We start from the raw sequence: 57,671 nt of genomic DNA, 5'->3' as shown, positions 1-57,671 counted from the left end.
TCGATCCGGAAAAGCCTCTCCAATTAAGTGAAACTGCTATGTATTACCTGGGGGGTTTGTTAAAGCATGCCCGGGGCTATACTGCCATTACAAACCCGCTTGTCAACTCCTTCAAGCGGCTGGTTTCAGGATACGAGGCGCCAGTTTATATTGCCTGGTCGCCCAGAAACAGAAGCCCGTTGGTAAGGGTTCCGGCCCGGCGGGGTGAAGGCACAAGTTTTGAGCTGAGGAGCCCGGATCCCTCTTGTAACCCCTATCTTGCTTTTGCCGTCATCATAAAAGCAGGACTGGACGGCATTAAAAATAAGATTGCTCCCCCTCCCCCTGTTAATCAAAATATTTTCCAAATGACCGAAGAAGAACTGAACAGACTGGGGGTTAACACTCTCCCGCAAAATTTAGGTGAGGCGATAATAGAACTCCAAAAAGACACCGTAGTGCAAGAAGCTCTGGGTACTCATATATATGAAAAGTTTCTGGCAGCCAAGAAGTTAGAATGGAACACCTACAGAATCCAGGTACACCCCTGGGAGAATGCCCAATACCTTAAAAAGTTTTGAAGTGATTTATGAACACGTTAATCTCATCCTCCAATTGCTTTAGGCTGTCTTCTACGACAGCCTCCTTTTTAAAAAACTGCCGTGCCTCTCGGAAGGTAAAGGCACAGCTTGATATGATAGAATCCTATGACACCACCTTGGATGCTGCTAAACTGTTACAGAACTATCGACCTTTTTCAAGGGAAATGTAGATGCAAACTTATTTGCCGGTATTATCGCATCAAAAATGTATCTCAAAGTTAAATTTTACGAGGGTTCTGCATCAAACATTACTTTATTATTAAATTAGGAGGGTCTATTTTGAGCCTTACCGCCGACGATGTCTTGCGCCTCGCACAGGAGCTCGATATTCAGTTTGTGCGCTTGCAGTTTGTTGACATCCTTGGAGTTCTCAAAAATGTTTCCGTTACTGTTGACCAACTGGAACGGGCAATTGAAGGTAGAGTAATGTTTGACGGTTCCTCCGTGGAGGGTTTTGCCAGGATTGAAGAATCCGATATGTATCTCCGTCCCGATCCCGCCACATTTACGGTATTCCCGTGGCGCCCTCGGGCGGGCGGGGTAGCCAGATTAATCTGCGATATTGTTCTCCCCGACGGTTCACCTTTTCCGGGGTGCCCACGCCAGGTTCTCAAAAATGTCCTAGCAGAGGCCGAAAAAAAGGGTTATACCGTGCAAGTTGGTCCTGAAATAGAGTTTTTCCTTTTTCATAACGATGAAAATAACAGCCATACACTGCAGACACATGACAGCGCCGGTTATTTTGATCTCGCCCCTGCAGACCTGGGTGAAGATGCCCGCCGTGAGGTTGTTATAACCTTAAAGGAAATGGGCTACTCTGTGGAGGCGTCGCATCATGAAGAAGCCCCGGGCCAGCATGAAGTAGACCTGAAATACCTCCCCGCCTTAGCTGCTGCCGACCTCATTACCACATTCAGGACCGTCGTCAAAGTGATAGCATTCAGACACGGTTTAAAAGCAACTTTTATGCCGAAACCCTTCTCCGACCAAAGCGGTTCTGGGATGCACCTGAATTTTTCTATCTTCCACAGGGATGAAAACCTCTTTTACGATCCCCAGGCGCCCATGGAATTAACCCCGTTATGCTTGTCTTTTATCGGCGGTATCCTGGAGCGGGCGCTCGAGTTCACGGCCGTAACAAATCCCACAGTCAATTCCTACAAACGCCTGGTACCGGGGCACGAAGCACCGCTCTATGTAGCCTGGGCAAAAGGCAACCGCAGTTCTCTGGTAAGGGTTCCCGTCGCTAGAGGCAGCGACACCAGGGTTGAACTGCGCAGTCCAGATCCCATTTGCAACCCCTATCTGGCTCTAGCAGCCGTTATCAAGTCCGGCCTGGAGGGAGTTTCCGGCAACATTGCAGCACCACCGCTGATAGAAGAGAACCTTTACCTAATTTCACCAGAAGAAAGAAACAAGTTAAACATCAAGACGCTCCCGCGTACCCTGGGCGAGGCCATCGAAATCTTTAAAGAGAGCGCCTTTATGCGCGACGTCCTCGGCGAGCACATCTATCGAAAATACATTCTCTTGAAGGAGCACGAATGGGATCTTTACAACAAAGAAGTTCACGACTGGGAAATCAAGAAGTACATGAACCTTTATTAGAGTGAAGAGCACCCGGCAAAGCTGCCCTACCGGCCGGTTTGGGCACGCAGCTTCTCCAGTGCCTGTAAAAAAACCGGCGGAGGCGGAGCCGTAAAGGTAAGAGCCTCTCCCGTCCGGGGATGTTGGAAGGAAATCTTTCCCGCATGCAGGGCCTGCCCAGGCAACCCCAAAGGATTGCGCCGGGGTCCATAAACCGGATCCCCTGCAACCGGATGGCCCAAGAAGGACATATGTGTCCTGATCTGGTGGGTACGCCCGGTCTCCAGAGAAACTCCCAGCAGGGTATACCCTGCGAATCTCTCGCGAACCCGATAACTGGTGCGTGCGCTCTTGGCTCCCGGAGCCCCTTCCGGCAGAACGGCCATTTTTTTGCGGTTCCGGGGGTCCCTCCCCACCGGGGCGTCAATAACACCTTTGTCCTCTTTGACCTCTCCATGCACCAGAGCCAGGTATTCCCTCTTGATGCTGCGCTCCTTCAATTGCCGCGTTAGCTCCTGATGGGCAAGGTCGCTCTTGCTTACCAGAATCAGGCCTGATGTATCCTTATCCAATCTATGAACGATCCCCGGACGCAGGTAGCCCCCGATCCCCGAAAGCTTCGGGCAATGGTTAAGCACAGCATTAACCAGGGTGCCGCTTTTATGTCCTGCTGCCGGATGTACAACAAGCCCTTGCGGTTTATTGATTACCAGCAGATCTTCATCCTCATAAATAATATCGAGAGGTATCTCTTCCGGCTTTAAGGTGATCTCTTCTGGCGGTGGTACCCGCATTGTTACCACATCACCGCACCGCACCTTGTAGCTGGAGCGGGTCCTGCTGGAATTTACTAGGACAAACCCCCGCTCAATCAGACGCTGTATCTGGCTCCGGCTTAATAAAGGGGGTTGGGCCGCAAGGAAGTGATCGAGGCGTTTGCCCGCTGCATCCGGGGTTACCTCATAGAGATAGCGCTTTTCCTGCTCCATAAATTATTTCCCTCCAAAACGCTCCGGGCTTATGGCGGCAACCGATCTACTTCAACCTTTACTTTGCAATAGTAAAAGGAACAACAGCAAGGCTCCTCCTGTAATAAAGACATCAGCTGCGTTAAATATCGGCCAGACCCGGAAGTCCAGGAAGTCGATAACATAGCCAAGGCGGATCCTATCTATTAAATTGCCCATGACTCCGCCAGTGATCAGGCCCAGACAGGCGGATAGCATCCAGTTATTGTCATGATAAAATGTGGTTATCAGCAGCACCATAATGATAAAAAGAAAGGCCAGAAAAATAAAGATTTCCGTACGGTAGGGGAGAATGCCAAAGGCTCCTCCGGGGTTCTTAATGTAAGTGAGGTGAAAGAATTGAGGAAGCACCACTAATGATTCCCCTACCCGCAGCTGTTTGACAACAAAAACCTTGGAGACCTGGTCGACGGTTAGAGCCGCAAAAGTTACCGTAATGAACATGGCCAGGTTTATTATTTCTTTTTTCACCATTCCTCCCCCATTTGCAGCAGTCGATCATGATCACCATGCACCAGGGCTAGGTAGGCTTTTTCCATGCGCAAGGCCATTTTCTCGGCGGACAGCTTCCAGGCCAATTGAGCTGCGGCCTCAGCCATCCGCCTGTGCAAATCGGAATCGTTAAGAAGCTCCAGGACCTTCCCGGCGAACTCCTCTTCTCCTCCTCGGCAGAGATAGCCGGTAACCCCATCCTGCACCATTGCCAGGGACCCAAAGGCCGCCTGGGCAACCACCGGCAATCCGGCAGCCATCGCCTCCGCCAGGACAAGGCCCTGGGTTTCAGTTACCGAAGGAAAAGCGAAAAGATAGGCGCCGGCATAGGCTCCTGCAACAACCTCCGGCGGTAGCCGACCGGTAAACACAACCCTGTCGCCGACCCCTAGGGTATAGGCCATGCGCCGCAAAGCAGCTTCCTCCGGCCCGCTGCCGACAAGAACAAGCACGGCATCATCGACTTGCCTGGAAACCAACGCAAAGGCGCGCATGAGAAAGGCCAGGTTCTTTTCCTTACCAATTCTCCCCACAAACAGCAAAACCCTTTTATCAGGTGGTACGCCGAAATTTTTATTGAGAAAATCGGGGTCGCCATCCCGGAAGCGCTCCGGATAAATACCGGTCGGAATGGCCACGACGGGCTTCTGCACCCCATACCCGAAGAGCATTTCCCTGATTACACCGGTTGGGGTGATTACCAGGTCACAGCGATTGCAAAAATTGCGGGCATAAGCGATTATACCTCTTTTGGCCAGTTTCCCTGCCAAAGGAGCATAGTGCAAATACTGATCGTAGAGAGTATGATAAGTAAAAACGAGCGGTAGATCGAGAGAGCGCGCCAGGCGTGCCCCTGCCTGTCCGAGCATAAAAGGGGAATGAACATGAATTACATCAAGGCCAAGTCCAGAGGCATACCTCACCACCCGGCGGGGAAAGGGTAGAGCAATGTAAAATTCCGGATTAAATGGGGTATTAAAAGAAGGAAAACGAAAAACATTAACCTCTTTTTCCCCCTTCGTCTGGGGGTAATGAGGGGCGAAGAGATATATCTCATGGCCGAGACGCCTTAATTCACGGGAGAAGGTTTCGATAGAGCGAACAACACCACTCACATAGGGGCGGTAGCTATCCGTAAAAACACCGATTTTCATGGCTCATCCAGGTCCCTCGCCTTTCCCTCATCGTCCTTCCCGCGGAAATCCTGATAATACATTCCGTCAGTGTCGTGGTAGACGGCTATTCCTTCGACATCCTCAACCGCTCCTCCTTCCTCATCCCTGCTTTCAAAATCGGATGAGGTCCCAAAGTGCTCCACAGTCTGCCAGGCATCTTCACCGTCAAACTGTACCCTCTGCTCATTATCCAGCCGATCCTCGGCAAACCCGCCAAAGGGCGGCATGATCACACCTTCCTCAATAGGGCGGCGAGAGGAGCTTACCCGATCATCCTGCTTTCGGCGGCACTCGTAGCAGAGGGTCGTCTCCGGCATCGCTTCCAGTCTCTTCTCAGAGATCTCTTTCCCGCATTCCTCACATATTCCGTATTTCCCTTCAGCCATTCTTTCCAAAGCGTCGTTGATCTTTTTTAATTGCTGCTGGGCCACGTCGCGAAGGCCGATATCCTTGCTGCGTTCGAATGTTTCCGTACCGATATCCGCGGGGTGGTTATCATACATGGACAGCTCCTGAAGGGTATCCTTGAGACCGCCGATCTCTTCTGCCTCCTTGAAAGTAGAAATGCTTTTCAGCGCCTCCTTTTTTTGTTGCTCCAAGAGTTGCCGATAGTGAGCGATTTTTTCTTGATCCAATTCGGTATCCTCCATTTTTACAATGTTCTTTTTTCGAATTACATCAATCATCACCGCAACTGCACCACCCGGGCTTGAAGCTGCCCCTCCGGGCAATCGAGCGGCAAATCAGATCTTTCCCTCCAGCTGAAGCTGCACCAGACGCACCAGCGTAGCGATAAAATCGCTGACTACAGGAAGATTGAGAACCACCAGGCGCTGCAGGATAAACAAAACAAGAGCCCCCAGCAATGTGAAACCGACGGCAATTCCCAGTCCCCTGGCCACCCCGGAAATAAAATTGATTAGCAAAAGGCGCTTCGGCTTGTTAAGCAGTTCCACATATTCGGCAAGCTTCATGCGCTCCAGGTTTAGCGATAATTCATCAACTTTTTGTTTTAAGGCTTCAATGAGATCCCCGGTGATTTCTCGCATCGGATTCCCCTGATTTAATTCTTCCCCAAAAGATACTGATCCATGACAGCCCCTTAATTGGTCAGGGCCTGGAGGGGGGCGGGTATCCTTCCACCGCGCTTCACAAAAGCATCAGGGCGGTACCTGTTGACAGCCATCACCGGAGCTCTTCCCAGCAGCCCTCCGAACTCCACATAATCCCCCGGCCGCTTGCCGGGAGCAGGAATCAAGCGCACACCTGTCGTCTTCTTGTTAATCATCCCTATTGCCGCTTCATCGGCGATAATGGCAGCAATGGTCTCTGCCGAAGTATCCCCAGGAAGAACGATCATATCCAGGCCTACCGAACAGATACAGGTCATTGCTTCCAGCTTTTCTACAGTCAACGCCCCTGCGGCAGCAGCCCGTGCCATCCCCTCATCTTCGCTCACCGGGATAAAGGCACCGCTTAAGCCTCCTACATAGGAAGAGGCCATCGCTCCGCCCTTTTTCACGGCATCATTTAGTACGGCCAGAGCGGCGGTGCTCCCGGGTGCCCCGCATTTTTCAAGCCCCATCGCCTCCAGAATCTCGGCTACACTATCCCCCACTGCCGGAGTAGGAGCCAGGGAAAGGTCAACCACACCAAAGGGAACACCCAGTCTCCGGGACGCAGTGCGCCCTATCAACTCACCCATCCGTGTGATCTTGAAGGCGGTCTGTTTAATTATCGATGCCAGGGTGCCGAAATCGGCATCGGGATGGTGCCTGACAACGTTGAGAATCACCCCTGGGCCGCTCACCCCTATATTAATAACACAGTCCGGCTCGCCGATACCATGAAATGCTCCTGCCATAAAGGGGTTATCCTCAGGAGCGTTGCAAAAAACAACCAACTTGGTACAACCGATGCCATCCTCAGACGCCGTTTTTTCGGCAGTTTCTTTAATAATCTGCCCCATCAGGTAAACGGCATCCATGTTAATACCAGCTTTTGTTGTCCCTACGTTCACCGCCGCACAGACTCGCTCCGTTTCCGACAGCACCTGGGGAATGGAGGCGATTAGCTTGCGATCACCCTCTGTAAAACCCTTATGCACCAGGGCAGCATAACCACCGATAAAATTGATCCCGATTTCCCCGGCAGCTTCATCCAGGACCCTGCCCAGGTAGGCGTAATCATCCAATGAGCAGCTCTCCGCAACCAGCGCTATGGGGGTGACGGCAACTCGTTTATTGATAATCGGAATGCCGAATGTGCGCTCCAACTCTTCACCTATCTCCACCAGGTTGCCTGCCTGCCGGACTATTTTTTCGTATATTTTTTTGCCCGCAGCCCGGGCGTCGGGGTCGGCACAATCCCGCAGGCTAATTCCCATGGTAATGGTTCTGATGTCGAGGTTTTCCAGTTCCACCATGCGAATGGTTTCAAAGATCTCTTCAGGTGTATAAGAAAACGGCACCGAAGCCACCCCCTGTTAACACCTAAAGACGGTGCATATACTTAAAGGCATCCTCATGCTGAAGGCCAATCTTTAAGCTCATCTTCTCTCCCGTCTCCTCCAGCTTCTGCCGCAGCTCTGTAAACCCCACTCGCGAACTGCTGAGATCGACAATCATAATCATGGCAAAAAATCCCTGCAGTACGGTCTGGCTGATATCGAGTATATTTACATTGGCCTCGGCCAAAATCCCGGCAATCTGAGCGATAATTCCCACCCTGTCATGTCCGATCACGGTGACAATGCCTCGTTCAATCTCACCATCTGCCTGCTGCGGTTTTTGTTGCGGTGTTAAAACCCCTTCTTCAATAAAACGCAAGACAATCCCCTTCTCCTTGATCAGTTCCCTGGCTGCTCTAGTAAAAATGGTTCCTGCCGCGACCTTCAATTCCGCCCGGTCCGGCAGTTCCGCTATTTTTGCCCTAGTCACCACTTCTCGCATTCCTTAACACCTCCTAGCCTCGTTATTAATCCGGCCCTCCCCCCGGCTGCTGGCGGACAACTTCATAGCAGCGTTCGCAGAGATCTGGATGATCGCTGAATTCGCCTACAGATTCTCTGTAGAGCCAACACCGGACACACTTCTTACCGGGAGCTTTTCTAATAACGATTTTCAGCGACCAGTCGTCTTCTGCCGGTACAGCTCCTGCCGGTGCAGCTTCCCAAACCTCGTGCACCTTTACTGCAGAGACGATAAATAGAGCCGGCAAATCCTGTTCAACCCGGCGCAAAAACCGAAGCGTTTCCTCTTCCTCAGGATAAAGGGAGACTTCCGCCTCTGTCGAGGGGCCGATAAGTTTTTCCTGGCGCGCCAGCTCCAATGCCCTGCTCACCTGGTCCCGCAAGGAAAGAATCTTACCCCAAGTTTTCTCTAGCTCCGGATCCAGGTAACGCCGATTCACCTGCGGCCACTCGGCAAGATGGACGCTTACCGCTCTTTCCCTGGCCCCCGGCAGGAAGCTCCAAATCTCCTCGGCGGTGAAGCAAAGAACGGGTGCCAGCAGTCTTACCAAAACATTCGCTGCCTCATACAGCACCGTCTGAATGCCGCGGCGCTCCCTGCTTTCGGCCGCTCCACAGTAGAGGATATCCTTGGTAATGTCCAGGTAAAAAGAGCTCATGTCTACCACGCAGAAGGTAGAAATGGCGTGGTAAACAATATGAAACTCACTGTCTTCATAAGCCCGGGTTACCCTTTGGATCAACTGATGCAACCTGAAGAGGATCCATTTATCCAACAGGCTTAACTGCTCATAGGGCAGAGAATCCTTCTCCGGATCGAAATCATAAAGGTTTCCCAGCAGGAAACGGAAGGTGTTGCGGATCTTTCTGTAGGCTTCTGCCAGCTGCTTCATAATGTTCAAAGAAACGGCCATATCATTCCTGTAGTCTGCGGAGGTTACCCAAAGCCTTAAAACATCCGCTCCGTACTTGTTGATCAGATCTTGGGGGTAAATGACGTTTCCTAAAGATTTCGACATCTTTCGTCCTTCTTCGTCAACCACAAAACCGTGAGTTAACACCGCCTTATAAGGAGCTACCCCCCGCACAGCCACAGAAGTACAGAGCGATGAGTTAAACCATCCCCGGTGCTGGTCACTGCCTTCCAGGTAGAGGTCGGCAGGCCATTTGAGTTCCGGGCGCTGTTCCAGCACGGCCATATGGCTGGAGCCGGAGTCAAACCAGACATCCATCGTATCCGTTTCCTTGCGGAAGTTAGCCCTTCCGCATGATGGACACTTAAAACCGGCCGGCAGGAGATCGTAAGCGGAGCGTTCAAACCAGACATCAGATCCATGCTCCGCAAAAAGCTTCTGAAGCCAACCGATCGTTTCGTCATTGATGATCGTGGCCTGGCAGTCTTCACAATAGAAGATGGGGATGGGTACCCCCCACACTCTCTGCCGGGAGATGCACCAGTCACCGCGTTCCGCCACCATGCTGCGGATCCGCTCCTCTCCCCAGGCAGGTATCCACCGCACCCCTTCAATGGCCTTGAGAGCCTCTTTTCTAAAACCATCAATGGAGGCAAACCACTGCTCAGTAGCCCGAAACATCAGGGGCTCTTTGCACCTCCAGCAGTGGGGGTACTGATGCACAATCTTGCTCTTATGGTAGAGAAGGCCGCGCCTCTCCAGTTCAGCTATAACCTTTTGATTGCTCTCCCAGATAACCTCTCCTGCAAAAATTCCCGCTTCGGGAAGATACCTACCGCTCCCGTCAACTAGAGAAAGGACGGGGATGCCGTATTTCTGGCAGACCTCAAAGTCCTCCGTACCATGGGCAGGTGCAGTATGAACCGCCCCGGTTCCCTGCTCTAGTGTCACATGCTCTCCCAGAATCAACAAAGAGTCCCTATCATAGAAGGGGTGAGCACAGCGAATCCCTTCCAACTCACGCCCCTGCCAGGCACCGAGAATGGGCGGATGAGTCTCCCCCTTGATTTCCGCCACCTGGCGAAGGAGCTCTTCGGCAACGATTACCCTTCTCCCATCCACCTCTGCCAGCACGTACCGATAGTCGGGATGAAGGGAGATGGCCTGGTTTCCAGGGATCGTCCAGGGGGTAGTCGTCCAGATTAAAACATAGGTTTTTTCATCGACATTAATGAGCTCTTTTCCGTCCCTGATCGGGAAGAGAACATAGATGGAATCGCTTTCGTCCTCCTGGTATTCCACCTCCGCTTCCGCCAGGGCGGTTTCACAGTCCGTGCACCAATACACAGGCTTCATGCCTTTATAGATGTAGCCGCGCTTGGCCATTTCGCCGAATATGCCGATTTGCACGGCCTCATAAGTCGGGTGCAGAGTAAGATAAGGATGATCCCAGTCACCCTGGACCCCCAGCCGCTTGAATTCCTCCCGCTGGATGTCAACATACTTCAAAGCATACTCCCTGCAGATGCGGCGGAATTCGGCGGGAGCAACCCGGTGACGGTCTACTCCCAGCGTTTTGATGGCCTGCTGTTCGATAGGAAGACCGTGAGTATCCCACCCTGGAACATAAGGAGCGTCATATCCAGCCATTGTCTTGTACTTCACAACAATGTCTTTCAGGGTTTTGTTCAGTGTGTGTCCCAAGTGAATATTGCCGTTGGCGTAAGGGGGGCCATCGTGCAGAATATACTTCGGTTTCCCCTTTGATTGCTCTTGAATCCTTTTATAAAGCCCGATTTTCTCCCAATAGCGCAGAATTTCGGGTTCCCTCTGCGGTAAATTGGCACGCATGGGGAAATCCGTCTGTGGTAGATTCAAAGTTGCTTTATACTCCAACACCTTTCACCTCATCAAATGATGATTATTTTATGGTAGACTACCATGCCACCATCGGCGGCACAAACAAAGGAACAAAAAAAGGGTTCATCCTTGTCGGCGCAGCGACCTGACGGAGGTTGTTTGCTTCGCCCTTGACGAAGGAGCAGCAAACGGCAGCCGAATCGAGACTGGATGTCGAGATAGGCGGCTCTGCAACAGGGATGCCGCAGATGCCGTCATGGGAGCCGGTCTGCTGCTTATCTATCGTCAAATCTAAAACCAAAAAGATCCGGGAGCAAGCGTAAGGATAAACCGGAACGTATTTCATGGGAGACCCTCACGCCGCCTCCGGCAGCACCAACAGAGTATTAAAATACCCGACGGGTCTGCCGGCGAGCGACCTATGGAAGGCCGGGTAACAGGACAGGCGAAGCGAGGATGACAGGTCGGGATGCAAGTACAGACACCTAATGAGTTTCGATGGAATGGATTTGTAGCGAGGCCAAACGCTGCGTTTGACAGAAGCAGTTCGCAACTTGTTACGCAGCATCCCAGAGCTGTCCCGAAAAGAGCCATCGTCCTGTCCGGCCTGGAATCGGGAGTCGAGCGGTAGACCGGCAGGGTATGCGGTCTATTTTCATGACAGACATTTAATAATAAAACCTCTCACCAACAGGGGCGAGAGGTTCCCGCGGTACCACCCTATTTCCTTCTTCAGAGAATTAAGAATTAGGGGTTAACGTTCCTAAAACGGCCAGACCTACTTACCATGCGGTTTTCGGTTAGGCGCTCCCGGGTGATTTTCTGCAGTACGGAAACACCGGCTCTCACTATCCCAGCTCGCTGCTTGATTCCGAAAACAGCATACTCGTCCCGGTCATCACTTTATCAATCTTGTATTGTGCCTGTGATTGAAGTAATTATAAAGAATATTGAACACTCCTGTCAAGAATACCCTATCAGCCGCAGACACACGAGATAATGATAAAAAGAAAAGGCACACCGTATTCTGGGAGCGCCTAAAAAAGCACGCTGGAAAATACCCTTCTGGTTATACCGTTCTGTCTTTCTCGTCGATTTCGGCCATTTTTTTTAAATCGTTGATCGTGACATACTCAGAAGCCGTTTCGATATCCGCTGTCCGGGTTTTGACCTCTTCCCCTGCCTTGCCTGTTCTTCTTCCTTTCCTATTTTTGGCTGCCATCCATCCCACTCCTTGGCGAAATTATTTATTTTTATTATTGGATGGACGGCAACCGGTTATACCTCGGTTCGGAAACAGTTTTTTACCAGCCTCCTGGCGTCATCTTCAGATATCCCATCAATTTCCACCAGCTTGCAGCGCCCGCTCGTACCGTGTAGGATTCTCACTTTTCCGGCTCCACAGCGGAAGAGCTGCCCCAAAAATTTAACCAGCTGCTTGTTTGCCTTCCCGTCGACAGGAGGGGCAGTTAACCTGATCCGCAGATATTCTTCTGTAATTCCGACTACCTCGTTACAGGAGGCACGCGGCTGCACCTTGACCTGAATCCTCACACCACAGCCATAAGAAGAAAGCCACGACATCCTACTCACTCCTAGATAAAATTGCGCAACAGCGAGATCAACAGCGCCTTAACGATCTCCAGGATGATAATAGCCACCAACGGAGAGAAATCGATATTCATAGCAGGAGGCAGAATTCTCCGGAGAGGGGCAAGAACAGGTTCGGTAATTTCATAGATAAAACGGAATATAGGATGATAGGTGCGTGGCCGCAAAAAGGACAGCAGCACACGCCCTACAATCAACCAGATATATATTTCAACTGCAATAGAAATAATACCAATAACAAAATTGCCATCCATAGGTTCGAACTTCCTTTACTTACATAATTTGCCGGAACGCTTCACTGCTGCCTCGACGGCACCCATCAAGATCCCCCTCAGCCCGCCCTCCTCCAGGACGTGCACCCCACAGATGGTACTCCCTCCCGGAGAACAAACACGGTCTTTTAAAACCGCAGGGTGCTCTCCGGTGACCTGGATCATCCTGGCAGTACCGATCATCGTCTGGGCAGCCAGTTCCATGGCCAGCTGCCGGGACAGCCCCATCTTGACTCCCCCGTCTGCCAGAGCTTCCAGAATAATGGCCAAAAATGCCGGACCGCAGCCGCTCAGTCCCGTTGCGGCATCCAGATCCTTTTCCGACAGGGTGACTACTTTGCCGACGGCAGCGAATAAGGTCTCCACTGTTTTTCTTTCGCTTGCCCCTGCATTTTTGCCCAGGGCAATAGCAGCCATCCCTTCTCCTATCAGTGCAGGGATGTTGGGCATGACCCTGACTACGGGAACTTCCGCAGGAACGCTCTCTTCTAAAACGGACAGGCTAACCCCTGCGGCTATGGATACAATTAAATGCTCTGTTGTAATAAAGGGCGCGACTTCTTTCAGAACAGGTTTGACAACGGCCGGTTTAACGGCAAGTATAACTACATCCGCAAAGCGCACCGCTTCTTTGTTATCAGTCCCCGTGTTAATTGGATGTTTCTGCCCAAGGGCGGCAAGGGCGCCCCCGTCAGGATCGCTTACAAACAAATCGCCTGGCTGTACAAGCCCTGTTTCGAGAAATCCCGTCACCAGGGCACTTCCCATTGCTCCCGCTCCGATGACAGCTACTTTCATTTGACTAGCGATCTTTCATTCCCCCTCAATCAATCTTGACATGTAATTGCTCACGCAGGTTGCTCCCGACACCCTCGGAGCACACAATGATATTGCTAGGCACAAAGAGAAAGGTCTCCTTATCGATCCTTTGCATATTACCATTTAAAGCGTAGACGGTTCCGCTTAAAAAGTCCAAAAGGCGCTGGGCGATCTCTCGCGAGGCATTGGCAAAATTAACAACCAGCGGTTTACGGCTCTTCAAATGTCCCGCCAGTTTTTCCGCCTCCTCAAAACTTGCAGGCGCTACAACAACAATTTTGACCTCCGGGGAAGTGTGAATGCTCACAACAGGTGCCCGCTTATGCCCTCTGAACTCTTCTTCAAAGTCCTGAGGGGAGGTATCCAGGTCTCCATCATCCTTATCGGAAAGCCCTAAAAGATCCAGGAGTTTTTCATACCAGCTGCTCAAAAAAGGCTCCCTCCTTAATCAATTATAATAATCACTGAACAGGGCGCTACCGATCCTGACCATTGTTGCTCCCTCTTCCACTGCAACTTCGAAATCGTTGGTCATACCCATCGAAAGATGCTCCAGGTTCAAATAGTGTCTCGATCTGGCCATTTCATCCCGCAGCTGGCGCAGGCTGCGAAATACCGGACGCGTCCTCTCCGGGTCCTCTTCGTAAGGGGCCATAGTCATTAAACCGCAAATCTCTATCCCAGGCAAATCCTGAACCGCATCCAAGAAACCGGGAACTTCCTCGGGAGAAAGGCCAAACTTTGTTTTTTCACCGGAAACATTAACCTGCACCAGCACCCTCCAGGGAGCCCCATGGGCAACGCTCAGCTTATCCAGCAGTTTGGCCAGCTTCAGACTGTCCAGAGAATGAATGAGGGCCACCTTCCCGACCAGATACTTGGCCTTGTTGCTCTGGAGGTGGCCGATCAAATGCCACTCCGCCGCCTTCCCGATGGCCTCATATTTCTTTAAAAATTCCTGAACCCGGTTTTCACCAAAAACGGTAAGGCCGCAGTTTAAAGCATCTGTTAAATGTTCGGCAGCAACCATCTTGGTGACGGCTACTACCTTGACTTCAGATGGGTCCCGTCCCGCCCTTCTGCAGGCTGCGACAATTCTCTGGTGAACTTTCGCTATCCTCTCTTTCAGAGTACCAGTCAAGTTAATGCCTCCTTTTCCCAATTCGGCATTTATCCGCCGATCCCTTCCGTTGCAGTTTAAATTTCTCCCATCATCATTGAAGCAAGTCGCGGATTGGTAACCACATTTACTCCCGGAGCAATCCCCTTCACAACCACGCGGTCGCCAACAACCCCAACCACATCAACCTTCTTGAAGGATAAGCCCAGAGGAGATTTGGTAATAACCCCTGTAACACCTCCGTTTTTAACTAGGGTTGAGGTAGGGAGCACAACCCCTTCGAAGCTATTGGAAATGACCCTAAACGTCATTCGACGGGTTACAGGAAAAGGCCTCGCAGCCAGCAATTCCCCTCCGGCATAATAAGCTCCACCTCTGCGGATCAGAGAAAGCACCTTCATCCGGCCTTTCCCCGAATCTCCCCATTCCAGCCTCAACAAATCGCCTTCTTCAAAAGAGAGTCGAGAGCCGGATTCTAACCTGAGAAACATGTAGGGGTTTACCAGATTGTCGATAATTTTAAAAACCGGCTCTCCTGTGCAGCGCACCTCATCCTTTTGTTGGAGCCTGCCATCCTGCTTATCGAGGCTTTCGAAAAGCTGTAGAGGATCGTAGCTTTCCCAGTCATTCCTGTCTAAGGCGCCTTCCCAGCCGTCAAAGTGAAAGCTGACAATTCCAGGACAGGGGCTTGTCAGCTCCCTGCTCCTGCTTTCCGCAGCCAGGTCCGGATGCGGATCCAGGCGGACAACCGCCTTTCCAGTTGGAACCCGATCGCCCTCCTTCACCAGCGGAACAACCTTCCCCGCTGCAGGAGCCCTGACAACTGTTTCCTGAAGCAGTAGCAGTCCCTGCGCTCCATAGGTGTCCTCGAGCACACCTCTTTCTGCCTGAACGGTACTGATGATCTGAAAGATACAGAATCCATACAGCTGCTTTCCAAACCAGAATAACGACACCCCAACTAATAAGAAAATAAGGAAGCGTCCCGTCAGGCTGGCCACCTTTTTTTTAACAGCCTTCCTCCTCTGCCTCACCCTGCGCAGGCCAACAGGATGTCCCGCCATTTACTCCTGCACCTCATAACCGGCTTCTTCTATGGCCTCGCGAAATTCTGGAAGACCCACCTCCAGTGGATTATACTTTATGACAACCAAGTCCTCTTCCAGTTTCACCTGGACATCTTGAACGCCATCCAGCTTTCGAAGAGCACCTTCCACCGCTTTTTTGCAGTGGTTGCAGCTCATCCCGGTAACTTTCAGTACGGCCTTCCGGGGACGATCCAAACCCTCTCCGCCGCAACAGCGACAACTCACCTCTATCCCTCCTTTACATTAAACTCAGCAACGCAGCCATTCTTCCGGTCGTACCACCGCTCCCCCTATGCGAAAAAAAGAGATCCTGGCGGCAAATGGTACACAAACCGCCATCGATAATGTTATTCCTGAGGACACCTGCTTCCTGGAGAACCAGGAGATTGGCCTTAGTAATGCCAAAATGCAGGCGCCCGTTCCTATTCCTAGCCAGAAGTCTCTTCCACTCCCCCGGAAACGCTTCTTTTATCGCCGAACAGACATCATCCCCCACTTCATAGCAGCAAATCCCAGCCGCAGGTGAAAGGGCTGCCAGACAGTCGCCGGGCCTGCTCCCGTAAGTCCGGTTCATCATCTGCAGGCACTTCTCCGCAATCCTTGCAACTGTTCCGCGCCAGCCCGCATGTGCCAGAGCGATAACCCTGTTTACCGGATCAAAAACATAGATCCCCTGACAGTCGGCAAAAAAGCAGACCAGGACGACACCCTCGAGATGCGTGACCGCTGCATCGGCAGCGGAGCCTTTTTTCTGCTGCAGGTCATCCTCATCCCAGATTACCACCACTCTGTCACTGTGCACCTGGTTGAGTGTAAAAACCCTGCTCTCCCGTATTCCCAGGGCAGCATAGAGTAGCCTTCTGTTGGTGGCCACAATCTGGGATGCATCACCTGTGTGCAGCCCCAGATTCAAAGACTTATAGGGTCCCTCGCTGACACCGCCATGCCGTGTGGTAAATACTGCCAGAGCCCCTCTTTTTTCGAATTCCGAAACGATCAAGTAAGAGAGCTGCTCTTGTTTACACAACCGGAATCCCATTTCATCACAGGGCCACGGTTTTCCGCTAGGAATGCCTTGACTATCCGTGGCTTTTCCTTTGCCTTGTTCCTCCATCTGGTTATTTTAAAAATTTTATGACACCAACAACCCTTGGGAATGGATAATGTTATATACTTGTAACAACGGCCCTTCCCAAAGCCAGGGAGTCTTTTACAGCAATCAATCTCTGATTCCGGGAGCCCCGAAAGGGCAGGGATATGTCCCTTTCTTTTTCAATGTAAGGGCCGTCTACGAGGAGATCGCTCAGCTCCAGAAGCCTTTTTTTATCCGGGTCATGTTGAGCCATCTCTAAGATTTCTTCAAAAGTATATCCCGTATAGGTAACGATATCCAACCCCAGTCCTTTGACCTTTTCCGCCAAGGAGGCGAAGGCCTGCGCCTGAGCAAATGGCTCCCCTCCGGAGAAGGTAACCCCCCTCAAGAGTTTGGTCGCTTTTATTATCGAAAGGAGTTCTTCCTCGGTCACCTCCCGCCCTCCGGAAAAATCCCATGTCTCCGGATTATGACACCCCTTGCAGCGGTGAGGACAACCCTGAGCAAAGATAACGAATCTGATCCCCGGCCCGTCGACCACACTTTCCCGTTCATAACCCGCAATTCGCAGCTTCATTTCACATCTCCTACCCCACGGCTGCGGGCCAGATGCAGCCCACCGCTCTCATGTTATTTTTTGCTCACTAGAACACACTAGAGAATACGCCCTGCTCTCATAACCGAAGACATCCACCGCTTTGACCCCTATCCTCCTGATTCCTTCAACCCTGGGAACAATCAGCCGAGCCTCCGACCGAATCCGGCGCTCCTTGCCTTTGCGCCAGTTTTGCCATCTGCTGCAGAAATAATTACCATCGTAATCGGGATCAACGCTCCAGTATTCGATCAGGGCGAGCGGATCTTTCTCCAGGAGCCGTCGTACCTTCTCCTCTGCTTCACCGCTCACCGGCAGATAATCAGAGGCCAGCAAGCGATAATCATCCAGCTCGATGATAATCTCTTCGTGATCATGAGAATATCTTTTGACAAATGGCTCCTTCAGGGTGAGACGAGCTGGCGGTAGAAAGTATAACCCCCTTCTCTGAAGCAAATTTCTTTCTTTTGGGCAGAATCTCCCTTCATTAAGAAGCTCCGGTGCGATGATCAGAACCTCCAGAGTTTCCCTTTTGTGCTCCTCCAGAAAGTCGAGAGCCTCATCATCCAAACCCCACCCCAGGACGACGATCTTCTCCCACTCTCCCGGCAGCGACTTTTTGAGCTCGCAGGCCTTCTTCAGGAAGAGGCGGTCAATTCGCCGGGAGGGTGAGGCAACCAGCACCAGGCTCTCGCCGTTTTCGAGATACCCAAGGGCATCCTCACTGTGATGCCATCCGGGAAAAGGAACGGCACCAAATATGTTCAATACCAAAAGGACGAGATCCTTCTCTCCAGCCCCCCGGACAGAAGCCTTCTGTAAGAACGCTCCGGAGTGGTTCCTTACCGACTGGCAAATGAAGGGACCGCTTTCCTCAGCCACCAAGCGCTTATAAGAAATCATCAGCGCCTGTTTGCTGATGTCCACTGCGATCCAGCGCCGCCCAAGCCTTCCAGCAACCGCAGCAGTGGTGCCTGTCCCGGAGAAAAAATCCGCCACCAGATCGCCCTCATTGGAATGCCCCACAATAATCCTTTTCAACAGTCCCTCCGGCTTCTGTGTGCTAAATTTTAAGTTCTCAACCGCTGTTGGGCTTAAGATCTTCTGCACCTCACTTCCCGCCCACCAGTCGTCCAACCCTGCTCCCTGCGCTCTCAATTCATATTTATTACCTTTGACGGCCGTTAAACCCCGCTCCAGGGTACCCTTCGTGTAAGGGCGGTACTGCCTGTTGAACGTCCAGTTCGATCCTTTAGTGTACCACAATATCAGGTCATGTTTTTTAGGATAGGTTCTCCGGGGCGCTCCTCCACCTCCGTAGCACCAGGCGATCTCATTGCGAAAATTCTCTTGCCCGAAGATCTCATCCAGCATGACCTTGACATAATGAACAGCATGCCAGTCCAGGTGGATGATCAGGGAACCGTTCTCACTCAGCAGTTCTCTCATCAAGAAAAGCCTGGGACAGAGCATCCGCAGATATCCGGCCAGGCCGTCCTCCCAGCAATCGCTATAAGCCCTCATTTCCAGGAGAAAAGGCTTCCCTTCGCCGAAGCCCGGTAAAGTGCGACAAACCCGGTAACCCGCGTTGGTGGCAAATGGGGGATCGATATAAATCAAATCGACTTTCCCGCGGAGCGAGGGAAGACCTGTCGGCGGGTCACCGGCTAGGAGCGCTTCGATAATGATCAGATTGTCACCATAAAGCAGGCGGTTGTACCAGGGCAGTCCTTCCCCCTCTCCTTTCCCCCCGAGCACCCCGCACCCCAGCGCGGGGACCACAACTTCATCTATCTGCAAGGAGGCCCCCCTGGATGCGGACACCCTCGCCAGAACTTCTTCCGCCTCTTGCCTACCGGCAACGACAATCTGTGGGAGTCGTTCGATCAAGGAAGAGGTCACCCAAGATCACCAGAACTTGTTTATTGAAAATGTGTTATCCGGTCGCGCAACTCCGCCAGCTTGCCGTCATTGAAGCGATCAACAGTACTCAAGTAACCGGTGATCCGGCGCACGCGGCGAATCTCAGAAGAACCGCAGCGCGGGCAAACAGACTCGTTGATAACACCGAGCAAATTACATCCACAGCAAAAATCCACCGGGTAGTTGATCCCTGCGTAACCCATGTCACAATCCGCCATGTGCCTGATGATAGCCTCCACCGCCTGCTGGTTATGCTGCGGAGGGGAGGCCAGCTCCACATAGCTGATGTGGCCGGCATCGAAGTACTTGTGATACTCCCCCTCTATCCTGATCTTATCGAAAATGCTGATGGGATAGTTGACGGGGATGTGGAACGAATTCGTATAGTACTCCTTATCAGTAACACCGGGGATGATCCCGAATTCTTTCCTGTCCAACGCTATAAACCTCCCGCATAACCCCTCCGCAGGTGTGGCCAGGAAGGTATAATTTAAGTCAAAACGCTCACAGGCTTCGTTCACCTTTTCACGGATGTGCTTCACGATTTCCAGCCCTACCGCCTGGGACTCCTCGCTCTGGCCGTGATGGTAGCCTGTAAGGGACACCAGGGTCTCCGCCAGACCGATTATTCCCACGGAAAGCGTTCCATTGACGATGGCCGGCTCTATAGAGTCCTCAGGTTTTAAATCTTCAGATCCCATGTAGAGCCTCTGCCCCATGACAAAGGGAATGTCCTTAACCCGCAATCTGCACTGCACTTTAAAGCGATGGTAGAGCTGTCTGATGGCGAGTTCCACCATCTCGTCCAACAGAGAATAAAAGAGCTTCATATTGCGCTCAGCTTTGATTGCCAGCCTCGGCAGGTTTATCGTTGTGAAGGAGAGGTTTCCTCTCCTGGCAGTCTCCTCCGGCCCCCGGCGGTTGGCCATCACCCTGGTGCGACAGCCCATATAAGCCACCTGGTCTCCGTACTTTCTGTTGAAGGAAGAGTCCATAAAACTGAACGTCGGATTCAGCCTTTTGCTGGCCACGCGCACAGCCAGCTGAAAGAGATCGTAGTTGGGATCTCCATTCTCAAAGTTAACGCCCTTCTTCAACCGAAAGATCACATTGGGAAAAATGGGATTTTCTCCATGCCCCAAACCAGCCTCGTAAGCCAGCAAAAGGTTACGGGTTACCTTGCGCCCTGCCTCTGAAGTATCCGTACCCAGATTTAAGGATGAAAACGGCACCTGCGAGCCTGCTCTGCTGTGCATCGAATTCAGGTTATACACGAGGGCTTCCATTGCCTGATAAACCTCATCGTCATCAGCACCTTCAACAAAAGGTGCCATCTGCCGATCGAAGAAAGGGAAGGACTGTCCCCCGTACATGTCGTTCTGGGAGCTTTGCAGAATAATTGCTGCCAGAGCCGTTGCCGAGGAAGGACGCTTTGGCGGCCTGATATAGCCATGTCCGTTATCAAACCCATTCTTCAACAGAACATCGAGAGGAATCTGCAGACAATTAAGGGTTGTTGCGTAGAAGTCCAAATCGTGAATATGGATATCCCCCCGCCTGTGGGCTAGGGAAAAGTCTTCATCAAGCAGCCTGTTCAGGTAGTAGTTCTTGCTGGCGGCACTGGCGATCTGCAGCATCTTAGCCGAAGGAGAATTGCCCACATTGGCGTTGTCTCGATCGGTTTCCTTAATGATCTCTTCAACCACATCCATCAGTTCTGTCTTAGCCTCGCGAATGCGCGTGCGCTTATCCCTGTAAAGTATATAAGCCTTGGCGGTGCGGGCATGTCCCCTCTCGATCAGCACCTTTTCCACAACGTCCTGGACGTCTTCTACGCTAAAGACCTGACCGTTGTATTTTTCTTTCAGCATCCGCAGGACATCCAGGGTAAGGGAAACCGCGGTCTCCCTGTCCTCCCCTCCAACGGCACGTGCTGCTTTAAAGATGGCATCGGTGATTTTGGTGTCATCGAATGGTACTTCTCTTCCATCCCTTTTTCTGATCTTAGTAAACAAGGTGAATCTCCTCTCTCTTATTAATTACCCTCCTTGACCCCTAACTCTTCCAGGCAGTCAAGGATTTCTCCCACATCTTTGAATTCCCGGTAAACAGAAGCAAACCTTACATAGGCCACCTTGTCCAGCTGTAACAGCCGATCCATAACCATCTGTCCGATGACCTTGCTGGAGACTTCTGTTTCGGGTTGTTCTCTAAGCTCCCGTTCAATTTCATCGACCATATCGGATAGGGTTTCCAAGGCCGTAGGCCTTTTTTCACAGGCTTTCATGATACCGGTCAGGATCTTATCCCGGCTGAACAGCTCTCTCCTTCCGTCCTTTTTGATCACCCAAAGCGGTATCTCTTCAAGGCGCTCATAGGTCGTAAATCTCCTTCCGCAGGAAAAACATTCCCTTCTCCTCCTGATGGTAGAACCATTGTCCAATGAACGGGAATCCACAACTCGCGATTCTCCCGTCTTACAAAACGGACAGCGCATTGCCACCCTCTCTTTCACACAAATCCAACCAAACAATTCCATATATAGAGTCAATTAAATTATATCACACAACATATAGTGGAGATATCCTGCTAAAGTTCCGATTTTGGGGGTCTCAATTGTCTTTTGGACAAGAGCTTAAAAATATACCTTTCGGAAATAGCATTGCAGCATTTTTCTATCACTGACCCCACAAAACAAAAAACAGGTGTTATCAACACCTAGATTGCGCTCGCTCCATATCCACTCTATTTAGCGGCCGGCTGCCCCCCAGATGAAAGCTCTATCAGAATTACATCCACCCCGATTCTAACGATTTTCTCCCACGGTACTACGATCTCCTCGCTCTTACTCAAGAAGCTAAATAATTTCGTTGCACCGGGCAAAATAAAGGCTTTGATACGGCCTGTCTCCACGTCAATATCGATATCCTTGATCATTCCCAATCTCTTGCCATCGGTAATATTAATCACATCGTGCAGTCGCAGTTCTGATATTTTAATCACCGCTGCCACCTCCCTCAAATAATATATGAAAGGAGGTTGCAGTTTGTGCTTAACATTTCACTCTCCAAATTTCATGATCCTTGCCAGATACCCATCGTCACGCTGGAGATATTCGAAAAAGCGAAACTTCAAGCCCGGTTTATTAGTGTTGTCCTTTCGTTCCCCATCCCCTTGCCTCGTATCCTGGGTCAAAGTCTCAACAGCCGTTTCTTCAAATTCCGATGTCTCTCCGGAAATGTCCACAAAGCACAGGGGAGGGAAAAGCACACACCACCAGTTAGAGCCTTCTCCCTCACCCAACACCAACCTTACTGCTTCATATTCCCCTTCCGGCAGCGTGAGATTTCCGTAGGACTTTGCAGGAAAGGGAAAACGTCCCCATTCAACCCGCACCGGGTAGGAGCAGCCCTCTGCTGTAACCACTTCTCGAGCTATATCAGACAGAGAAGAAAGGCTCCTTCTTACAACATCGCGCGCTTCACTGTAGCTGTTCACCCGACACAACTGATCTCGCAAGGCCTCAACAATCCGATCGCGAACCAGATGTTTTATTTCCTGATCCTTTCGCTCATCGCTGTTGGCAATAACATGCAGCCTGATCAGGTTGTTGGCCGTAAATGCCTTTGTCACCTGAACCCAATCGAGGTACTTAAACAGTGCACCCATTCCCAAAAATCCTAGTAAGAGCAAAATCCCGATCTCGCGCCTCATCATAACAACCTCTCCTGTCAGATGTATTTCCGCATGTGATTCAGGGCCGCTTTCTCCAGCCGGGAAACCTGGGCCTGCGAAATACCGATCTCTTCGGCCACCTCCATCTGCGTCTTCCCTTCAAAAAAGCGCATGGTGAGAATCATCTTCTCCCTGTTGTTTAACTTGCGGAGCGCCTCTCTGATAGAAATCTTCTCCAACCAGTTGCTGTCCTGGTTCTTTTCATCCCCGATCTGGTCCATCACGTAAATGGGGTCTCCCCCGTCGTGATAAATAGGTTCAAAAAGACTGACCGGTTCCTGGATGGCATCCATCGCAAAAATAACCTCTTCGCGAGGCAGGTTGAGTTCATCTGCGATTTCGTTGAGAGACGGCTCCCGGGAATGCTTGTTGAGCAGCACCTCCCTAACCTGGATTGCCTTATAGGCAATATCCCTTAACGAACGGCTCACCCGAATCGGGTTGTTATCCCGAAGATAGCGGCGAATTTCCCCGATGATCATAGGCACGGCGTAGGTAGAAAACTTTACATTCTGGCTTAAGTCAAAGTTATCGATGGCTTTGATAAGACCAACACACCCCACTTGAAAGAGGTCATCTACATATTCGCCGCGATTGGTAAAACGCTGGATAACGCTGAGAACCAGGCGCAAATTTCCCTTAATAAGCTTTTCCCGGGCGGTTTTATCACCGGCTTTCACCTGGCGAAACAATTCCTCCATCTGCTGGCTGCTCAGTACTGGAAGCTTGGCCGTATTCACACCGCAGATCTCTACTTTGTTAACCATTCCGCCCGCATCCTCCCCAAGGATCGTTTGGTCGTTTTTCATTATTACCGGGGAAGTATCAAATTATACCGTGCTTACACCAAGACAGACAGGGGATAAGAACGGCAAAATAAAATCCGGGAAGACCAACCGTCATTCCCAGATCTAACGAAAAACTTCATTTCAGGAGATGCCTTCAGAAGCCCCCTAGTCATCTGACATTGAGGCCTCTTCCCGTTTCTTTTCATTCGTAATTACAAATCTCCTTACGCAAACGCCTGATGATGCGCTTTTCCAGCCTGGAAATATACGACTGAGAAATTCCCAACAGATCGGCAACCTCCTTTTGTGTCTTTTCCCTGGCTCCTCGCAACCCGAAGCGGAGTTCCATGATCTTGCGCTCCCGCGGCGACAGCTTGCTCACGGCAGTGTGCAGGAGGTTGCGGTCGACCTCCTCCTCTAGATGACGGTAAATCACGTCATTATCCGTCCCCAACACGTCCGAGAGCAGCAGCTCATTACCGTCCCAATCGATATTGAGAGGTTCGTCGAAGGAAACCTCGGCCTTCGTTCTGTTGTTGCGCCTCAGGTGCATCAGAATCTCATTCTCTATACAGCGCGATGCATAAGTGGCCAGTTTAATCTTGCGCTGCGGATTAAAGGTATTGACGGCCTTAATCAAACCAATTGTTCCGATAGAAACGAGATCTTCAATACCTATCCCGGTGTTTTCAAACTTCCGCGCAATGTAAACAACCAACCTGAGGTTCCTCTCAATGAGGGCATTTCTCACATTAATATCACCAGTTTCCAGCTTGTTTATCAGCGTCATCTCCTCAGCACTGGTCAAAGGAGGCGGTAGTGCTTCATGATTCCCCAAGTAATAAATGTGGGCAGAACACCTTATTCTCTTTAAAATTCCGATCAAACGAAGCCGGAGAACCCAACACCAGTTGACAACAGCCCTCATCAAACCCCCTCCTTACGGATTAATTAATTAGCCGCCGCCTGTAACAGGTCAGGATGCAACAGCGCCCTGTAGGTGCCCCGAGGGGACAATCGCATATTGTAAATGCCGATAATAACGTCCCTTTTACGTATCTTTCTGTCCCCAACATAGACCGTTACTTCGTCAGGTCGAAAGCCGATCAACAAGCCGTGACGCTTACCAATAGTCGTAAATGGTATTAGGCGAAAAGGAGGAACAGTTCCCTCTTCGGGAACCACATCCGCCAACTTGGACAGATTGAATTCCCCTCCACCACTGACAAGTTCCTTAAGTTGAGGCGGCAACAGAGGGCTTAAAACACCATATTCAACGATGATAACGGGCATCCCCGTAACAGGATCGACGAGCTGATTTCCCGTATCCACCAAACCGTAAATCTTTAACTGCCGGCCCTGAACGGTTATCTCAAGAGGCACCTTTAACAAATCCTGTAATAACGACTTTTTTAAATAAGGCATTCCGTACTTGCCCAATAACCCCGCAGTTATTACTGCCACGATCAACCACAAATAGTCCATGGTAAAACTGCCCAGTGCCTTAGAAATATTGCTGCCGGTTATGAAATAGGCGAATCCAAATACCGCTCCTCCCATAGTAAAAGCTACGAGATAAAAAAAGAGCAGAGCCTGCCCGAACTTCTTCCAGGAGACAGGCGCAAAAACTGACAGCAGCATCACCAGGGAGACAAGAAATTTCAGTTCAAAGGTGGACAGCCGCTCAAGACTGGGAAGGAGAACGAGCACACTGTACAGAGCTCCCATGCATGCTCCACCAGCCAGGCGCCAGGGTGAAACACGGATCTGCGCCAGCCGCGCCGTTGCCCAGAGAACAATAAAATCTAGCAGAAAATTAACAAGAAAAAGCATGTCAACATAGACGGTGGTGTCCCCGGGCATCGTTTCCACCTCAAGTGTAATATGGCCATTGAAGATGTTTTTCGTTTACTAAATATATGCCTAACATTCCCCATCCATGCCAGGTTAATTATAATAGATCCATCAGTTACAATATGTCAAAATATGGCAGAATGCACTTAATAAAAATGCCGAAAGTTACGACTTCCGGCCGGTTATAGATGATAATTATAATACTGTATTTTATCTCTTGCGCAGGAAAGCCGGGATATCCAGATCATCAGAGGTGAACGAACGCAAATCGACAACCGTACTCTCCTTTTCGGCATTCGGTTTGGAATCAAAACCGGTTGCTATAACGGTAACCCTCACCTCATCCTCGAGGTTTTCGTCAATAACCGCCCCAAAGATAATATTGGCTTCGGGATCCGCTGCCTGAGAAATAATCTCAGCCGCTTCATTCACCTCAAAAAGTCCCAGATCTGGGCCACCCGTAATATTGAGAAGAACTCCTCTTGCCCCTTCAATAGATGTCTCCAACAGGGGGCTGGAAATTGCAATACGTGCAGCTTCTACTGCTCTGTTTTCACCGCGTGCACTCCCGATCCCCATCAAAGCGGAGCCCGTCTCCGCCATAATCGTCTTAACGTCGGCAAAATCCAGGTTGATCAGCCCTGGTACGGCAATCAGATCGGAAATGCCCTGTACGCCCTGCCGCAAAACATCATCGGCTATGCGAAAGGCCTCATTAATAGAGGTAGTCTTATCAACTACCTGGAGAAGCCGGTCATTGGGAATTGTAATCAAAGTGTCGACCTTCGTTCTCAACTCCTGGATGCCGCGCTCTGCCTGAACAGCCCTCTTTTTTCCCTCGAAGACAAAAGGACGGGTAACCACACCTACCGTCAAAGCGCCGACTTCCCGGGCAACTTCGGCGACGACGGGAGCACCACCGGTTCCCGTACCTCCGCCCATACCAGCAGTGACAAAAACCATATCGGCTCCTCGCAAGGCCTGCACTAACTCTTCACGGCTTTCCTCGGCAGCTTTTTTCCCGATCTCGGGATCGGCACCTGCCCCCAGACCTTTGGTAAGCTTGGCGCCAATTTGAATCTTGTGTTCTGCCAGAGAAAGGTTTAATGCCTGGGCATCGGTGTTTACAGTAATGAAATGCACACCCTTTAAGTCGGACTGGATCATTCTGTTGACGGCGTTGCTCCCACCGCCACCAACACCAATCACCTTGATATCGGCAAACTGATTTGTATCAACTTCCAATTCCAACATCTCCCTGTCGATCCCTCACTTTAAAAAAGATCTTGAATCCATTTTCTAACCTTTCCAACCACACCCTTTAAAGATAACCCCTCATCATGATCACTTACATCTTGGGAACGCTTTGCTCCGTATAACAGCAATCCTACCCCCGTCGCATAGACCGGGCTGTGGATCACATCGGCAAGGCCGCCCACCCCTTCCGGGTAGCCGATTCTCACTGGCTTTTGCAAAATTTTCGCCGCCAGTTCGGCTATACCTTCTGTTAAAGCTGTTCCTCCGGTCAGAACAACTCCCCCCGGAAGCACCCCCTGATAACCGGAGCTATCCAATTTATTCTTGATAAGGCCGAGGATTTCCTGCACGCGTGGCTCAATAATACTGGCGATCATTTTCCTGGAAACCCTGAAGGTGTCCCTTCCGCCCACACTAGGAACCTCTACCATCTCACTGTCTGAAGTGTTTTCAGGTAGGGTTCCTCCGAACTCCTTCTTAATGATTTCCGCTTGAGTCAAAGGAGTTCTCAAGCCGACGGCTAGATCGCTGGTGATATAATCACCACCTACAGGCAGAACAGAAGTATACCACAGAGTTCCCTGTTCGAATATGGCGATATCGGTCGTGCCACCCCCGATATCGACAACCACCACGCCCAGCTCCTTTTCGGCCGGAAAGAGGACCGCTTCTCCCGATGCATAAGCGTTCAAAACCAGCTCTTGAGGATGGAAACCCGCCTTCTCACAGCACTTTAACAAATTTACCACCGCAGCATTGGTGATTGTGACAATATGGGTTTCCACTTCCAGCCTTGAGCCCATCATTCCGACCGGATCCAGGATGCTGTCATTTCCATCCACAATATACTGTCGGGGTATAACATGAATGATTCTCCGATCATGAGGAAGGGCTATCACCCGTGCAGCTTGAAGTACCCTCTCCACATCCTCAGGCACAATCTCCTGCTCAGGATTGGCAACGGCTACAACCCCTCTATTGTTGAGAGATGAAATACTCGTCCCGGTAATACTTACATAGCCGCCATCGATAGGTCGTCCACTCATCTGTTCCGCCTTTTCGATGGCTGCTTCAATCGCCCGGACCGTGTTTTCGATATCAACCACATTACCCTTCCTGATACCTGCTGAATACACGGAACCAAAACCTACAACCTGAATTTGTCCATCCAAGCCCATTTCGCCGACAATAACAGCTACTTTGGAACTTCCTACATCAAGCCCGACCAGTGTATTTCCCCGGGCCAACCGCTGCACCCCCACCCGGTTACTTTCATAGTAAAAATTCAACACAGTTCAATGTTTTCCTTTTTATTTAAGGGACGGAAAAGATTTTTTCACCATCCTTAAATTCCGAATCATGGTATTTAACTGCCGGGGCTTCGACCGCCCTGATATCAATATAATCAATTTTCGCCTCCCCCATCGTTTTGATAAAAGATACGCTTAACCTCAGTTTATCCGGCAACCTCTCCGCCGTTCCCAGCAAAATAGGAACCCCACCTCGGCTGTACGCTATTAGGTTGTCTTCAGAATTCATATTTATCTCCGAAAGATAATACTGTACCTCACCATCGAGAGCAGCCAAAACCGCTTTTAGCAGTTGTTTTCTGCTGACACGCTGCCCCGGAGTAAGTGAATCCGGTACCAAGCCGGTGATCACAGGGAGGCCGAGCGTTCCCGACAACCTCTCCAGGCAGTAACCCTTTTTATCGATAACCCAAAAGCCCCCATTAACGCAGAGAAGGGCATGGGGTTCCCGCTCTTTGATATCAATGATCACCGTGTTAGGAAAACTCTTTCGCACTTCTACCTGCTCAATCAGCGGAAGAGAACGCAGGCGCTCTTCCGCCTGCTGAATATCGAGACGAAAGTAATTCATACCGAGGCTCAATCCGCTTACACGAACAACCTCATCCCTGTTTTGTTTTGCCAGTCCCCTGACATCGATCCTCTTCAGAGCAAAGAACTGAGACTGGCTGAAATAATAAAGAGAGAGCACACAGAGGGATAAAACCGATACATTCTTAACCAGGCGAAAGAACTTCCGCCGGGCAAATCTTTTCCCCGCTTTTCTTCTGGGCTCTACCCCATCGACCACAACCTGTCCACCCCTAACGAAAAAATAAAGAAATAAATACTAATCCGAAGTTCGGCAAATCTTTGCTCCCAACATCTGAAGCCTTGTTTCCAGATTTTCATACCCCCGGTCGATATGGTGCACTCCCTCAATAATGGTGGTGTTTTCGGCCGCCAGCCCTCCGAGAACCAGAGCCGCACCGGCCCGGAGATCCGTCGCCTGGACAACTGCCCCGGTCAACCGCGACACACCCCTGATCACCGCGCTTCTTCCCTCTACCTGGATCTGAGCGCCCATGCGCCGGAATTCCCCAACATGCTGAAAGCGGTTCTCAAAAATATTTTCGGTAATAATGCTTGTTCCTTGAGCCAGGCTGAGGAAGATCATCATTTGGGGCTGCATATCAGTAGGAAACCCAGGAAAAGGAAGGGTTCTGATGTCAAGGGCATTCCAACCGGGCTGCCCGGAAACAATAATGCGGTCCTCCTCCTCTCTAATCTTAATGCCTGCCTCCCGCAGTTTCGCGGTAACAGCCTCCACATGCTCGGGAATGGTGTTTTTAATGAGCACCTCCCCCTGAGTCAGAGCAGCAGCCACCATGAAGGTGCCAGTCTCGATCCGGTCGGGAATTACCCGATAAGAAATCTCCTTTCCGAGCCTCCGGGCTCCGTCAATGCGGATCGTGTCCAGACCTGCCCCTCTGATTCTCGCCCCTAACTTATTGAGGAAGTTTTGAAGGTCGATAATCTCCGGTTCCCGTGCCGCATTTCTGATGATAGTGGTCCCCTCAGCAAGGGATGCAGCCATCATGATGTTTTCGGTCGCCCCAACGCTGGGAAAATCCAGGTGGATTTCAGTTCCCCGGAGCTTAAACGCTTCCGCCTCGATAAAGCCGTGGTCTTCGGCGATCCTCGCACCTAGGGCAATAAAACCCTTCAGGTGCAGATCGATGGGTCGGGAACCAATGGTGCACCCCCCGGGGTAAGAGGCCTTCACTCTCCCAAAGCGGCTCAGGAGGGGCCCCATCACCAAGTTGGAAGCCCGCATCTTGCGCATCAAATCGGGATGCACTCCCACAGAAGTGATGGACGAGGGGTCTACTTCCATCACACTCCCTGTCCATTTGATCTTAGCTCCAAGGGACTCTAGGACCTCTTTCATCGTTCTGACATCATTTAAACAGGGTACTCCCTCGAGAACAACGCGGTTTTTACTTAGCAGACAGGCTGCAAGAAGCGGTAAAATGGCGTTTTTCGCTCCGCTCACCGTTATCGACCCCTTGAGAGGGACGCCCCCGGTAACAACCAGCCTCTCCATCCCCAATTCACCCTTCCTCCCCGACAATCATTACTTCAGGAACCAGAAAAATCCCCCACTCCTGAAAGACGCGCTGTTGAATTAATTCTATTAAGGCTCGAATATCCCGCCCTGTGGCATTGCCGCGGTTGATAATGAAATTGGCGTGTTTCATGGATACCTGGGCATCCCCTAGGCAGTACCCTTTGAGCCCCACAGCTTCAATTAGCCTTCCGGCATGATGACCGGGGGGATTGCGAAAAACGCTGCCCGCCGTAGGGAGTTCCAGGGGTTGGGTCATCCTCCTAGAGGTAATATTACTTTCCATCCTGGCGTTAATCTCCTCTTTAGGAGCTGGTACCAACTGCAGTTTTGCCTTGAGCACAACCAACTCCCGACCTTGCAGGTTGGATGAGCGGTAACCGAAGGACAGTTCTTCACGACGCCATTTAATCTCGGTCCCGTCAATCCGGATGGCCTCTATCTCCCGGACAAGAGATCCGATGTCCTCACCGAAAGCGCCGGCATTCATAACTACAGCGCCTCCCAGCGTAGCAGGTATCCCTACGGCAAATTCCATCCCGCTTAAACCTGCCTTGCCCGCCTGCCTGGCCAGAGCCGGCAGCAGTGCTCCCGCTTCTGCTATCAGATAATCCCCTTTAATCCAGAGAGAATTGAGACCATTGCCGATCTTTAATGCCAAACCGCGGATACCGCCGTCGAGTACCAAAAGATTCGAACCGTTGCCGATGACGGTTACAGGCAGGCAGTGATTCCGAGCAAAGCCTAAGGCTTCCCGGACATCACTCTTATTGCGTGGGATGACGAGCAGATCTGCAGGCCCCCCGACGCGCCATGTAGTATAATTCTTCAGCGGGGCCTGCGCCAGAACTCGGCCTTCAATCCTCGACTCCAGTTTTTGTGCCAGTTCTTGCCAGTTCATAATGACACCCAAGGCACTATTTTTCTGCGGACCGCCGCGTCAAGTTGAGGGCCAGATTTCTTCCCACCGTCCAGACATTGCCTGCACCAACCGTCAGGATCAGGTCTCCGGACCGCAGCTCCCGCAAAAGGTACTTCACCACACCGTCGAGATCCTTGATGAAGATGACATCCTGACCGTTCTTCCTTAGTTCCTTCACGATCAGGTCTGCGGAAACCCCATTTAAAGGGGGTTCTCCGGCGGAATAGATATCCGTGATAATGACCAGGTCGCTACCGCGGAAGGACCTCCCAAAACCCTCTTTGAGGAGCTTCGTTCTGGTGTACCGGTGCGGCTGGAAAACGACGATCATTCTGCCCCGCTTGATCCCCAGACCTGTCTTTACCAGTTCCCTGATCTCCGAAGGATGATGGGCATAGTCATCAACGATCCAGACCCCGTCATACTGAGCAACCAGCTGGAAACGACGTTCTACTCCCCGAAAACAAGACAATGCCCTTGCAATACTTGAAAAATCAAGCCCTAAGCGCATCCCCACGGCGATTGCCGCCAGAGCGTTTTGCACGTTATGGAGGCCTGGTACAGAGAGGCTCAGTTTTCCCAGCAAACGACCATCCTGAAAAACTTCCGACTCTGAGGCGAACCCTTTGCAAACAACATTCTTCGCTTGAAAATTTGGACTTCCGTTCAAGCCGTAGGTAACAGCCTCCACTGAAGATGTATCCAACTTTTGCACATTTTCATTGTCGGTGCAAAGAACGGCAAACCCGGTCCTTTGGAGGCGGGCCAGGAAATCCTGAAAAGCCTGCAAAATTCCGTCAAGACTTTTGTAATAATCCAGGTGATCATCGTCTATATTTGTAATAACAGCGGCATACGGTTCCTGTTTGAGGAAAGATCCGTCGCTCTCATCGGATTCGGCAACGAGGTATTCCCCTCTCCCTGAACCGGCGTTGCCTCCCAGTTCACTAACCTGGCCGCCGATCAGGTAGGTTGGATCCAAACCATTCTTCTTCAGGACGAGGGCAATCATAGCGCTCGTCGTTGTCTTGCCATGGGCTCCTGTAACCGCAATGCTTTTATAATCATCCATTACCCGAGCAAGTAAGCCGCCGCGGGTTATTACCGGTATACCTTTTTGCCTGGCTGTGCTGAGCTCAATGTTAGAGGGATGAACGGCAGAGGAAACAACAACTTCATCAATACCCTCAACTATGTTTTCTGCTGCGTGTCCAATGGCTACATGAGCGCCCAGCTGCCGCAGTTTATCTATTATGGGTGAAGCGGCCAGATCAGAGCCGCTAACCTTCATTCCTCTGTCAAGCAGAACCCGGGCGAGGCCGCTCATGCCCACACCGCCGATACCGATAAAGTGATACCATCGAACATCCACCTTGAACCTTCTCCTCTCTGCACAAAAGCCTCCCCAGCGTGTACGTGTTACAACAACAGTGTATGTAATACTTTTTGGGAAGGTTACTTGCTTGTTATCTTCTGTATTATGGTGCGTACGATAACTTCTCCCGCCTCCGGCCGCCCAAGCCTGTGGGACTGTTCCGCCATTTTCTGGCGCAACTGACGGTCGCCGACAATCCTGCCGATCTCTCGAAGCAACCTCTCGGCTGTGAGGTCCTCTTCCCGAATTAAAACAGCGGCACCCGCTTCTTCCAAATAACGGGCATTATGATATTGATGGTCTCCTGTCGCATAGGGGTACGGCACCAAGACCGCCGGCAGGCCGCGCGCCGTTAATTCGGCAAGGGTCGCCGCTCCAGCCCGACTGATCACCAGATCTGCAGCAGCCAGAGCGTATTCCATTTTATCCAGGTAAGGTCTAATAACTAGTTTGCCTATTTTTGAACCATATATTCCCTTCGCTGACAGCTTACGGCAGTATGCTTGATACTCATCCATGCCGGTGAGATGAATCACCTGCAGACCGGGAAGGAATGCTTCTCCGGCACAAATCTTCAGATATATTTCCTGCATCACAATGTTAATGCTCCGCGCTCCTCGACTGCCTCCGGTCACCAGCAAGGTAAAGCAATCGTCGTCAAACCCGAAATAGCGCAACCCGTCCCGACGCTCCGTCCTGAGGATCTCTTTGCGAACAGGCAGTCCTGAATGGATTGAATTCGCTTTTCGCGGAAAGGTTTCCTTCCGCAATGGGAAGGTGGTAAATGTTACCTTCGCCCAGCGTGCCAGCAGTCGGTTGGCCATACCGGGAATTGCGTTCTGTTCATGAAGGAACAGGGGAACCCCCCTTCTGACCGCCGCCAGCCCAACAGGTACAGAAACATAGCCCCCTGTAGCAAAAACGGCATCAGGGCGGAACTCTTTGATGATTTTTATTCCCTGCAGGTAGCCCTTACCCAATCCCCAAAAAACGCCAGGCATCTTGAGGGAAAGCCGACGCGGCCACTTGACAGCGCCTATCCGCCTAAAGGAATAGCCTGCAGCGGGCACCACAGTGCTTTCCAACCCCTCACCTGTGCCTACAAAGAGAATCTCACCAGAAGGAACATATTCTTTCAGCAAGCCGGCAACGGCCAGGGCAGGGTAAAGATGTCCTCCTGTTCCCCCTCCGGTAATGAGCACACGCATCTTCTGAAAACCCCTATTCTTCCACAAAGTGCGAAATATTTAAGAGGATTCCAATTCCTAAAAGATTCAAGGTCAGGGAGGAACCTCCGTAACTGATGAAGGGAAGGGTAATACCGGTCACCGGGAGGCAACCGGTAACCACTCCGATATTGAGAACGGCCTGGATGACAACCATAATGGTAATCCCGGCTGCGAGCAGCGAACCGAAAAGATCTGGCGCCTTCATGGCTATTTTCATACCCCTCCACATAAACGCAAAGAAGAGAAGGAGCACGAAAGTCGTCCCGATGAATCCCAGCTCTTCGGCCAAAACGGCGAAGATAAAATCGGTGTGCTGCTCGGGCAGGTAGAAGAACTTCTGCCTTCCTTCACCGAGACCGAGCCCGAAGATTCCACCCGAACCGACTGCGTAGAGAGCCTGGATCGTTTGAAAACCATCTCCCAGGGGATCCGCCCAGGGATCCAGAAAGGCCAGAAAGCGCGACATTCTATAGGGTTCCAGACGAATAGCCAGGGCCACCAGACCCAAACCGAGCAGCGCTAATCCCGCCAGATGACTTCCTCGCGCCCCTGCTGCCGCTAAAATCAGGTAAGTTGTGCAGGCAATGGCGACTGCGGTTCCCAAGTCCGGCTGTAGGAGAATCAACCCGCAGACCACCCCTGCCGCCAGGAGGGAGGGGAGCAAGCCCTTTGCAAAGTGTTTAATCTGGTTCTGCTTTGCGGCCAGGTTTTTGGCCAAAAAAACAACCAGGGCGAGCTTGGCAAGCTCCGACGGCTGAAAGGTAAGAAATCCTAGACCTATCCAGCGAGTAGCGCCTTTAATTGTAATTCCCACACCCGGAACCAAAACCAAAATCAACAGAACCAGAGCACTGCCAAAAAAGAGGTTCGCCCACTTTTTAAAGTGATGGTAATCGATCTTCATAACCACGGTCATCCCGGTGATTCCCAGCAGTGCCCAGACAAGCTGGTGTTTGAGAAAGTGAGCGCCATCGGCATAGGTTGCCTGGGCAAACACATAACTGGAGCTAAAGACCATGATTATTCCCACCGTCAACAGCAAGAGGACGATGATAAAGAGGAAGAAATCAGGGGCACTGCGCCCTTTCATTCGGCCTCCCCCCTATAATTGGTTGACCAGCTTTTTGAAACACTCCCCCCGCTCCTCGTAATCCCGAAACATATCCCAGCTGGCGCAGGCGGGAGAAAGCAATACCACATCACCCGGCTCGGCGAGACGAGAAGCGATCTGCACTCCCTCCGCTAAGGAAGCGGCATCATAGATATTCTTAAAACCGGTGCCGGAAACGGCCTGGCGTATAATACCGGCGGCCTCACCAATGAGAATCAGGGCCTTCGCCTTTTCTTTGACTTTCCGGGCCAGTTCCTCAAAATCGCTCCCCTTATGTCTGCCCCCGGCGATGAGGATCACCGGATTTGTAAAGGAGTCAAGAGCCCGGGAAACGGACTCCGGGTTGGTCCCTTTGGAATCATTTACATACTTTACCCCTTTCAGCACCCGCACCTCCTCCAGGCGATGCGGAACACCGGGGAAAGTGGCCAGAGCACCGGCTACGCTCTCTCTATCCACACCTGCCAGGAGTGCTGCTGCTGCCGCCGCCAGAGCATTCTCCAGGTTATGAGGCCCAGGCATCTTGACGGTATCCGCAGCACACAGCCTCTCCCTTTTCCCTTTTAGGTGATAGCAGATCTCACCACCCTGCACTCCAATCCCCTCCGCAGGCAGCCTTCGGCGGGAAAAACCGTAGACCCGACTGGTAACTGCCGGCATATTTGACGCCAGCCAGGAGTCATCCAGGTTAACCACAGCCCAGTCATCCGCCCCTTGATTGGCAAAAATACGGGACTTGATTTTGCCGTAGCTCTCCAGATCCCCATGCCTGTCGATATGGTCGGGGGTAAGGTTGAGAAAAACGGCAATATGAGGGCGAAATCTGTCAATACGCTCCAGCTGAAAGGAACTGACCTCAACAACCCAGTAGTGGACTTTACGCCCCCCGTGCAAAACCCGATCCACCTCCCGGATCAGCGGTATCCCGATATTTCCTGCTACTGCTGCCGGTATCCCTGCCTTTTCGAAAATATACCCCAGCAGCGCCGTGGTAGTGGTTTTTCCATTGGTACCGGTAATGGCGATGATCGGTTCTCCGATCAAACGGCTCGCCAGCTCCAGTTCGCTCCAGATAGGAATCCCGTACCTCTCTGCCTCCCGAACCGGCGGAATGGTTTGGGGAACACCGGGGCTGACGATGATCAGATCCCAATCCTCAGGTTTTATCTTCGGGTAGCCGCCGGTAATAAAAGTGGCCGGGATTTCCTTCAATTTCTGGAATTCAGTACCCAATTCACTTTCCTTTTTCTGATCGGCACCGGTAACCTGGGCGCCTTGTTCCCACAGAAAGCGGACCGCCGCCTGTCCGCTGCGGGCTAAACCAATTACGAGCACCTTTTTCCCTCTCAAGTCAGACAATGCCCACATCTCCTATCCCATTCCCCTCAGCGACAGAATCCCCAATACCGCCAGACAGCAGCCGATCAACCAGAAAAAATAGACAACACGGACTTCCGGCCATCCGGACAATTCAAAATGATGGTGCAGGGGGCTCATCCGGAAGACGCGCTTCCCGCTCATCTGGAAAGATATCACTTGAATCACCACAGATATCACCTCTAGAACAAAAACTCCTCCCAAGATGACCAGGGTCAGTTCCGAAACAGTTAAAACCGCAATCCCCGCCAGTGCACCCCCCAGAGCGAGAGAACCGGTGTCACCCATAAATACCCTTGCTGGATAATGATTAAACTTAAGAAAACCAAGGCAGCTCCCGGACACAGCAGCGGCAAAGACCGCAGCAGCCTCATGCCCCGTCAGCAGGGAAATAAAAACATAAGCAATCCCGACGATTGCGGTCAGCCCGCCGGCGAGACCGTCGAGTCCATCCGTCAGGTTAACGGCATTCGCCGTAGCTATCAGAACCAGCACCACAAATAAATAATAAAACAAGCCCACCTGAATCTTCAATTCTGTAAAGGGAATGGCAATTAAGGTGCCCCGCTGGAGAATATAGGCACTCCAAGCCAGAAATGCCCCGACGATAAGCAAGCCTAGCATCTTCGCCCGCGCCCGCAGACCTAGAGGGCGCCTGAAGACTATTTTGAGGTAATCATCCGCAAACCCCAGCAGGCCGCAGCCCAGCATGACGGCAAACAGGAACAGGTTTTCTGGAGAGGCGCCGTTCACAAGAAAGCTGGCCAAAGCGGTTCCTGCCAGAATCATGATCCCACCCATCGTTGCCGTCCCCCGCTTCTTGAGGTGGGCACGCGGGCCGTCATCTCTGATTTCCTGCCCGAACTTCAACCTGTACAGCAGGGGAATAACCAGCGGGCCCAGCAGGAGGACGGTTGCTAAACCTATTCCCCCTGCCAGGATCGACATTTTAACTGCGCTCAACGGACATCACTCCTCTTTGTGAGGAACTCCGCGATCTCCTCCATCCTCATCCCCCGGGAACCCTTGATGAGCACAACATCCCCTTCCGACAGAAAGGACTGCAAAAATGCTGCTGCTTCATCCTTTCTCCGAAAAACATGGATGCGCTCCGGCGGCAATCCCGCTTGGGCTGCTCCCGCGGCGGTTTCCTGTGCCAGTTCACCGACAGTGCACAGGCAATCAACATGAAGAAGAGCCGCCTTTTCTCCCACCTCCCGGTGGCCGGATAAGCTTTCGGTCCCCAGTTCATACATATCACCCAAAACGGCTATCTTTCTTCTGCCGCGGGCTGCTGCCAACAGTTCCAGGGCGGCCTTGACGGAGGCAGGGCTGGCGTTATAGGAGTCATCGATAACCCTGACACCATTCATTCCGTCCTTGATCTCCAGGCGCATCCCCGTCCGGGAGGGGGAGCCCAGGCCGGAGGCTATTTCCTCAGGGGTTAACCCAAAATAATGCCCGACCGCTGCAGCAGCCAAGGCGTTGTAGACATTATGCCGCCCCGGAATGGGCAGAAAACATGGGACCTCCCCGCTAGGGGTCCGCAGCAGAAATTTGACCCCATCCAGCTCCTGTAAGGTGATGTCGGATACCCTGACGGCGCAGTTTTCTTCCATTCCATAAAAGATCACCTCTCCGCGCACCCTGGAAGCCAGGCGCAACTGCCAGGGATCCTCTGCATTTAAGACGGCACAGCCGTCCGGCGGCAGCGCCTCCAAGAGCTCTCCCTTGGCCTCCGCAATGGCCTCCTGGGAACCTAGAAGCTCCAGGTGCGTTTTCCCTATGTTGGTGATCACCCCTACCTGCGGCTGTCCGATCTCGCAAAGGGCCGCAATTTCACCCCTCCCGCGCATCGCCATTTCCAGTACCGCTACCTGGTGGCTGCGTTCCATCCTGAGCAAAGTCAACGGAAGGCCGATCTCGTTGTTGTAATTCCCCTCATTTTTTAAAACGCGCCACCTCTTTCCGAGAACGCCAGCGATGATGTCCTTCGTTGTGGTCTTCCCCGTGCTTCCCGTAATCCCAACAACAGGAATATTGAAGAGACGGCGGTAATAACGCGCCAGCCCCTGGAGCGCCTCCAGCGGATCGCTTACCAGAATCAGTGGCTTTTCTTTTGCATCCTTGACCGGACGAGTAACAACTGCTGCTGCCGCTCCAGCTTTCAGAGCCTGACCGACAAAATCATGGCCGTCATTGCGTGCCCCAGGAAAAGCAAAAAAGAGATCCCCCCGCCGCACCTTCCTGCTGTCAATGCTGACACCTGTTATTTTTTCCTCTCTTCCTCCATGAACTAGCCTTCCTTGTACGGCTTTAACAATCTCTTCTAATGTTAACGGCTCCATAACTCAGCTTACGATCTCCTTTTGCAGTATCTCCTTAGCAACCTGATAATCATCGAAGGGGATCACCTGATCCCCAATTATTTGATAATTTTCATGCCCCTTTCCGGCTATAACAACGATATCCCCTTCTCTGGCGTAGTGGAGGGCATGCCGGATCCCCTCATAGCGCTCCAGGATGACCGTGTAAGAAGCGTTGTTAACCTCTTTGATCCCTTTCTCGATCATCCGGATGATGCTTTCAGCATCCTCGGTTCGGGGGTTATCGGAGGTGAGCACAGAATAGTCGCTCAACTCCCCGGAAATCCTTCCCATCAAGGGGCGCTTGCCGGCATCCCGGTCCCCTCCGCACCCGAAGACGGTTATTAATCGACCGGGTGCGATCCGGCGGGCGGTTCTTAGAACATTTTCAAGGCCGTCAGGGGTATGCGCATAATCCACAATCACAGTAAAATTCTGCCCCTCATCAACCCGCTGAAAGCGCCCGGGAACACCCTTTATCTCCCGCAGAACATCCTGCAGGAGAGGAACGGGCACACCCTCTCTCAGCCCCACACAGATGGCGGCAAGGCTGTTAAAAACATTGAACTCTCCGGGGAGAGAAACCTTAAAGGGAATGTCACCCTCTCTGCAGGAAACAATAAAATCGCTTCCCTCCCCTGTGAGCCGCACATCCCTGGCTCTGACATCCGCTTCTTCCCGGATTCCATACGTGATAACCGGCACCTTAGTATTCTGCACTATCGCCCTTCCGGCTGGGTCATCGCAATTAACAACAGCATAAGAAGGGCGTTTTTTCGTCCTCTTCTCTCCCAGCCCCTGAAAAAGACGCATTTTTGCAGCCAGGTAATCTTTAAGATTTCCGTGAAAATCGAGATGGTCCTGTGTTAAATTTGTAAAAACCCCGATGTCGAATTCACACTCTGCCACCCGATCGAGATAGAGGGCATGGGAGGAAACCTCCATGGTAACAGCACTGATACCGGAGTTAACCATCTCCCGGAGAATCCGCTGCAGGTCTAAAGATTCCGGAGTCGTCCGCTCCACCGGTTGCTTATCATCACCCATCTTAATCCAAATCGTTCCAATCAGTCCGGTGTGCTCCCCCCGGGCACGTAATACCGCTTCTATCAAATGAGAGGTCGTAGTTTTGCCATTGGTACCGGTAACCCCGATCACGGTGAGTGACCGGCTCGGTTGACCGTAGTAGTTCGCCCCTATCACTGCCAGTGCCCGGCGAGAACTTCTGACCCTGGCATAAGGTACACCCGGAGGCAGAGGAACGTCCTTTTCGATGACGAAACCGGCCGCTCCCCGGGCAATGGCATCCTGGATGTAGAGATGGCCATCGGTGCGATAACCTACTATACAAACAAAGATATACCCCGGCCGCACCTGGCGGGAATCATAATGGACTCCTGCTACGGGAACATGCAATCCCCTGGCCGCTACAATATCGACTCCGTGCAGCAAATAATGGAATGGTATTGCCATTTGACACCATCCTTTCAATGGCTATTTTATCCAGGAATCCATTTCCTAGTATCATGGCTCAACTTCGATGTTGGGTGGAGGGCGGAATTTGACCCTGACACGCCCCCCTGCCGGAAGAGATGTGCCGGGTTGCGGGTCCTGCTCTACGGCGATCCCCGTCGGCAAGTCGTCCCCTTCAGGGACAAGCACAAGACCCATCATCCCCAGCAGCTCTGCCGCATCCCGCAGGGTCTTTCCCTGGAGATTGGGGACTTCCCGCTTGCCATTGGCAGTGGATTCAGGAGGGCGCAGGTCGAGGAGCACCTTGCTCCCCCTCCTCACCTCGACACCGTCGGGGGGAATCTGCCCGTAAACAATCTCTCCGTTTCCTACCCGGCTGCACTCCAACCCCGCTTCCTTCAATATTTTTTCAGCCTCTTGAAGCGGCAGATTGACAACAGGCGGCACAACTGTCATATTCTCCCCGGCCGACTTCTCCTCGGGGCGATAGCGCATCGGAACCCCCAAGTACCGCAGGCTGTCCCTAACAACTTCCCGGAAAACAGGTGCTGCCACCGTACCCCCGTAATAAGGATAACCTTGCGGAGAATCAACTACCACCAGAGCAACGAGTCGGGGATCATCAACAGGTGCAAAGCCGAGAAAAGAGGCTATATAATCGGTAGTTGAATAACCCCCTCCGGGTAGCGGCTTTTGAGCCGTCCCGGTCTTTCCACCCACCGAATACCCTTCAATGTAAGCATTGCGCCCCGACCCCTTGGTGACTACCGATTCCAGCAACTCCCTCTCCAATCGCGATGTCTCAGGGGAAATCACCTGGCGCAGGACCTGAGGCCGAAACCGCTTAACCACTTTCCCCTCGCTGTTCCGCAGCTCTTTAACCAGATAAGGCTTCATCAATTTGCCTCCATTAACCACTGCAGAAAGGGCGGTTACCATCTGCAGGGGGGTAACGCTGTTGGCCTGCCCTATCGAGATGGTTGCCAGGTCGACAGGCTTGACCTGATTCTCGGGAATAATGATACCCGTTGCTTCCCCCGGCAGATCGATACCGAGACAACTCCCGAAGCCGAAGGCCTTGATGTACTTATATAACTTCTGGACACCGAGGCGGAGTCCCAGAGTGATAAATCCGGGGTTACAGGAGTTTTGAACTACCTCGGCCAGGGTCTGGCTCCCATGCCCTTCCGGAAGCCAGCAGTGGATTACCTCTCCGTTAACCCTGATGCTACCGGGATCAAAAAAGCGGTCATTTCTGTCGGCCACCTTCTCCTCCAGAGCAGCAGCCAGTGTAACAATTTTAAAAGTAGAACCCGGTTCATAGCTGTCGGCAATGGCCTTATTGCGGCGCGCCTGATTGGAGTACTTTTGATAGTTATTGGGATCGAAATCCGGCCTGTTAGCCATAGCAAGGATTTCCCCGGTATGCGGGTCCATCACAATAATTGTAGCACTTTTTGGGCTGCGTTCCTGAAAGATTTTATCCAGTTCCCGCTCTGCAATATACTGGATGGTCTGGTCGATAGTAAGAACAACACTCAGACCTTGCTCAGGTTCGATAAACTGATGGGTGGACTCAGGGATTTCATGGCCGGCGGCGTCGTACTCCACCAACAGACGCCCCTCCAAGCCGGATAACTCCTTGTCGTAGGCCACTTCGATCCCTTCCAGCCCCTGGTTGTAGTCTCCGGCAATCCCCAGGACATGACATGCCAGATTCTTCTTTGGATAATAGCGTTGGGGTTTTGGAATTATCCCTATGCCAGGGAGTTTTTTCTCCCTTATTTCCTTAGCCTGTTCCTGGGTGAGTTTAAACTTAATCCAGACAGAATGCTGTTTTCGGGTAAGAAGTTCATAGACGTCTTCTTCTTTCATTTCAAGGATCCGCGATAACTCCCGGGCCACATAAGCCGTCTTGCCCGACTTTGCGACTTCGGCAGGCACGGCATAGCAGGCCTCAGTGCTGATACTTACCGCCAGCTCATTACCGTTGCGATCGTAGATTACTCCCCGCTTGGGTTCGACCACGATCTCCCGAATCCGGTTTTGGAGCGCCTGCTGCTGATACCAACTGCCTCTAACCAGCTGCAGCCAGAAAAGGCGCACGTTCAACAGCAAGAAAACAAAAAAAGAAGAAAAAAAAGAGCTGTTATCCTCTTGCGAACATCAACATTTCTGGCCGCCAATCAGATGCACCCCGTCAGCGCGGCGAAGCTTCGGCTCTGCCTATCAATTGCTCGGCCACCCGGGTCAAGGCATTAGCCCGTTCCTTGTCCTGCTCTAATTGAGCTTCTTTGCTCTCAGCTTCCTCGCTCTCAGATAGAAGAGATGCCTCCGCCGGTAGAGCGGCGAGCACTACATCTGCCGGTTCTTTCATCCCCAGTTTCGATCTGGCGATCTCCTCTACCCGTTCCGGGCTTTGAAGCTCCGCCACCATTAATTCTAAACGCTTGTTTTCTCTTTGCAAAGCAGCAATACTCTGTTTTGTCGACTCAATCTGGTATCCGATCGCCGCTACCTGGCTGTGCTTGTATATGTAAAAAAGTCCAAAGGCAAAGCCAAAAAGGATAACGCCGACAATCTTTATGTAGACAACAGCCTTCAGCCGTGCTCGCGGCCTACTCAGCGGTCTCGTCTGTGTCCAGAGGTGAGAATGCCGAAGGGATTGTCTCTTTTCTGCCAATACCAAATCTATTCACCTCGCTCTCCTGATATTACATAATGGACGGCAACTTTTCGGCAGCCCGCAACTTAGCACTGCGCGCTCTCGGGTTCTGCCTGCACTCTGCTGGGGAGGGCACCAGGGGCTTTTTGGTGATAATTTGTAAAATGGAAGCACCGGCGTACTCCCTGAAAATATTCTTGACTATCCGGTCCTCCAGGGAGTGAAAAGTTATCACAACAATTCTTCCCCCGGCAGATAAAAAAGGTATACCCGCCCGGATCCCTTCTTCAATCCCGGCAAGTTCGTCATTGACTGCAATGCGCAGGGCTTGAAAAGTGCGCCGGGCGGGATGGGGGCCTTTGCGGCGAGCTGCCGCAGGTATGGCATCCTTAATGATCTCGACCAACTGGTGGGTCGTCGTAATAGGCGCGCTCTCTCTCCGCTCGACGATAAAACGGGCGATCCGGCGCGCCCATTTTTCCTCCCCGTAACGAAAAATGATGTCGGCTAGTTCCCTTTCCGAGAGGGAATTTACCAGGTCCTTTGCCGTGGTCTGAGAGCCCTCATCCATTCTCATGTCCAGCGGTGCATCGTAGTTGTAGCTAAATCCCCGTTCCGGATCGAGTAGCTGATAGGCGGATACTCCCAGATCAAATAAAATGCCGTCTACCTGAATAACCCCGAGCTTTTTCAGAACCACCGCAAGGTGGCGGAAATCACACTTAACAAGGGTAACCCTGTCCAGGTAAGGAGCGAGCACATCCTTTATGCGTTCAAGTGCCTTGCCGTCCTTATCAAAACCGATCAGACGCCCTCGAGGACCGATACGGCGGAGTATTTCCCCGGCGTGCCCGCCGCCGCCGAGAGTGCAGTCAACATAAGTGCATCCTTCCTTGAGCGCCAGCAGATCAAGGGCTGTTTCCAGCATCACCGGAATGTGCTCTACCTCAGCCACCAAAAGCACCGCCTTCTCCCATTTTTTCTGCCAGTTCTTCATATGTTTCCTCGGCACCGGCACAGTATTCGGACCAGCGGTCCGCCGCCCAGATCTCGATTCTGGAGGAAACCCCAATAATGGCAACCTCCCTGGTTATTGACGCATATTCCCGAAGTGAGGGAGGAATCAGGACGCGCCCCTGAGCGTCCAGTTCGCACTCAGTGGCACCGGAGAAAAAGAAGCGGGAGAAAGCTCTGGCTTCGGGACGAGTAAGGGGTAGAGACTTCAGCTTCTGCTCCAGCTGCCGCCATTCTTCCATGGGGAATACGAAAAGACAGTGATCCAGACCGCGCGTGGTGATGCAGCGTTCTCCCAGGCAGGCCCTGAATTTCGCCGGGAGAATCACACGCCCTTTGCTGTCAAGATTGTGGTGGTATTCCCCTATGAACAACGCTGCCCCACCCCGTTAAATAATTAACCCACTTTGCACCACTTTCCACCACCACATTATTCTTGATCGATAAGCAAATTCCTGCTCTTCCTAATAAAAAAACTGTATAAATTTTTAGGACGTCAATCCCGTTCAAAGCACTTTGAATGCACTCCCCCATAACAAATTCCGTCTTGACGACGCCGGACAATTTTAGGAACTATAGCCAGAGCAATACACATCAAAGAAGTTTCGCCAAATAAAATTGGATAGGTTGACGGAAGAGTTGAAAAAAGAGGTGAGAACAACGATAAAAAACCGGGCTTTTCCTAAAGCCCGGTACGGATTCGCAGTCACGCGGCCGAATGGCATTATCAAAATATAACTAACATCAATCAATGATGGCTTTCCACTCATTTGACAGCTCTGCAGTCAAGCTGTAAATGCGCTCTGCCTGGGGTTCCGTCAGCGTTCCTGCCCCACAGGCAGGAGTGATCAAGCTCTGCGTATAGAGCAGTCGAGCTGTGACCCCTTTGTCAATCAGATCCTGCAACAACCTGTGCATCCGTCCTCGCAAAGAAGCGGTATCCTCACAGGAAAGGGCATTCCCATCGGTAGGAACAATACCCCAGGCTATCACTCCCCCTCTTTCCATAAAACCCCTGATCAGGTCCGGAAAAAGCAAAAAGCTGTCTGCAAACTGATAGGTATCAAAGCTGATGACATCAACGTCGGCCTCCAGTAGCAGCGACCAGTCCAGATCGGAACAGGAATGCACCCCCGCAAGACCCCCGGCGCCGCGTACGCAGGATGCGAATTCCGCCAGTACATCCTGCACATCCCCTCTATCGACGCCGATCCGATCATATCTCCCGTAGCTGTCGATGACGGGGTCGTCCATGAAGATCATAACGGGAAGACCGAAACTACTCAGGGTCCTAACCTGCCAGAGCGCCTGCAGAGAGAGCTGCTTGAGAATAACATCTCGCAGCATCGGGTTATAGTAGGACGGCACTCCTTTCTGATCGGTAATCTGGAAGGCGGCTGTGAGCAGGCCTACCACCTGCCCTTTCAAATATCTGGCAGTTTCCAGACCAGAGCGCTGCAGTTCTCGGCAGAAATGATAAAATCCCTCAGCAGCTCCCGGAGAAAAAGCAAATCTGCGCAGTGCTGCCTCATCCCCTTCGGTAGCCCGGAGGTAGAGGTCATAGAAACCGGCTAGGCGCTCAGGCCAGTCCGGTTCCTCATCGAGGAAGCAAGCACGCGTCCCCTTTTCCACCTTCAGCAGCCCCAAGTCCAATAACACCTGAAGAAACTGAGTGTAGTAAAATTCCTTAGCCGACAATTTGGGGAGCTGCGGCCAGTGGGGGATTACAGGAAAAAATTTTTTGACAATGGATACTGCTGCAGCCGGATCGGTATGCGGCAAGCTGCCGATCCCAGTCGCCAGACCGCAAGGTGAGAATTTCATCCTATCTCTCCCTTTCAGCCAGTTTTTCAACCATCTTCACAACCAGTCTAACCCCATTTTCCAGTTTACTGGGAACGATTCGCTCCGGGATGTCCTCAAAGGTGTGGTTTTTTTCGAGCCAGTCCGGAGAGAGAATGGTTACCGCCGGGATACCATCTTCAGCAAACGCCCAATGATCGCTGTTATAACCGGAACTCGAAGACAAAACCCTGACGTCAACAGCAACGCCGACTTCCCGGGCAGCTTCCTCCACTATAGGCAGCAACCGGTTCTTTCGGTCTTTTGTCCAGACGAGGAAGCTCACCGGGCTACCCGTACCCAAAGAATCAAGGTTGATGACTGCCTTTATCCTCTCAGGTGAAAAGCGGGAGGCAAAGTGCCGTGATCCGTACATGCCCTCCTCCTCACCGGTCCATGCCGCGAAGATCACCGGGAAGGGCAAGGCTTCCTCCTCTGCAGTTAGCACTCGTGCCGCCTCCAGCAGTACAGCGACCCCTGATGCGTTGTCATTGGCACCGGGAAAATAACCGGGTCCATAGGCACCGAGGTGATCATAATGAGCCGAAATGATTACCGTTTGGGGAACCGATCCCCCTTCTGCGGGGCCGATCGCAGCCAAGACGTTATCGCTTAACAGAAACTCCTCCTCCCGGACAACTGGCTTCCAGCGCAAACCCCTCTTCAACAGGGTAAAGCAGGGTATTCGTAAGCTCTGGAAGAAGGTACCTGCCTCCCCTGCAGGCCTGCACCCGCTTCTCCGGAGCTGCGAGGCAATATATCGTGCCGCATAGTCGGCCCCCCTGCTTCCGGGAGCTCTTCCTTGAAACTCGGGAGCTGCCAGTTTCCGAACATGAAAGAAAGCTAATTCACCCGATGGGGCAACTTTCCCTGTTGCAGACTCCTTCACTCCAGGGAGCGCTGTCAGCCAGCGAGGAACCGCCGCCAGCAGCACTGCCCCCAGCACAAGAAAAATAACGAGGTTCAACAGCTTTCTTTTGTTAAATTTTTTCCCTTCCATGTTCTATGCTTCCAGTTTCTTCAGAATCATCATAACTATCCCGCTCAGAGCAACCGGCAGCTGTTAAAACAAAACCCTTATCAATAAAAGTTTCATAGGCCCTGCGCAGCTCTTCGGCCTATAGCCGTCATTAAAGGTTGTAGACCTCCTCTCCGCTCAACACCTTTATTCCCTTTCCCAACATTAACTGTTCGGCAACCCGGGTGTTCTCCACCCGGAACACCGCCAGGGCGTCCCCGGACACCTGGGCGACAAACGCATACATATATTCTATATTGATCCCGGCTTCCTGCATCAAATCAAGGACATCTGCCAGGCCTCCCGGCCTGTCGGGGATCTGTACGGCAATCACCTCGGTCATTCTCACGGTAAAATTTGCTTTTCGGAGGGCCTCGTAGGCCCTGTCCGGTTCGTTGACGATCAGGCGCAGGATCCCAAAATCTGTCGTATCCGCCACGGAGAAGGCCCGAATATTAATTCCCTGATCGCCGATGACCCTGGTTACACTTGCCAGCCTACCGCACTTGTTCTCCAAAAAAACGGTTATCTGCTTGACAGGCAAAAGGGTTCCCCCTTTCTTTAAAGTTGACGGCGGTCGATGACCCGCGTCGCCTTACCCTCTGAGCGCTCGATAGTTTTCGGCTCAACCAGCTTCACCTTAACGCTGATGCCTAAAACGGCTTCAATTTCGCGCCGAATTTCCTCCTCCAGCTTTTCCAATTTTCTGATCTCGTCGGAGAAGACATCTTCCGATATTTCCACCCAGACCTCCAGCTCATCAAGCTGGCCTTTACGATCGACAATGATCTGATAAAAAGGCTCTGTATGGCTGATACGGAAGAGAACCTCTTCAATCTGGGAGGGAAAGACATTGACACCTCTGATGACTAGCATATCGTCGGTTCGACCCTGGAAGCGGTCGATCTTGATATGGGTACGTCCACAGGAACAGGGCTCTTGGATGATTCTGGTAATATCCCGCGTCCGGTAGCGCAGTAGTGGAAGCGCTTCTTTTGTTAGGGTAGTTATTACTAATTCGCCGTATTTTCCCGGAGGAAGTTGTTCCCCCGTTTCCGGGTCAACAATCTCTACCAGGAAGTGGTCTTCCCAGACGTGCAACCCCTCCTTGACCGGACACTCCACAGCTACCCCCGGACCTATGATCTCACTAAGCCCGTAGACATCAAGAGCAAGAATACCGAGGCGCCCCTCGATTTGTTTCCTAAGGTTTTCCGACCATGGCTCCGCTCCAAACAGGCCTCCTTCGAGGCTCAAATCGTCCTTGGAAACCCCCATCTCCTCCATAACTTCCGCCAGATAGAGGGCATACGAAGGGGTACAGGTGAGGATGGTGCTGCCGAAATCCTTCATGATCATAATCTGCCGCTTGGTGTGCCCGCCGGAAACGGGAATCACCGAAGCGCCGATCCGCTCTGCTCCATAGTGGACACCCAGCCCTCCTGTAAAAAGCCCGTAGCCGTAAGCGTTCTGAATCTTGGAGTGCTTACCGGCTCCGCAGCAGGTCAGGGAACGCGCCATCACTTCCGCCCAGACATCCAGGTCATGGCGTGTATAACCGACGACAGTCGGTTTCCCCGTTGTTCCTGATGAGGCATGGAGGCGCACCACCTCACTCATGGGAACGGCGAACAGGCCATAGGGGTAGTTATCACGCAGGTCGTTTTTCGTGGTAAAAGGAAGCTTAACAAGATCGCCAAGGGTCTGAATATCGCCGGGCATAAGCCCCAGCTTTTGGAATGCGTGGCGATAGAAAGGAACTTCGTGATAAACGCGGCTTACAGTCGCACGCAGTCGTTCTTCTTGCAGGGCATGCAGCTCTGAGCGAGGCATGCACTCATACCTCTCATTCCAGTACGTCAAGAATCATCCTCCTCGCCCACTTTTATTACAACAATGTTAAGGTATCTGTAAATGGATGTCAACAGAAAACTAAAAACCCCACAAATGCCGTGGTTACCCGGGTTTGTGAACCTGGCTCAAGCACTGTGGTGCCCTCCTGGTTGCTTTTTGTTACCCCGAAAAGAGGGGCCTACAAGCCACAACCAGAGTCCAGGCTCCAATTGTTTTGGTGTTGGCTCAAAACTCCTGGGATTCCACGCGCATCGCAGGGTTTTGCCTGACTTTTTTTGCAGTTAGATCATAACACACGTATTGGCGTTTTTCAAGAATCCAGTTGTCGGCAGCTCTTGACGCTCTGATCGGTCAACGCCGGCAGGCACTTAATATGCAACTCCTGTAGCTGTTTCGGCGCTACTGGAGCCGGTGCCTCTGTCATCAGGCAGGTAGCACTCTGCGTCTTCGGAAAGGCGATCACATCTCTGATTGTTTCTAAATGCAGCATCAGCATCAAAAGCCTGTCGAAACCAAAGGCAATGCCGCCGTGCGGCGGTGCCCCGTAGTCCAGGGCATCCAGTAAAAACCCAAACTTCTCCTCGGCCTCCTCCTTTGGCAATCCGATAACTTGAAAAAGTTGCTCCTGCAAATCGCGGCGGTGATTCCTGATGCTTCCACCGCCGATCTCCGTTCCGTTTAAAACCAGATCATAAGCCTTTGCTCTTACTCTTTCAGGATGAGACTCCAGAAGGTGCAGATCCTCATCTCTGGGAGAAGTAAAAGGATGATGCACAGCTTCGTATCTTTTCTCGTCTTCATTGTATTCGAGGAGAGGAAATTCTGTTATCCATACAAAGGAAAATTGCCTATTATCAACCAGACCAAGCCGGTCTGCCAGTTGCAACCGCAACCGGCCGAGCACCTCTTCGGCTACCTCCTGCCGGTCGGCAATAAACAGAAGAAGATCCCCTGTGCGCCCGCCCATCATGCCGATCAGAGTCTCCAGCTCTGGCGGGCGGAAGAGTTTTGCCAGGGGAGACCTAACTCCATTTTCCTCCAGGGCAAACCAGGCAAGGCCGCGAGCGCCCCAACTAACAGCCAGCTTAGACAATTCATCCAGCATCTTGCGGCTAAAAGAACCGGCCTCCGGTACCCTTATCCCCTTCACAACCCCACCTCGCTCAACTGCATCGGCAAAAACGCGACAGGAGCTCTTCCCGGCCAGTGACGATACATCCACGAGCTCCATATTAAAGCGCAAATCAGGTTTGTCGGTTCCGTATCGTTTCCTTGCCTCAGCATATGTAAGGCAAGGGAAGGGCCTCTTTAGCTCGACACCGAGCACTTCCCTAAAAAGGTCCACCAACATCTCTTCGGTGAGATTCCGGATATCCCTTTCCTCCACGAAGGACATCTCTATATCCAGTTGGGTAAACTCCGGCTGGCGGTCGGCTCTCAGGTCTTCATCCCGGAAACACCTGGCAAACTGAAAATAACGCTCAAAACCGGCGATCATCAGAAGCTGCTTGAACAGCTGCGGTGACTGCGGCAGGGCATAAAAACTGCCTGGATTGACCCGGCTCGGTACCAGATAATCCCTGGCACCTTCCGGAGTGCTTCTCGTGAGGAGAGGTGTTTCCACTTCCAGAAAGTCATGAGTGGTAAGAAATTTCCTGATGACGAGGGCAGCTTGATGCCGCAGGGAAAAGACCCTCCAGCTGGCAGGGCGCCGCAGATCGATGTAGCGATAGCGCAATCTCAGAGCCTCATCGACATTGGCGGCCTCTGTTGGATAAAAGGGCAAGGCCCTAGCGACGTTGAGGATTACGATTTCCCGGGCAGCTACTTCGATCTCACCGGTGGCCATATTGGGGTTCTCCGTTCCCTCAGGGCGTTTTCTTACAACACCTCTAATGGCAAGTACATACTCGGCACGCACCGGTTCTGCCCTGACGAAGGCCACTTCATCAATATCCGGACTAAACACAACCTGAACTATGCCCGTGCGGTCACGAAGGTCAACGAAGATTATCCCCCCGTGATCCCGTCTTTTGTGGACCCACCCCATGAGAACAACTTCCAAGCCGGCAAGGGAAAGAGACAGTTCACCGCATCCGTGAGTTCGTTTTAAACATCCGCCGTTTCTCACAATTCTGCCTCCCCACTTTTCCTGTTTTCAAGAAACCGGAACAGTTCCTGCTGAGTCACGTTTATTTGACTTCCTCTCTCCATGTCCCTTAGAGTAACTTTCCCCTCTTTCATTTCCTCCGTTCCCAGGATGACAACGAAGCGGGAACCAAGCCTTCCTGCCTGCTTCATCTGCGCTTTAAGGCTCCGCGACAAGAAATCCTTTTCCGCAGGATAACCGGCACGTCTCAACTTCACCAGAAGGGACATTGCTTCTTTTTCCAGCTCCCCTGAAGGATCCTCTCCTGCCGTGGCCACAAAAATATACTCCGGCCGCTTGATGGGGAGCTCGACTCCTAGTTTTTCCAGTGCGATGAGTACCCGCTCCAGCCCAATAGCCACCCCGATGCCGGGCACCGGAGAACCCCCACAGGTTTCAACGAGGTTATTGTAGCGCCCTCCTCCGGCAACAGAGCTTTGGGCACCCATCCCCTCCAGTGACACCTCAAAAGCAGTCTGAGTATAATAATCCAGGCCGCGCACCAGCCTTTCATTAACTCTAAAGGAAATACCGGCAACCCGAAGCAACTCCCGCACTTTCTGAAAGTGTCCCCGGCACTCGGGACAGAGGTACTGGTGGATTCCCGGTGCATCCTTCAGGAGATCTTGGCAACGCTGCTCTTTGCAGTCGAGCAGACGCAGGGGATTGCGCTCGATCCTGTCCCGGCAGTACTCACAGAGAGACTCCCGATGCTCATTCATGAACTCTCGAAGATCCCTTCCAAAAACAGGCCGGCACTCCGGGCAGCCGACACTGTTCACCTCCACCCGCAGACCTTTCAGACCGAGCCTGGATAAAAAATCCCACGTATAGCAAACGACCTCGGCGTCCAGAGATGGGTCATTGCTTCCAAAAGCCTCAATGCCGACCTGATGGAACTGCCTCATTCGCCCGGCTTGAGGTCGGTCGTAGCGAAACATCGGCCCGAGATAATAGAGCTTCACCGGTTGCGGTTGATTCTGCAGATGATGCTCCAGGTAAGCCCTTACTACAGCTGCCGTCCCTTCAGGGCGCAGCGTAATGCTCCTTCCTCCCCGGTCCTCAAAGGTATACATCTCCTTCTGCACAACATCGGTGGTATCCCCGATGCCTCGCAGAAACAGCTCAGTATGCTCGAAAATCGGTGTCCGGATCTCCTGGTATCCGTAGATAGCGCTGATCTCTCGCGCCACCGCCTCAATATAATGCCACTTTTCAATTTCACCTGGCAACAGATCCCTGGTACCCCGAGGTGCCTTGATCAATTCTACCAACTCCTTTACTCAACTTCAGTCAAGAGAGGGCATTCCGCAGCCCAATTTTAGAGAAACGGATTGTTCACGCGCTCGTGCCCAATCGTGGTCGCCGGACCATGCCCAGGATAGACGATGCAATCGTCTCCACATACAAGGATTTTGTTCTTGATGGAAGCAATCAACTCGCTGAAAGAACCGCCCGGAAAGTCGGTTCTTCCAACCGATCCCGCAAATAGTGTGTCCCCTGTGAAGATCATCCCCGGCGCCTGGAGAGAAATTCCACCTTTGGTATGCCCGGGCGTATGGAGAACCGTCAGCTTATCATTCCCTACAGCGATCTCATCACCATCCCGCAATGTCAAATCTGGAGGTGAGCACCGGTAATTCATTCCCAAATAGCGGGATAAATTTAAAGCGGGATCAGAGAGCATGGGAGCATCGTCGACGTGGATGGCAAGCCTGGCACCGGTGCCTTCCCTGACCTGCTCGTTCGCCGCGGTGTGATCGATGTGCCCGTGGGTATTGATAATGTACTTTACCTGCAGGCCCTCCCTGCCGATCTCCGCCAGGATGCGCTCCCCTTCCCCACCGGGATCGATCACCACTCCCTCCTTCGTTTCTTCACACCAAACAAGAAAGCAGTTGGCCGCCAGGGCACCCACTGCCAGGCACTTTACCAGCATCTTATTTTGCTTACCTCCCTGCATTTATTAAAATCTCTTCTTGCTGTCCAACAGGATGGTTACGGGACCATCGTTGATGATTCCGACCTCCATCTTCGTTCGGAACTCACCGGTAACCAGGTTAAGCCCACTCTCTCCCAGATACCTTAAAAGCATCTCCAACAAAGGGCTGGCCTCCTCCGGTGCGGCTGCCTCCGTAAAACTCGGCCGCCTCCCCTTGCGACAATCACCGTAAAGGGTAAACTGCGATACCACCAGAAGATCCCCACCCATATCGCAGACCGAATAATTGAATTTTCCCTCACCATCGGGAAATATCCGCAGATTTAAAATCTTCTCGGCGAGGTAACGGGCATCCTCACTGCTGTCATCTTTCCCTACCCCCACCAGGATGACAAGACCGGTGCCAATCGAACGCCTCTCTTTACCCTCTATCTGCACCCAACCTCTGCTCACCCTTTGGACCACAGCTCGCACGACAAACACTCCTTATTTAGGAACAACCCTGTGAACCTCTAGCACATCACTGACACGGCTCACTTTTTGCATAACAGTGTAAAGGTGTTCTATATCACGTATCTCCAGTTTCAGGTTGACGAGGGCCATTTTGTTCTTCTTGGCCCTGGCATTGACGGCATTGATGACGGTCCTGGTATCAGCAATGGTGTTCATGATGTCAGTAGTCAAATGCGGCCTGTCGAGTGCCTTGACTTCAATTTCCACCTGGTACGTCGTCGGGACATCTTCCTCCCAGCTCACATCGATCATTCTCTCCCTTTCCCCTTGAAAGTGGTAAGCTATATTCGGGCAATCCACCCTGTGGACGGATACCCCTCTTCCCCTGGTAATATACCCGATAATCTGGTCACCGGGCAAGGGATTGCAGCAGTGGGAAAGATGTACAGCAAGATTTTTTACCCCCCGGACGCGCACCCCTGTTGATACCGGTGCCCGCTTTTCCGGGACCTTGACCAAAAAGCCGGGTTCTTTTTCTGCGGCGGGGAGCTCAGGAGGCTCTTCTTTTTTCCGGAGCTCATCCCGTACCTTGGCGATTACGCTCAATGGTGAAATCGTCCCATCGCCGATCCCGGCATAGAGATCGTTTTCGGTCTGAAAGCCAAGCCGCTGACAGATGGCATCTTTACCTTCCAGTTTATAAAAGCTGGACGAGTCGTACCCCTGTCTGCGCAGCTCCTTCTCCAGCAGTTCTCTGCCCCGCAGGATGTTATCCTCTTTTTTCTCCTTTTTGTACCACTGCCTGATGCGGTTCTTAGCCTGGGACGTCTTAACGATTGAAAGCCAGTCCCGACTCGGGCCGCCGCTCTGCTTGGACGTCAGGATTTCTACGATGTCCCCATTTTTTAACCGATAATCAAGCGGTACAATCCTGCCGTTGACCTTCGCTCCGATGCAGCGATGACCTACTTCCGTATGGATGCGGTAGGCAAAATCAATGGGAACTGAACCGGACGGCAACTCGACAACATCCCCTTTGGGGGTAAAAACAAACACGACATCGGAAAAAAGGTCAATTTTCAAGGACTCCATAAATTCCCTGGCGTCCCTTAGTTCATGCTGCCATTCCAGAATCTGCCGGAGCCAGGAAAGCTTTTTTTCGAATTCGGGGTCGTTCAGCCGACCCCCCTCCTTATATCGCCAATGGGCGGCGATTCCGTACTCGGCGGTGCGGTGCATTTCGAATGTCCTGATCTGCAATTCAAAGGGCTCACCGAGGGGTCCCACCAAAGTGGTATGCAGCGACTGGTACATGTTCTGCTTGGGCATGGCGATGTAATCCTTAAATCGCCCCGGAATAGGCTTCCACATGGTATGCACTATACCCAGGGTTGCGTAACACTCCTTAACCGTCTCGACGATCACCCTGACGGCCACCAGATCGTAGATCTCTGAGAGGTCCTTCCCCTGATCGACCATTTTCCTGTAGATGCTGTAAAAATTCTTGGGACGGCCGGAGATTTCCGCCTTAATACCCGCTTCCGTCAGCTTTTCGCGGAGCTTTGTGATCACCAAATTGATATAATCCTCTCGCTCTTTGCGCTTTTTAGCGATCCTATCTGCCAGCTCATAGTATTTATCCGGCTCCAGGTAGCGAAAAGCCAGATCCTCCATCTCCCACTTAATCTTGTAAATGCCCAGGCGGTGAGCAACAGGAGCGAAGATCTCCAGTGTTTCCCGCGCTATTTCCCGCTGCTTGGGAACCTCATGGGCTCCCAGGGTGCGCAAATTATGCAGGCGGTCAGCCAGTTTTATCAGTATCACCCGGATGTCACGCGCCATTGCCAGGAACATCTTGCGCAAATTCTCCGCATGCCGGTCTTCCTTCGACTTGTATTCGATCTTTCCCAGTTTGGTCACTCCGGCTACAAGGAAGCGCACCTCTGGTCCAAAATCTGTCTCAATATCCTGCAAAGATGTATTGGTATCCTCCACAACATCGTGCAGCAAACCGGCTACAATAGAGGTTATATCCAGCTGCAGATCTGCCAGAATGCAAGCAACTTGCAACGGATGCTCGATAAAAGCCTCGCCGGAATTGCGAAACTGCCCTCGATGGGCTTCTTTGGCAAAGAGATAGGCGCGCTCCACCAGTTCTCTATCAAAATTCGGGTAGTATTGTTCAATTTTAGCTAATAAGCGCGCCAAACTCATCTGTTAACCCCCTGTCTACTAGATAATATCGTATGTTAGACAAGATGAACCAGTCAAGTGGCGGCTATTTGGGGCGCAAAGGGGGCCTACTCTTCTTGTTTCCGTAACACCCGATGAAAATTCCCATCACAAGCCCGATCAGAACCGTTCCAAAAATCACCAACACCAGAGGCATTTCCGGTATTGTCCAAAAAAAGAATCTGATGGCCACAGGTCCCGCATTCTGCACGGCAAAAACCGCAATGAGAATAGCGAAGGCAAAAATACCCAAAAAAAAGCCAGGCATGATCTCCGTCCTCCAAACCCGAATAATTTCACCTTCATCTGAGATTATTCTCCCTCTGAAGCCGAATTCCTCCCATCTTTTTCCCCCTTCAGTGACAGCATGCACTCTGTTTGTGTGCAATCGGAACAGTCATAGCCGATCCGGCAGGGCTCTACGTGAATCAGCACATGGGAGCCGGGATAAGCCTCCCGAATCTTCTCTTCAATGGCATCACAAATCATATGACTCTCCGAAACATTAAAATGCTGCGGCATCACCAAATGCAAATCAATAAAGCGCTCCGACCCCGCCTTGCGCGTTCTCAGCTCATGATAGCCGACAAAATTTGCCCCGTAAGCGGCTATTATCTCCATGATCCTTTTCTCTTCTTGCGACGGCAGGCTGGTATCCAGCAACGGTAAAAAGGCTTTTCTCGTCAGATCATAAGCCGCCTTAATAATCAACAAGCCGACACCAATGGCAATCAGGGGATCGAACAGTTGAAGACCTGTGACCCATAGCAGCAGCAATCCCCCGGCCACACCCACCGACGTATAAACATCTGTTCTCAAGTGCCAGGCATCGGCCTCCAGAGCAACAGAGTCGGACTCCTGAGCAGTTTTCATCAGGAGTGAAGATATAACCCAATTGATAACAGCAGAAAAACCCATAACAATTAGGCCCCAAAAAGGCGCTGCCACTCTGGCCCCTGTGATCAGCTTGATAACCGCTTCCCTGATAATCCATGCAGCCGCCATAAAGATCAAAATGGCTTCAATTACACCGGAAACGTTCTCAATTTTCCCGTGTCCGTACCGGTGCTCGGCATCAGGCGGTTTGCTGCTTTTGCTAACTGCGAAAAAAGCGATTACTGCTGCTATTAAATCCAGTCCGGAATGGATCGCCTCGGAAAGAACACTGACAGAGTTTATAGCCACCCCTACAGCCAACTTGAAGACTACAAGGACGGTGTTCGAAAGAACCGAAAGCCTGGCTACCTCTACTTTTTTCAATTGTCAGTACCTCCCGGTCGTTTATATATGCGTTTATATAATAATAAAAAGGAACTTCACCAGGGTTTTTAACTTGATGAAGTCCCACGGGATATCTGTGCGAACCCGCTGTCCGTAAAGACCCGGCACAGGCAACGGCCCAGCCTGACATTGTCATAAAGATATTATCATAACGGGCAACAGCAGGCAATTAAATGATAATTGATATCAAAGATAACTCTCTATATCCAGCTCAATGCAAACCCTCGTCGCTAACCCCCGCTTCTTCGAATGTGGCCATTTCTCTGACGATCTTCAAGGCGGCGTCAATTATAGTAAAGGCGAGGGCGGCTCCCGTTCCTTCTCCGAGCCTCATTCTCATATGAAGCATGGGCTCGACTCCAAGCCAGGTAAGCATGATTCTGTGCCCTGGTTCCTCGGATAGGTGAGAGGCGATCATATAATCCACCGCCCGGGGCGCCAATGAACGGGCGATCATGGCAGCAGCACCGGAGATGAAACCGTCGATCACGACCGGAACCCGGGAAGCGGCAGCCCCGAGGATCACCCCGGCCAGGCCGCCGATCTCAAAGCCGCCCACCTTCGCCAGCACATCCAAGCCGTCCCGGGGATCCGGAGTGTTCACTGCAAGCGCCTTCTCTATCAACTGGGCCTTGCGCTGCACACCTTCGGGATTCAGACCCGTTCCCTTCCCCGTCAGAAGAGGCACGGGGAAACCTGTAAATGCCGCCAGGATGGCGGTGCTCGGCGTCGTATTGCCGATACCCATATCCCCCGTGGCCAGCAGCTGGGTGCCCCCCCTGATCTCCTCTGTGGCAATTTCGATCCCCGCCTCTACAGCGGCACGCGCCTGCTCTCTGGTCATAGCAGGCCCCTCAGCGATATTATTTGTACCGGGCCCAATGCGTCGTACGACCAGGCGCGGGTCGTCGACAACTTTGGCCATTCCCATATCGACACAAACCACCCGGGCACCGGCATGCCTTGTTAACACATTAATGGCAGCCCCTCCGTTAAGGAAGCCCCTCACCATTTGCGGTGTTACCTCCTGGGAAGCAGCGCTGACTCCCTCTCTGGCTATCCCGTGATCCCCCGCCATGGTTATCACCGCCTTTTTCTCCAACCAGGGCATTGTTTCCCCGGTGATGCCGGCTATTTTAATCGCCACATCTTCCAGCATTCCCAGGCTGCCCATAGGCTTAATCAAGG

The 57,671-nt window shown here is 51.9% G+C and carries 57 protein-coding genes, 1 other RNA gene, 1 pseudogene and 1 other annotated feature (2 of these 60 running past the window's edge); of the genes and pseudogenes, 2 read left to right on the top strand and 57 right to left on the bottom strand.

Going from position 1 to position 57,671, the window contains the following annotated elements; translation table 11 throughout:
* Together glnA (TPH_RS06520) and glnA (TPH_RS06515) are read left to right on the top strand one after the other, a co-directional pair.
* Nucleotides 1-560 carry the 3' portion of a type I glutamate--ammonia ligase gene (glnA, locus tag TPH_RS06520; protein ID WP_015050401.1) on the top strand. 778 nt of this gene lie to the left of the window's left edge, so 560 of the gene's 1,338 nt are visible here — the last part of the coding sequence; its start codon lies off the left edge, out of view; the stop codon is at nucleotides 558-560.
* A gap of 300 nt (nucleotides 561-860) precedes the next feature.
* On the top strand, nucleotides 861-2,189 hold the full coding sequence (glnA, locus tag TPH_RS06515) for a type I glutamate--ammonia ligase (RefSeq protein WP_015050400.1): 1,329 nt from the start codon (nucleotides 861-863) through the stop codon (nucleotides 2,187-2,189).
* A gap of 26 nt (nucleotides 2,190-2,215) precedes the next feature.
* Here the strand turns inward: glnA (TPH_RS06515) and TPH_RS06510 are convergent, their stop codons facing one another.
* From TPH_RS06510 to cobT, 57 genes and pseudogenes are all read right to left on the bottom strand, one after another.
* Nucleotides 2,216-3,157 (bottom strand): RluA family pseudouridine synthase, encoded by a 942-nt coding sequence (locus TPH_RS06510; protein ID WP_015050399.1) that lies wholly within the window; start codon nucleotides 3,155-3,157, stop codon nucleotides 2,216-2,218.
* A gap of 51 nt (nucleotides 3,158-3,208) precedes the next feature.
* The gene (gene lspA / locus TPH_RS06505) at nucleotides 3,209-3,670 is read right to left on the bottom strand and encodes a signal peptidase II (protein WP_015050398.1); all 462 of its coding nucleotides are present in this window, start codon (nucleotides 3,668-3,670) and stop codon (nucleotides 3,209-3,211) included.
* A complete protein-coding gene (locus TPH_RS06500; protein WP_015050397.1) occupies nucleotides 3,664-4,842 on the bottom strand; it encodes a glycosyltransferase family 4 protein in 1,179 nt (392 codons plus the stop codon). Before TPH_RS06500 ends, lspA begins: the two co-directional genes overlap by 7 nt.
* Entirely contained in the window at nucleotides 4,839-5,498 is a 660-nt protein-coding gene (locus TPH_RS06495; protein ID WP_015050396.1) for a TraR/DksA C4-type zinc finger protein, read from the bottom strand. The genes TPH_RS06500 and TPH_RS06495 overlap by 4 nt, the downstream gene beginning before the upstream one ends.
* Nucleotides 5,499-5,606: 108 nt before the next feature.
* Entirely contained in the window at nucleotides 5,607-5,912 is a 306-nt protein-coding gene (locus TPH_RS06490) for a DUF5665 domain-containing protein (RefSeq protein ID WP_015050395.1), read from the bottom strand.
* A gap of 53 nt (nucleotides 5,913-5,965) precedes the next feature.
* A complete protein-coding gene (locus tag TPH_RS06485) occupies nucleotides 5,966-7,333 on the bottom strand; it encodes a PFL family protein (protein WP_015050394.1) in 1,368 nt (455 codons plus the stop codon).
* Between the two features lie 22 nt (nucleotides 7,334-7,355).
* Nucleotides 7,356-7,814: an ACT domain-containing protein gene (locus TPH_RS16705; RefSeq protein ID WP_015050393.1), complete on the bottom strand. Its 459-nt coding sequence runs from the start codon at nucleotides 7,812-7,814 to the stop codon at nucleotides 7,356-7,358.
* 25 nt (nucleotides 7,815-7,839) lie between these two features.
* Nucleotides 7,840-10,644, bottom strand: coding sequence for an isoleucine--tRNA ligase (gene ileS / locus TPH_RS06475; protein ID WP_028991004.1), 2,805 nt, complete (start codon nucleotides 10,642-10,644; stop codon nucleotides 7,840-7,842).
* A 40-nt stretch (nucleotides 10,645-10,684) separates the two neighbouring features.
* The gene (locus TPH_RS06470; RefSeq protein ID WP_015050391.1) at nucleotides 10,685-10,954 is read right to left on the bottom strand and encodes a hypothetical protein; all 270 of its coding nucleotides are present in this window, start codon (nucleotides 10,952-10,954) and stop codon (nucleotides 10,685-10,687) included.
* Nucleotides 10,955-11,297: 343 nt separating this feature from the next.
* Nucleotides 11,298-11,516 (bottom strand) — a binding site (T-box leader).
* A gap of 161 nt (nucleotides 11,517-11,677) precedes the next feature.
* Entirely contained in the window at nucleotides 11,678-11,830 is a 153-nt protein-coding gene (locus TPH_RS15410) for a hypothetical protein (protein ID WP_015050390.1), read from the bottom strand.
* A gap of 56 nt (nucleotides 11,831-11,886) precedes the next feature.
* Nucleotides 11,887-12,192, bottom strand: coding sequence for a DUF167 domain-containing protein (locus TPH_RS06465; protein WP_015050389.1), 306 nt, complete (start codon nucleotides 12,190-12,192; stop codon nucleotides 11,887-11,889).
* An 11-nt stretch (nucleotides 12,193-12,203) separates the two neighbouring features.
* Entirely contained in the window at nucleotides 12,204-12,473 is a 270-nt protein-coding gene (locus tag TPH_RS06460) for a YggT family protein (RefSeq protein ID WP_015050388.1), read from the bottom strand.
* 15 nt (nucleotides 12,474-12,488) lie between these two features.
* Complete coding sequence (proC, locus tag TPH_RS06455; protein ID WP_028991005.1) at nucleotides 12,489-13,289, bottom strand: pyrroline-5-carboxylate reductase; 801 nt, start codon at nucleotides 13,287-13,289, stop codon at nucleotides 12,489-12,491.
* A gap of 25 nt (nucleotides 13,290-13,314) precedes the next feature.
* Nucleotides 13,315-13,740 carry a cell division protein SepF gene (locus TPH_RS06450; protein ID WP_015050386.1) on the bottom strand — a complete coding sequence of 142 codons (426 nt, stop codon included), beginning with the start codon at nucleotides 13,738-13,740 and terminating at the stop codon, nucleotides 13,315-13,317.
* 18 nt (nucleotides 13,741-13,758) lie between these two features.
* A complete protein-coding gene (locus TPH_RS06445; RefSeq protein WP_015050385.1) occupies nucleotides 13,759-14,451 on the bottom strand; it encodes a YggS family pyridoxal phosphate-dependent enzyme in 693 nt (230 codons plus the stop codon).
* A 56-nt stretch (nucleotides 14,452-14,507) separates the two neighbouring features.
* Complete coding sequence (locus TPH_RS06440) at nucleotides 14,508-15,494, bottom strand: HlyD family efflux transporter periplasmic adaptor subunit (protein WP_015050384.1); 987 nt, start codon at nucleotides 15,492-15,494, stop codon at nucleotides 14,508-14,510.
* Complete coding sequence (locus TPH_RS06435) at nucleotides 15,495-15,743, bottom strand: copper ion binding protein (protein ID WP_015050383.1); 249 nt, start codon at nucleotides 15,741-15,743, stop codon at nucleotides 15,495-15,497.
* Nucleotides 15,744-15,756: 13 nt separating this feature from the next.
* Nucleotides 15,757-16,518 (bottom strand): peptidoglycan editing factor PgeF, encoded by a 762-nt coding sequence (gene pgeF / locus TPH_RS06430; RefSeq protein ID WP_015050382.1) that lies wholly within the window; start codon nucleotides 16,516-16,518, stop codon nucleotides 15,757-15,759.
* Between the two features lie 166 nt (nucleotides 16,519-16,684).
* Complete coding sequence (nrdG, locus tag TPH_RS06425) at nucleotides 16,685-17,188, bottom strand: anaerobic ribonucleoside-triphosphate reductase activating protein (RefSeq protein ID WP_015050381.1); 504 nt, start codon at nucleotides 17,186-17,188, stop codon at nucleotides 16,685-16,687.
* 48 nt (nucleotides 17,189-17,236) lie between these two features.
* Nucleotides 17,237-19,096, bottom strand: a complete 1,860-nt coding sequence (locus TPH_RS06420) for a DNA methyltransferase (RefSeq protein ID WP_158502665.1) — start codon at nucleotides 19,094-19,096, stop codon at nucleotides 17,237-17,239.
* 32 nt (nucleotides 19,097-19,128) lie between these two features.
* Nucleotides 19,129-21,144, bottom strand: a complete 2,016-nt coding sequence (nrdD, locus tag TPH_RS06415) for an anaerobic ribonucleoside-triphosphate reductase (RefSeq protein WP_015050379.1) — start codon at nucleotides 21,142-21,144, stop codon at nucleotides 19,129-19,131.
* Nucleotides 21,145-21,164: 20 nt separating this feature from the next.
* Nucleotides 21,165-21,626 (bottom strand): transcriptional regulator NrdR, encoded by a 462-nt coding sequence (gene nrdR, locus TPH_RS06410; protein ID WP_015050378.1) that lies wholly within the window; start codon nucleotides 21,624-21,626, stop codon nucleotides 21,165-21,167.
* 248 nt (nucleotides 21,627-21,874) lie between these two features.
* Nucleotides 21,875-22,132 carry a YlmC/YmxH family sporulation protein gene (locus tag TPH_RS06405; protein WP_015050377.1) on the bottom strand — a complete coding sequence of 86 codons (258 nt, stop codon included), beginning with the start codon at nucleotides 22,130-22,132 and terminating at the stop codon, nucleotides 21,875-21,877.
* A 57-nt stretch (nucleotides 22,133-22,189) separates the two neighbouring features.
* Complete coding sequence (spoIIR, locus tag TPH_RS06400) at nucleotides 22,190-22,846, bottom strand: stage II sporulation protein R (protein WP_015050376.1); 657 nt, start codon at nucleotides 22,844-22,846, stop codon at nucleotides 22,190-22,192.
* Between the two features lie 14 nt (nucleotides 22,847-22,860).
* Complete coding sequence (gene sigG / locus TPH_RS06395; protein WP_015050375.1) at nucleotides 22,861-23,631, bottom strand: RNA polymerase sporulation sigma factor SigG; 771 nt, start codon at nucleotides 23,629-23,631, stop codon at nucleotides 22,861-22,863.
* Between the two features lie 223 nt (nucleotides 23,632-23,854).
* Entirely contained in the window at nucleotides 23,855-24,580 is a 726-nt protein-coding gene (gene sigE / locus TPH_RS06390) for an RNA polymerase sporulation sigma factor SigE (RefSeq protein WP_015050374.1), read from the bottom strand.
* Between the two features lie 23 nt (nucleotides 24,581-24,603).
* Nucleotides 24,604-25,515, bottom strand: coding sequence for a sigma-E processing peptidase SpoIIGA (gene spoIIGA, locus TPH_RS06385; RefSeq protein ID WP_015050373.1), 912 nt, complete (start codon nucleotides 25,513-25,515; stop codon nucleotides 24,604-24,606).
* A 201-nt stretch (nucleotides 25,516-25,716) separates the two neighbouring features.
* Nucleotides 25,717-26,760, bottom strand: a complete 1,044-nt coding sequence (ftsZ, locus tag TPH_RS06380; protein WP_028991008.1) for a cell division protein FtsZ — start codon at nucleotides 26,758-26,760, stop codon at nucleotides 25,717-25,719.
* Between the two features lie 20 nt (nucleotides 26,761-26,780).
* On the bottom strand, nucleotides 26,781-28,019 hold the full coding sequence (gene ftsA / locus TPH_RS06375; RefSeq protein ID WP_408033292.1) for a cell division protein FtsA: 1,239 nt from the start codon (nucleotides 28,017-28,019) through the stop codon (nucleotides 26,781-26,783).
* A gap of 58 nt (nucleotides 28,020-28,077) precedes the next feature.
* Entirely contained in the window at nucleotides 28,078-28,863 is a 786-nt protein-coding gene (locus TPH_RS06370) for a cell division protein FtsQ/DivIB (protein WP_015050370.1), read from the bottom strand.
* A 39-nt stretch (nucleotides 28,864-28,902) separates the two neighbouring features.
* Nucleotides 28,903-30,159 (bottom strand): UDP-N-acetylglucosamine 1-carboxyvinyltransferase, encoded by a 1,257-nt coding sequence (gene murA, locus TPH_RS06365; protein ID WP_028991010.1) that lies wholly within the window; start codon nucleotides 30,157-30,159, stop codon nucleotides 28,903-28,905.
* A gap of 7 nt (nucleotides 30,160-30,166) precedes the next feature.
* Entirely contained in the window at nucleotides 30,167-31,081 is a 915-nt protein-coding gene (gene murB / locus TPH_RS06360) for a UDP-N-acetylmuramate dehydrogenase (protein WP_015050368.1), read from the bottom strand.
* 16 nt (nucleotides 31,082-31,097) lie between these two features.
* A complete protein-coding gene (gene murC / locus TPH_RS06355; protein WP_015050367.1) occupies nucleotides 31,098-32,474 on the bottom strand; it encodes a UDP-N-acetylmuramate--L-alanine ligase in 1,377 nt (458 codons plus the stop codon).
* An 83-nt stretch (nucleotides 32,475-32,557) separates the two neighbouring features.
* Nucleotides 32,558-33,685, bottom strand: a complete 1,128-nt coding sequence (gene murG, locus TPH_RS06350) for an undecaprenyldiphospho-muramoylpentapeptide beta-N-acetylglucosaminyltransferase (RefSeq protein WP_015050366.1) — start codon at nucleotides 33,683-33,685, stop codon at nucleotides 32,558-32,560.
* 13 nt (nucleotides 33,686-33,698) lie between these two features.
* A complete protein-coding gene (spoVE, locus tag TPH_RS06345) occupies nucleotides 33,699-34,796 on the bottom strand; it encodes a stage V sporulation protein E (protein WP_015050365.1) in 1,098 nt (365 codons plus the stop codon).
* A 12-nt stretch (nucleotides 34,797-34,808) separates the two neighbouring features.
* Complete coding sequence (murD, locus tag TPH_RS06340) at nucleotides 34,809-36,185, bottom strand: UDP-N-acetylmuramoyl-L-alanine--D-glutamate ligase (RefSeq protein WP_037999045.1); 1,377 nt, start codon at nucleotides 36,183-36,185, stop codon at nucleotides 34,809-34,811.
* A gap of 3 nt (nucleotides 36,186-36,188) precedes the next feature.
* A complete protein-coding gene (gene mraY / locus TPH_RS06335; protein WP_015050363.1) occupies nucleotides 36,189-37,157 on the bottom strand; it encodes a phospho-N-acetylmuramoyl-pentapeptide-transferase in 969 nt (322 codons plus the stop codon).
* The gene (locus TPH_RS06330) at nucleotides 37,154-38,542 is read right to left on the bottom strand and encodes a UDP-N-acetylmuramoyl-tripeptide--D-alanyl-D-alanine ligase (protein ID WP_015050362.1); all 1,389 of its coding nucleotides are present in this window, start codon (nucleotides 38,540-38,542) and stop codon (nucleotides 37,154-37,156) included. Before TPH_RS06330 ends, mraY begins: the two co-directional genes overlap by 4 nt.
* Before the next feature lie 3 nt (nucleotides 38,543-38,545).
* Nucleotides 38,546-40,033, bottom strand: a complete 1,488-nt coding sequence (locus TPH_RS06325) for a UDP-N-acetylmuramoyl-L-alanyl-D-glutamate--2,6-diaminopimelate ligase (RefSeq protein WP_015050361.1) — start codon at nucleotides 40,031-40,033, stop codon at nucleotides 38,546-38,548.
* Between the two features lie 51 nt (nucleotides 40,034-40,084).
* Entirely contained in the window at nucleotides 40,085-40,336 is a 252-nt protein-coding gene (locus tag TPH_RS16700; protein WP_456243259.1) for a PASTA domain-containing protein, read from the bottom strand.
* A pseudogene (locus tag TPH_RS06320) lies at nucleotides 40,337-42,157 on the bottom strand (stage V sporulation protein D); the annotation flags it as partial.
* Nucleotides 42,158-42,233: 76 nt separating this feature from the next.
* A complete protein-coding gene (ftsL, locus tag TPH_RS06315) occupies nucleotides 42,234-42,716 on the bottom strand; it encodes a cell division protein FtsL (RefSeq protein WP_158502664.1) in 483 nt (160 codons plus the stop codon).
* A gap of 31 nt (nucleotides 42,717-42,747) precedes the next feature.
* Nucleotides 42,748-43,695: a 16S rRNA (cytosine(1402)-N(4))-methyltransferase RsmH gene (gene rsmH / locus TPH_RS06310; RefSeq protein ID WP_015050358.1), complete on the bottom strand. Its 948-nt coding sequence runs from the start codon at nucleotides 43,693-43,695 to the stop codon at nucleotides 42,748-42,750.
* Nucleotides 43,646-44,086 (bottom strand): division/cell wall cluster transcriptional repressor MraZ, encoded by a 441-nt coding sequence (mraZ, locus tag TPH_RS06305; RefSeq protein WP_015050357.1) that lies wholly within the window; start codon nucleotides 44,084-44,086, stop codon nucleotides 43,646-43,648. The genes rsmH and mraZ overlap by 50 nt, the downstream gene beginning before the upstream one ends.
* A gap of 370 nt (nucleotides 44,087-44,456) precedes the next feature.
* On the bottom strand, nucleotides 44,457-45,536 hold the full coding sequence (locus TPH_RS06300) for a uroporphyrinogen decarboxylase/cobalamine-independent methonine synthase family protein (protein WP_015050356.1): 1,080 nt from the start codon (nucleotides 45,534-45,536) through the stop codon (nucleotides 44,457-44,459).
* 1 nt (nucleotide 45,537) lies between these two features.
* Nucleotides 45,538-46,554, bottom strand: coding sequence for a M28 family metallopeptidase (locus TPH_RS06295; protein ID WP_015050355.1), 1,017 nt, complete (start codon nucleotides 46,552-46,554; stop codon nucleotides 45,538-45,540).
* Nucleotides 46,555-46,684: 130 nt separating this feature from the next.
* Nucleotides 46,685-47,116 carry an ACT domain-containing protein gene (locus TPH_RS06290; protein ID WP_015050354.1) on the bottom strand — a complete coding sequence of 144 codons (432 nt, stop codon included), beginning with the start codon at nucleotides 47,114-47,116 and terminating at the stop codon, nucleotides 46,685-46,687.
* Between the two features lie 17 nt (nucleotides 47,117-47,133).
* On the bottom strand, nucleotides 47,134-48,435 hold the full coding sequence (locus TPH_RS06285) for a phenylacetate--CoA ligase family protein (RefSeq protein WP_015050353.1): 1,302 nt from the start codon (nucleotides 48,433-48,435) through the stop codon (nucleotides 47,134-47,136).
* A 71-nt stretch (nucleotides 48,436-48,506) separates the two neighbouring features.
* A non-coding RNA gene (ssrS, locus tag TPH_RS14725) (6S RNA) lies at nucleotides 48,507-48,689 on the bottom strand.
* Nucleotides 48,690-48,736: 47 nt separating this feature from the next.
* Complete coding sequence (gene aspS, locus TPH_RS06280; protein ID WP_015050352.1) at nucleotides 48,737-50,557, bottom strand: aspartate--tRNA ligase; 1,821 nt, start codon at nucleotides 50,555-50,557, stop codon at nucleotides 48,737-48,739.
* Nucleotides 50,554-51,840, bottom strand: a complete 1,287-nt coding sequence (hisS, locus tag TPH_RS06275) for a histidine--tRNA ligase (RefSeq protein ID WP_015050351.1) — start codon at nucleotides 51,838-51,840, stop codon at nucleotides 50,554-50,556. The genes aspS and hisS overlap by 4 nt, the downstream gene beginning before the upstream one ends.
* A gap of 56 nt (nucleotides 51,841-51,896) precedes the next feature.
* Nucleotides 51,897-52,538, bottom strand: coding sequence for an MBL fold metallo-hydrolase (locus TPH_RS06270; RefSeq protein ID WP_236608832.1), 642 nt, complete (start codon nucleotides 52,536-52,538; stop codon nucleotides 51,897-51,899).
* A gap of 3 nt (nucleotides 52,539-52,541) precedes the next feature.
* The gene (gene dtd / locus TPH_RS06265; RefSeq protein ID WP_015050349.1) at nucleotides 52,542-52,991 is read right to left on the bottom strand and encodes a D-aminoacyl-tRNA deacylase; all 450 of its coding nucleotides are present in this window, start codon (nucleotides 52,989-52,991) and stop codon (nucleotides 52,542-52,544) included.
* A gap of 12 nt (nucleotides 52,992-53,003) precedes the next feature.
* The gene (locus TPH_RS06260) at nucleotides 53,004-55,184 is read right to left on the bottom strand and encodes a RelA/SpoT family protein (protein ID WP_015050348.1); all 2,181 of its coding nucleotides are present in this window, start codon (nucleotides 55,182-55,184) and stop codon (nucleotides 53,004-53,006) included.
* 64 nt (nucleotides 55,185-55,248) lie between these two features.
* Nucleotides 55,249-55,470 carry a LapA family protein gene (locus tag TPH_RS06255; protein ID WP_015050347.1) on the bottom strand — a complete coding sequence of 74 codons (222 nt, stop codon included), beginning with the start codon at nucleotides 55,468-55,470 and terminating at the stop codon, nucleotides 55,249-55,251.
* 44 nt (nucleotides 55,471-55,514) lie between these two features.
* Nucleotides 55,515-56,462 (bottom strand): cation diffusion facilitator family transporter, encoded by a 948-nt coding sequence (locus TPH_RS06250; RefSeq protein WP_015050346.1) that lies wholly within the window; start codon nucleotides 56,460-56,462, stop codon nucleotides 55,515-55,517.
* A 232-nt stretch (nucleotides 56,463-56,694) separates the two neighbouring features.
* Nucleotides 56,695-57,671 carry the 3' portion of a nicotinate-nucleotide--dimethylbenzimidazole phosphoribosyltransferase gene (gene cobT, locus TPH_RS06245; RefSeq protein ID WP_015050345.1) on the bottom strand. It continues 79 nt past the right edge of the window, so the window shows 977 of its 1,056 coding nt (coding positions 80-1,056); the start codon falls outside the window, past its right edge; it ends in the stop codon at nucleotides 56,695-56,697.

The organism is Thermacetogenium phaeum DSM 12270 (assembly GCF_000305935.1).
Lineage (GTDB): Bacteria > Bacillota > DSM-12270 > Thermacetogeniales > Thermacetogeniaceae > Thermacetogenium > Thermacetogenium phaeum.
Note: the sequence above shows the minus strand (reverse complement) of the source record. Positions and strands in the feature narration are given on the sequence as shown.

What these genes read in the sequence shown, in the direction of transcription:
- nrdR (WP_015050378.1), bottom strand. Translation starts at nt 21,626, where the DNA reads ATGCGCTGTCCGTTTTGTAAGACGGGAGAATCGCGAGTTGTGGATTCC.
- spoVE (WP_015050365.1), bottom strand. Translation starts at nt 34,796, where the DNA reads ATGAAAGGGCGCAGTGCCCCTGATTTCTTCCTCTTTATCATCGTCCTC.
- murB (WP_015050368.1), bottom strand. Translation starts at nt 31,081, where the DNA reads ATGAACTGGCAAGAACTGGCACAAAAACTGGAGTCGAGGATTGAAGGC.
- TPH_RS06255 (WP_015050347.1), bottom strand. Translation starts at nt 55,470, where the DNA reads ATGCCTGGCTTTTTTTTGGGTATTTTTGCCTTCGCTATTCTCATTGCG.
- TPH_RS06490 (WP_015050395.1), bottom strand. Translation starts at nt 5,912, where the DNA reads ATGCGAGAAATCACCGGGGATCTCATTGAAGCCTTAAAACAAAAAGTT.
- TPH_RS06330 (WP_015050362.1), bottom strand. Translation starts at nt 38,542, where the DNA reads ATGGAGCCGTTAACATTAGAAGAGATTGTTAAAGCCGTACAAGGAAGG.
- rsmH (WP_015050358.1), bottom strand. Translation starts at nt 43,695, where the DNA reads ATGAAGAACTGGCAGAAAAAATGGGAGAAGGCGGTGCTTTTGGTGGCT.
- spoIIGA (WP_015050373.1), bottom strand. Translation starts at nt 25,515, where the DNA reads ATGCCCGGGGACACCACCGTCTATGTTGACATGCTTTTTCTTGTTAAT.
- TPH_RS06500 (WP_015050397.1), bottom strand. Translation starts at nt 4,842, where the DNA reads ATGAAAATCGGTGTTTTTACGGATAGCTACCGCCCCTATGTGAGTGGT.
- TPH_RS15410 (WP_015050390.1), bottom strand. Translation starts at nt 11,830, where the DNA reads ATGGCAGCCAAAAATAGGAAAGGAAGAAGAACAGGCAAGGCAGGGGAA.
- nrdG (WP_015050381.1), bottom strand. Translation starts at nt 17,188, where the DNA reads ATGAAGCTGCGAATTGCGGGTTATGAACGGGAAAGTGTGGTCGACGGG.
- lspA (WP_015050398.1), bottom strand. Translation starts at nt 3,670, where the DNA reads ATGGTGAAAAAAGAAATAATAAACCTGGCCATGTTCATTACGGTAACT.
- TPH_RS06295 (WP_015050355.1), bottom strand. Translation starts at nt 46,554, where the DNA reads ATGGAAGGGAAAAAATTTAACAAAAGAAAGCTGTTGAACCTCGTTATT.
- TPH_RS06325 (WP_015050361.1), bottom strand. Translation starts at nt 40,033, where the DNA reads ATGGCAATACCATTCCATTATTTGCTGCACGGAGTCGATATTGTAGCG.
- spoIIR (WP_015050376.1), bottom strand. Translation starts at nt 22,846, where the DNA reads ATGATGAGGCGCGAGATCGGGATTTTGCTCTTACTAGGATTTTTGGGA.
- TPH_RS06510 (WP_015050399.1), bottom strand. Translation starts at nt 3,157, where the DNA reads ATGGAGCAGGAAAAGCGCTATCTCTATGAGGTAACCCCGGATGCAGCG.
- TPH_RS06440 (WP_015050384.1), bottom strand. Translation starts at nt 15,494, where the DNA reads ATGGCGGGACATCCTGTTGGCCTGCGCAGGGTGAGGCAGAGGAGGAAG.
- TPH_RS06460 (WP_015050388.1), bottom strand. Translation starts at nt 12,473, where the DNA reads ATGGATGGCAATTTTGTTATTGGTATTATTTCTATTGCAGTTGAAATA.
- TPH_RS06470 (WP_015050391.1), bottom strand. Translation starts at nt 10,954, where the DNA reads ATGAAATACGTTCCGGTTTATCCTTACGCTTGCTCCCGGATCTTTTTG.
- TPH_RS06270 (WP_236608832.1), bottom strand. Translation starts at nt 52,538, where the DNA reads ATGCAGGGAGGTAAGCAAAATAAGATGCTGGTAAAGTGCCTGGCAGTG.
- ftsZ (WP_028991008.1), bottom strand. Translation starts at nt 26,760, where the DNA reads ATGTTGGAATTGGAAGTTGATACAAATCAGTTTGCCGATATCAAGGTG.
- TPH_RS16705 (WP_015050393.1), bottom strand. Translation starts at nt 7,814, where the DNA reads ATGCGAGAAGTGGTGACTAGGGCAAAAATAGCGGAACTGCCGGACCGG.
- murA (WP_028991010.1), bottom strand. Translation starts at nt 30,159, where the DNA reads ATGGAGAGGCTGGTTGTTACCGGGGGCGTCCCTCTCAAGGGGTCGATA.
- TPH_RS06300 (WP_015050356.1), bottom strand. Translation starts at nt 45,536, where the DNA reads ATGAAATTCTCACCTTGCGGTCTGGCGACTGGGATCGGCAGCTTGCCG.
- sigG (WP_015050375.1), bottom strand. Translation starts at nt 23,631, where the DNA reads ATGGTTAACAAAGTAGAGATCTGCGGTGTGAATACGGCCAAGCTTCCA.
- sigE (WP_015050374.1), bottom strand. Translation starts at nt 24,580, where the DNA reads ATGAGGGCTGTTGTCAACTGGTGTTGGGTTCTCCGGCTTCGTTTGATC.
- murG (WP_015050366.1), bottom strand. Translation starts at nt 33,685, where the DNA reads ATGCGTGTGCTCATTACCGGAGGGGGAACAGGAGGACATCTTTACCCT.
- murD (WP_037999045.1), bottom strand. Translation starts at nt 36,185, where the DNA reads ATGTGGGCATTGTCTGACTTGAGAGGGAAAAAGGTGCTCGTAATTGGT.
- TPH_RS06465 (WP_015050389.1), bottom strand. Translation starts at nt 12,192, where the DNA reads ATGTCGTGGCTTTCTTCTTATGGCTGTGGTGTGAGGATTCAGGTCAAG.
- TPH_RS06260 (WP_015050348.1), bottom strand. Translation starts at nt 55,184, where the DNA reads ATGAGTTTGGCGCGCTTATTAGCTAAAATTGAACAATACTACCCGAAT.
- proC (WP_028991005.1), bottom strand. Translation starts at nt 13,289, where the DNA reads ATGAAAGTAGCTGTCATCGGAGCGGGAGCAATGGGAAGTGCCCTGGTG.